The 57,671-nt window shown below is 64.6% G+C and carries 46 protein-coding genes, 3 tRNA genes and 1 pseudogene (2 of these 50 only partly in view); 24 read left to right on the forward strand and 26 right to left on the reverse strand.

Going from position 1 to position 57,671, the window contains the following annotated elements; translation table 11 throughout:
* Positions 1-1,903 carry the 3' portion of an AsmA family protein gene (locus AB3X86_RS20490; protein WP_368597402.1) on the forward strand. 596 nt of this gene lie to the left of the window's left edge, so 1,903 of the gene's 2,499 nt are visible here — the last part of the coding sequence; the start codon falls outside the window, past its left edge; the stop codon is at positions 1,901-1,903.
* Between the two features lie 287 nt (positions 1,904-2,190).
* Here AB3X86_RS20490 and AB3X86_RS20495 read toward each other — a convergent pair whose 3' ends face one another.
* Complete coding sequence (locus tag AB3X86_RS20495) at positions 2,191-2,682, reverse strand: hypothetical protein (RefSeq protein ID WP_013089382.1); 492 nt, start codon at positions 2,680-2,682, stop codon at positions 2,191-2,193.
* Positions 2,615-2,950: a hypothetical protein gene (locus AB3X86_RS20500; RefSeq protein ID WP_157646264.1), complete on the reverse strand. Its 336-nt coding sequence runs from the start codon at positions 2,948-2,950 to the stop codon at positions 2,615-2,617. Before AB3X86_RS20500 ends, AB3X86_RS20495 begins: the two co-directional genes overlap by 68 nt.
* A 114-nt stretch (positions 2,951-3,064) precedes the next feature.
* On the opposite strand from AB3X86_RS20500, the gene AB3X86_RS20505 reads away from it, so the two are divergent.
* From AB3X86_RS20505 to AB3X86_RS20515, 3 genes and pseudogenes are all read left to right on the forward strand, one after another.
* Positions 3,065-4,675 carry an ATP-binding protein gene (locus AB3X86_RS20505; RefSeq protein ID WP_368597403.1) on the forward strand — a complete coding sequence of 537 codons (1,611 nt, stop codon included), beginning with the start codon at positions 3,065-3,067 and terminating at the stop codon, positions 4,673-4,675.
* 54 nt (positions 4,676-4,729) lie between these two features.
* A pseudogene (locus AB3X86_RS20510) lies at positions 4,730-4,967 on the forward strand (hypothetical protein).
* A gap of 59 nt (positions 4,968-5,026) precedes the next feature.
* A complete protein-coding gene (locus tag AB3X86_RS20515; RefSeq protein ID WP_368597404.1) occupies positions 5,027-7,000 on the forward strand; it encodes a response regulator in 1,974 nt (657 codons plus the stop codon).
* A 124-nt stretch (positions 7,001-7,124) separates the two neighbouring features.
* Here AB3X86_RS20515 and mscL read toward each other — a convergent pair whose 3' ends face one another.
* The 4 genes from mscL to mfd form a co-directional block, all read right to left on the reverse strand.
* On the reverse strand, positions 7,125-7,571 hold the full coding sequence (gene mscL / locus AB3X86_RS20520; protein WP_018432034.1) for a large conductance mechanosensitive channel protein MscL: 447 nt from the start codon (positions 7,569-7,571) through the stop codon (positions 7,125-7,127).
* 99 nt (positions 7,572-7,670) lie between these two features.
* A complete protein-coding gene (locus AB3X86_RS20525) occupies positions 7,671-8,705 on the reverse strand; it encodes a threonine/serine dehydratase (RefSeq protein ID WP_176377838.1) in 1,035 nt (344 codons plus the stop codon).
* 89 nt (positions 8,706-8,794) lie between these two features.
* Entirely contained in the window at positions 8,795-10,027 is a 1,233-nt protein-coding gene (gene argE, locus AB3X86_RS20530) for an acetylornithine deacetylase (protein WP_368597405.1), read from the reverse strand.
* A 148-nt stretch (positions 10,028-10,175) separates the two neighbouring features.
* Entirely contained in the window at positions 10,176-13,655 is a 3,480-nt protein-coding gene (mfd, locus tag AB3X86_RS20535; protein ID WP_176119860.1) for a transcription-repair coupling factor, read from the reverse strand.
* 119 nt (positions 13,656-13,774) lie between these two features.
* Here mfd and ispD point away from each other — a divergent pair, with 119 nt between their 5' ends.
* Both ispD and ispF read left to right on the forward strand, forming a co-directional pair.
* A complete protein-coding gene (ispD, locus tag AB3X86_RS20540; protein WP_176119859.1) occupies positions 13,775-14,488 on the forward strand; it encodes a 2-C-methyl-D-erythritol 4-phosphate cytidylyltransferase in 714 nt (237 codons plus the stop codon).
* Between the two features lie 82 nt (positions 14,489-14,570).
* Positions 14,571-15,050: a 2-C-methyl-D-erythritol 2,4-cyclodiphosphate synthase gene (ispF, locus tag AB3X86_RS20545; RefSeq protein ID WP_018432029.1), complete on the forward strand. Its 480-nt coding sequence runs from the start codon at positions 14,571-14,573 to the stop codon at positions 15,048-15,050.
* A 32-nt stretch (positions 15,051-15,082) separates the two neighbouring features.
* On the opposite strand, the gene AB3X86_RS20550 is transcribed toward ispF, so the two are convergent.
* The 3 genes from AB3X86_RS20550 to ompR all read right to left on the reverse strand — a co-directional run bounded on the left by AB3X86_RS20550 (position 15,083) and on the right by ompR (position 17,928).
* The gene (locus AB3X86_RS20550) at positions 15,083-15,631 is read right to left on the reverse strand and encodes a peroxiredoxin (RefSeq protein ID WP_368597406.1); all 549 of its coding nucleotides are present in this window, start codon (positions 15,629-15,631) and stop codon (positions 15,083-15,085) included.
* A 76-nt stretch (positions 15,632-15,707) separates the two neighbouring features.
* Positions 15,708-17,057 (reverse strand): ATP-binding protein, encoded by a 1,350-nt coding sequence (locus AB3X86_RS20555; protein ID WP_013089393.1) that lies wholly within the window; start codon positions 17,055-17,057, stop codon positions 15,708-15,710.
* A 145-nt stretch (positions 17,058-17,202) separates the two neighbouring features.
* Positions 17,203-17,928 carry a two-component system response regulator OmpR gene (gene ompR / locus AB3X86_RS20560; RefSeq protein ID WP_033379433.1) on the reverse strand — a complete coding sequence of 242 codons (726 nt, stop codon included), beginning with the start codon at positions 17,926-17,928 and terminating at the stop codon, positions 17,203-17,205.
* A 236-nt stretch (positions 17,929-18,164) separates the two neighbouring features.
* On the opposite strand from ompR, the gene AB3X86_RS20565 reads away from it, so the two are divergent.
* A complete protein-coding gene (locus AB3X86_RS20565) occupies positions 18,165-18,491 on the forward strand; it encodes a hypothetical protein (protein WP_176108610.1) in 327 nt (108 codons plus the stop codon).
* 679 nt (positions 18,492-19,170) lie between these two features.
* A complete protein-coding gene (locus tag AB3X86_RS20570; RefSeq protein ID WP_368597407.1) occupies positions 19,171-20,346 on the forward strand; it encodes a DUF1501 domain-containing protein in 1,176 nt (391 codons plus the stop codon).
* Between the two features lie 36 nt (positions 20,347-20,382).
* Here the strand turns inward: AB3X86_RS20570 and AB3X86_RS20575 are convergent, their stop codons facing one another.
* Complete coding sequence (locus tag AB3X86_RS20575) at positions 20,383-21,219, reverse strand: squalene/phytoene synthase family protein (RefSeq protein WP_368597408.1); 837 nt, start codon at positions 21,217-21,219, stop codon at positions 20,383-20,385.
* A 229-nt stretch (positions 21,220-21,448) separates the two neighbouring features.
* Between AB3X86_RS20575 and AB3X86_RS20580 the strand changes: the two genes are divergently transcribed.
* Positions 21,449-21,535: transfer RNA gene (locus AB3X86_RS20580), tRNA-Leu, on the forward strand.
* Between the two features lie 119 nt (positions 21,536-21,654).
* Here AB3X86_RS20580 and AB3X86_RS20585 read toward each other — a convergent pair.
* From AB3X86_RS20585 to AB3X86_RS20600, 4 genes are all read right to left on the reverse strand, one after another.
* Entirely contained in the window at positions 21,655-21,942 is a 288-nt protein-coding gene (locus tag AB3X86_RS20585) for a hypothetical protein (protein WP_176108606.1), read from the reverse strand.
* 119 nt (positions 21,943-22,061) lie between these two features.
* The gene (locus AB3X86_RS20590; protein WP_368597409.1) at positions 22,062-22,511 is read right to left on the reverse strand and encodes a MarR family winged helix-turn-helix transcriptional regulator; all 450 of its coding nucleotides are present in this window, start codon (positions 22,509-22,511) and stop codon (positions 22,062-22,064) included.
* Positions 22,512-22,574: 63 nt separating this feature from the next.
* Positions 22,575-23,720 (reverse strand): glycerate kinase, encoded by a 1,146-nt coding sequence (locus AB3X86_RS20595; protein WP_368597410.1) that lies wholly within the window; start codon positions 23,718-23,720, stop codon positions 22,575-22,577.
* A 96-nt stretch (positions 23,721-23,816) separates the two neighbouring features.
* Entirely contained in the window at positions 23,817-24,116 is a 300-nt protein-coding gene (locus tag AB3X86_RS20600) for a hypothetical protein (RefSeq protein WP_368597411.1), read from the reverse strand.
* 60 nt (positions 24,117-24,176) lie between these two features.
* On the opposite strand from AB3X86_RS20600, the gene tig reads away from it, so the two are divergent.
* From tig to AB3X86_RS20640, 8 genes are all read left to right on the forward strand, one after another.
* On the forward strand, positions 24,177-25,523 hold the full coding sequence (gene tig, locus AB3X86_RS20605) for a trigger factor (protein ID WP_368597412.1): 1,347 nt from the start codon (positions 24,177-24,179) through the stop codon (positions 25,521-25,523).
* A gap of 194 nt (positions 25,524-25,717) precedes the next feature.
* Complete coding sequence (gene clpP, locus AB3X86_RS20610) at positions 25,718-26,371, forward strand: ATP-dependent Clp endopeptidase proteolytic subunit ClpP (RefSeq protein ID WP_013089401.1); 654 nt, start codon at positions 25,718-25,720, stop codon at positions 26,369-26,371.
* Between the two features lie 196 nt (positions 26,372-26,567).
* Positions 26,568-27,839 carry an ATP-dependent Clp protease ATP-binding subunit ClpX gene (gene clpX, locus AB3X86_RS20615; protein WP_013089402.1) on the forward strand — a complete coding sequence of 424 codons (1,272 nt, stop codon included), beginning with the start codon at positions 26,568-26,570 and terminating at the stop codon, positions 27,837-27,839.
* A 201-nt stretch (positions 27,840-28,040) separates the two neighbouring features.
* Entirely contained in the window at positions 28,041-30,461 is a 2,421-nt protein-coding gene (gene lon / locus AB3X86_RS20620) for an endopeptidase La (RefSeq protein WP_018432018.1), read from the forward strand.
* A gap of 320 nt (positions 30,462-30,781) precedes the next feature.
* Positions 30,782-31,054 (forward strand): HU family DNA-binding protein, encoded by a 273-nt coding sequence (locus AB3X86_RS20625; RefSeq protein ID WP_008923411.1) that lies wholly within the window; start codon positions 30,782-30,784, stop codon positions 31,052-31,054.
* Positions 31,055-31,155: 101 nt separating this feature from the next.
* A tRNA-Val gene (locus AB3X86_RS20630) sits at positions 31,156-31,231 on the forward strand.
* A gap of 47 nt (positions 31,232-31,278) precedes the next feature.
* Positions 31,279-31,355, forward strand: a tRNA-Asp gene (locus AB3X86_RS20635).
* 86 nt (positions 31,356-31,441) lie between these two features.
* Positions 31,442-33,376 carry a SurA N-terminal domain-containing protein gene (locus tag AB3X86_RS20640; RefSeq protein WP_368597413.1) on the forward strand — a complete coding sequence of 645 codons (1,935 nt, stop codon included), beginning with the start codon at positions 31,442-31,444 and terminating at the stop codon, positions 33,374-33,376.
* A gap of 108 nt (positions 33,377-33,484) precedes the next feature.
* Here the strand turns inward: AB3X86_RS20640 and AB3X86_RS20645 are convergent, their stop codons facing one another.
* The gene (locus AB3X86_RS20645; protein ID WP_368597414.1) at positions 33,485-33,826 is read right to left on the reverse strand and encodes a hypothetical protein; all 342 of its coding nucleotides are present in this window, start codon (positions 33,824-33,826) and stop codon (positions 33,485-33,487) included.
* A 119-nt stretch (positions 33,827-33,945) separates the two neighbouring features.
* The gene (locus tag AB3X86_RS20650) at positions 33,946-34,650 is read right to left on the reverse strand and encodes an arylesterase (RefSeq protein ID WP_368597415.1); all 705 of its coding nucleotides are present in this window, start codon (positions 34,648-34,650) and stop codon (positions 33,946-33,948) included.
* On the opposite strand from AB3X86_RS20650, the gene AB3X86_RS20655 reads away from it, so the two are divergent.
* Complete coding sequence (locus tag AB3X86_RS20655; RefSeq protein WP_176108599.1) at positions 34,649-35,335, forward strand: ABC transporter ATP-binding protein; 687 nt, start codon at positions 34,649-34,651, stop codon at positions 35,333-35,335. The genes AB3X86_RS20650 and AB3X86_RS20655 overlap by 2 nt on opposite strands.
* Positions 35,336-35,464: 129 nt before the next feature.
* Here the strand turns inward: AB3X86_RS20655 and pgi are convergent, their stop codons facing one another.
* The 3 genes from pgi to AB3X86_RS20670 all read right to left on the reverse strand — a co-directional run bounded on the left by pgi (position 35,465) and on the right by AB3X86_RS20670 (position 40,556).
* A complete protein-coding gene (gene pgi / locus AB3X86_RS20660; RefSeq protein ID WP_368597416.1) occupies positions 35,465-37,087 on the reverse strand; it encodes a glucose-6-phosphate isomerase in 1,623 nt (540 codons plus the stop codon).
* Between the two features lie 340 nt (positions 37,088-37,427).
* Positions 37,428-39,083 carry an NAD(P)H-hydrate dehydratase gene (locus AB3X86_RS20665; RefSeq protein ID WP_368597417.1) on the reverse strand — a complete coding sequence of 552 codons (1,656 nt, stop codon included), beginning with the start codon at positions 39,081-39,083 and terminating at the stop codon, positions 37,428-37,430.
* 177 nt (positions 39,084-39,260) lie between these two features.
* A complete protein-coding gene (locus AB3X86_RS20670) occupies positions 39,261-40,556 on the reverse strand; it encodes an FAD-dependent oxidoreductase (RefSeq protein ID WP_368597418.1) in 1,296 nt (431 codons plus the stop codon).
* A gap of 313 nt (positions 40,557-40,869) precedes the next feature.
* On the opposite strand from AB3X86_RS20670, the gene purL reads away from it, so the two are divergent.
* A complete protein-coding gene (gene purL, locus AB3X86_RS20675) occupies positions 40,870-44,952 on the forward strand; it encodes a phosphoribosylformylglycinamidine synthase (RefSeq protein ID WP_368597419.1) in 4,083 nt (1,360 codons plus the stop codon).
* A 177-nt stretch (positions 44,953-45,129) separates the two neighbouring features.
* Here the strand turns inward: purL and AB3X86_RS20680 are convergent, their stop codons facing one another.
* The 5 genes from AB3X86_RS20680 to AB3X86_RS20700 all read right to left on the reverse strand — a co-directional run bounded on the left by AB3X86_RS20680 (position 45,130) and on the right by AB3X86_RS20700 (position 48,993).
* On the reverse strand, positions 45,130-45,909 hold the full coding sequence (locus AB3X86_RS20680; RefSeq protein ID WP_368597420.1) for a peptidylprolyl isomerase: 780 nt from the start codon (positions 45,907-45,909) through the stop codon (positions 45,130-45,132).
* A 10-nt stretch (positions 45,910-45,919) separates the two neighbouring features.
* Positions 45,920-46,231: a BolA family transcriptional regulator gene (locus tag AB3X86_RS20685; protein ID WP_013089413.1), complete on the reverse strand. Its 312-nt coding sequence runs from the start codon at positions 46,229-46,231 to the stop codon at positions 45,920-45,922.
* Position 46,232: 1 nt separating this feature from the next.
* Positions 46,233-46,763, reverse strand: a complete 531-nt coding sequence (locus tag AB3X86_RS20690; protein ID WP_368597421.1) for a septation protein A — start codon at positions 46,761-46,763, stop codon at positions 46,233-46,235.
* Positions 46,764-46,938: 175 nt separating this feature from the next.
* Positions 46,939-47,361 carry a peptide-methionine (R)-S-oxide reductase MsrB gene (gene msrB, locus AB3X86_RS20695; protein WP_013089415.1) on the reverse strand — a complete coding sequence of 141 codons (423 nt, stop codon included), beginning with the start codon at positions 47,359-47,361 and terminating at the stop codon, positions 46,939-46,941.
* Positions 47,362-47,436: 75 nt separating this feature from the next.
* Positions 47,437-48,993 (reverse strand): YdiU family protein, encoded by a 1,557-nt coding sequence (locus tag AB3X86_RS20700; protein WP_368597422.1) that lies wholly within the window; start codon positions 48,991-48,993, stop codon positions 47,437-47,439.
* A 176-nt stretch (positions 48,994-49,169) separates the two neighbouring features.
* Between AB3X86_RS20700 and AB3X86_RS20705 the strand changes: the two genes are divergently transcribed.
* The 3 genes from AB3X86_RS20705 (at position 49,170) to AB3X86_RS20715 (ending at position 54,429) form a co-directional block, all read left to right on the forward strand.
* On the forward strand, positions 49,170-50,867 hold the full coding sequence (locus AB3X86_RS20705) for a 3-(methylthio)propionyl-CoA ligase (RefSeq protein WP_368597423.1): 1,698 nt from the start codon (positions 49,170-49,172) through the stop codon (positions 50,865-50,867).
* A gap of 146 nt (positions 50,868-51,013) precedes the next feature.
* On the forward strand, positions 51,014-53,104 hold the full coding sequence (locus AB3X86_RS20710; protein WP_368597424.1) for a 3-hydroxyacyl-CoA dehydrogenase NAD-binding domain-containing protein: 2,091 nt from the start codon (positions 51,014-51,016) through the stop codon (positions 53,102-53,104).
* Between the two features lie 146 nt (positions 53,105-53,250).
* Positions 53,251-54,429: an acetyl-CoA C-acyltransferase gene (locus AB3X86_RS20715; protein ID WP_368597425.1), complete on the forward strand. Its 1,179-nt coding sequence runs from the start codon at positions 53,251-53,253 to the stop codon at positions 54,427-54,429.
* Between the two features lie 70 nt (positions 54,430-54,499).
* Here AB3X86_RS20715 and AB3X86_RS20720 read toward each other — a convergent pair whose 3' ends face one another.
* Positions 54,500-55,006, reverse strand: coding sequence for an LEA type 2 family protein (locus AB3X86_RS20720; RefSeq protein ID WP_368597426.1), 507 nt, complete (start codon positions 55,004-55,006; stop codon positions 54,500-54,502).
* Between the two features lie 81 nt (positions 55,007-55,087).
* A complete protein-coding gene (locus tag AB3X86_RS20725) occupies positions 55,088-55,465 on the reverse strand; it encodes a hypothetical protein (RefSeq protein WP_368597427.1) in 378 nt (125 codons plus the stop codon).
* Positions 55,466-55,643: 178 nt separating this feature from the next.
* Here AB3X86_RS20725 and AB3X86_RS20730 point away from each other — a divergent pair, with 178 nt between their 5' ends.
* Together AB3X86_RS20730 and AB3X86_RS20735 are read left to right on the forward strand one after the other, a co-directional pair.
* Positions 55,644-57,155 carry a PLP-dependent aminotransferase family protein gene (locus AB3X86_RS20730; protein WP_368597428.1) on the forward strand — a complete coding sequence of 504 codons (1,512 nt, stop codon included), beginning with the start codon at positions 55,644-55,646 and terminating at the stop codon, positions 57,153-57,155.
* Positions 57,156-57,258: 103 nt separating this feature from the next.
* On the forward strand, positions 57,259-57,671 hold the 5' portion of the coding sequence (locus tag AB3X86_RS20735; protein WP_368597429.1) for a PaaI family thioesterase. Its footprint extends 73 nt past the window's final position; the window shows 413 of its 486 coding nt (coding positions 1-413); its start codon is at positions 57,259-57,261; its stop codon lies beyond the right edge, outside the window.

A 57,671-nucleotide genomic window follows, 5' to 3' on the forward strand; every position in this document is an offset into this window, starting at 1 on the left:
CGACGCGTTGAAGCAGCAGGAGGCGGCCTCGCGCAGCGCGTCGGCGCAGGCGGTCGGCCGCGCGGGTGCGAGCAAGCTTGCCGCGCAGGCCGAAGCGCAGGCGGCGTCGGCGGCGAAGGCGGCTTCCGAAGCGGCGGCTTCTGAAGCACAGACGCCGGCACAGGCGTCGGCAGCCTCGGGCCCGGCTGCAACATCAGGCGCGCCCGCGACTTCCGGCGCGCTCGCGACGAGCGGCGCCGCCGCGCCACGTGGCGAAACCGCCAGCGAGAGCGCCAGCACGCCTGCGGCCGTCTCGGCCGCGAGCGGCACCGCACCCGGCGCGCCACGCGCGACGCCGCTCTATGCGATCGCCTGGACCGTCAAGGGCACCTACAACCGCACGCCGCTGTCGGGCAGCGGCAAGCTCGGCGGCGTGCTCGCGCTGCAGGACGCGAACCGGCCGTTCCCGGTGCAGGCCGACGTCAAAGCCGGCGACCTGCATATCGCCTTCGTCGGCACGGTCACGGATCCGGCGCATCTCGCGGCGCTCGATCTGCGTCTCTGGCTGCAAGGCAACAGCATGGCCCGGCTATATTCGCTGACGGGGGTGACCCTGCCCGAGACCCCGCCATACGCGACCGAGGGCCATCTGATCGGCCGGTTCAAATCGAGCGGCAACGTGTTCACGTATGAAAACTTTACAGGCCGGGTCGGCGGCAGCGATCTGAACGGTTCGTTGACCTATACCGGCCGCCAGCCGCGTCCGCTGCTGAGAGGCGAACTCGAGTCGCATCTGCTGCAGTTCTCGGATCTCGCGCCGGTGATCGGCGCCGATTCGAACGCGAGCAAGGCGAAGCGCGGCGGCGCTGCCGCGCAGCCGAGCAACCGCGCGCTGCCGGTCGAGGAGTTCCGCACCGACCGCTGGAAGGCGATCGACGCCGACGTCAAGTTCACCGGCCGGCGCATCATCAAGAATGCGAATCTGCCCATCACGGATCTGTACACGCATGTCGTGATGACCGACGGCGTGCTGTCGCTCGTGCCGCTCAAGTTCGGCGTCGCGGGCGGCTCGCTCGCGTCGGACATTTATCTCGATGGCAGCGGGGCGCCGTTGAAGGGGCGCTTCGCGATGTCGGCGCGGCATCTGAAGCTCAAGCAACTGTTCCCGAACTTCAAGACGATGCAGAGCGCGCTCGGCGAGATCAATGGCGACGCGTCGCTGTCCGCGACCGGCAACTCTCCGGCGGCGCTCGCCGCGACCTCGAACGGCGAGCTGAAGGCGCTCGTGACCGAGGGCACCGTGAGCCGTCTGCTGATGGAGGCGGCCGGCCTGAACGTCGCGAACGTCGTCTACGAAAAGCTGTTCGGCAATCGCGACGTGAAGATCAACTGCGCCGCCGCCGATTTCGTCGCGACCGACGGCGTGCTCGAAGCGCGCGTGTTCGCGCTCGATACCGACGACGCGGTGATCAACATCGACGGTCACATCAATCTGCGCGACGAAACGATGGACCTCGGCGTGCACCCGCATACGAAGGGCTTCCGGGTCTTTTCGCTGCGCTCGCCGCTGTACGTGAAGGGCACCTTCAAGGACCCGCACGTCGGTGTCAATGCGGCCGCGCTTGCGCTGCGTGGCGGCGCGGCGGTCGGGCTCGGGCTGATCAATCCATTCGCGGCGCTGATCCCGCTGCTCGCGCCGAGCAACAACAAGCCGCTGCCGTGCACGCAATTGCTCGCGCAGGTGCGGCAGATGCCGAAGGCGCCGCCGCCGGGTGTGAAGCAACAGCCGAAGGCGCCGATGTCGCTGGAGGGCGCGCCGGTCAACAAGCCGTCGAGCGGTGCGTCGTCGCCGGCCGCGACGGATCGCAATCAAAAGCCCGCGACGCAGTCGCCAGCGAGCGCGGCCGAATACAAGGGTAGCTGATGTTGGTGGCGGCCTGTGCGTGATCTTTCTGTGGCTGATCAGCGTGCCGCCCGCGCGCGAGCGCGTCGATTTTGCGATGGCCGAATCAATGGCAGGATGCCGCGCGCGCAACTGCGCGCGGTCGCCGTCGAAGCCCGTGTTTCAATGCAATGAAGCGAACCGGAAAGCAACGCAGCGCGCCACCGAAGACGCCAGCGGTGGGTGACGACACCGGCTGTCGAAACCGCGGATGAATGACGACGAAACGAGCTGTCAGTAACCCTGAACTTCAAGGTCTCTGATCGGCGCTATCGGAGCGAGCGCGGTGTTGCATCGCCCGACGCATCCTGGCGACGCACGCCGCGGCGAGTACCGATCCGCGTCGCGCCGAACTCCGTCAGAATCTTGCCGCGCGCACGACTCGCGAACACGAGGAAGCCGAAGCCGTCGGCCTCGTACCAGTAGCCGCCGTTCTCGAGACCATCGAGCGGTTGCTCCAGTGCATTGGTAATGGATTCGATGCAGCGCCGCCGCAATTCGGCTGGTGCGGGGTAGGGCGGCTGCGCGCCGCGCACACTGCATAGAAGCACGTCGAGTCCGGGCAGTACGTGTGCATAGAGCACCGGTTCGTCCTGCGCGCGAGCCCGCGCAATCTTGGTGTCGAGTTGACCGAACGGCTTGAAATGCCGCAGAACCGCGAGGAACGACTCGTCGCCGTCCACCTTCGCGCGTCTACGCTTTTTCGGGAAGGACATAAAAATTCGCCTGAAAAAGAATTGCAAGAAACGCTGCGTCCTCATGCGACCACTCCCGGCTTTCGCGCGCCGCACGTCGATCTTTTATAGCATACGACAAGGCCGGATTCACGATGATTCGACGTTGCTGCATCGCTCCACCGCTCCCGCACGAATCATGCCGAACCGCCTCGCCGCGCGCATTCGCATCCCAGCACACCTTGTCTCCATCATAGACGCAGGCGGCGCGGAAAAAACATCCCATCCCAATAAAAAAGTCATTTTTGTGTGGTCGAGCGCTTGCAGGCGCGCCGTTGAAATATCTCTGGTTCACGTCGATAATGGCCCGTCCGGCCGCGCGGCGCCCGCCTTACAGGGCGCCACGGGTGCGCGAGCCCCGCCGTTCGAGTGACAGCCTGAACCACAGCCTGAACGCCCTGACGGAACCATGAAACTATTCACCAAAGGCCTGCTGCTGATCGCAATACCGAGCGTGGTCGAACTCGCGCTGCTCGGGGTCGTCTTCGACACCCAGGAGCGCACCGCGCAGGCCGCGCGATGGGTCGACAACAGCAAGCAGATCCTCTACGAGTCGTCGGCCATCGTCGACCCGCTGCTGCGCCAGGCCGCGCGCGTGCGCACCGCGATGGTAACGGGCGATGCGTCGCTGATCGAGCGCCACGCGGTGTGGGTCGAACTGAACGACCGGCTCGCGAAGCTCGATGCGCTCGTCGCCGAAACACCGGCCCAGGCCGAGCGCGTACACAGCATGCGGCGCGCGATCGGCGCGTATCGCCAACAGAGTGTCGCGATCTCGCAGGCTGTGCACGAGGGGCGCAGTCTACGCCCCTATATTGCGCTCGAAACCGGCGAGTTGCCGGAGCAGATCGCCGTGTTCCGCGAGGAGTTGGCCCAGTTCGACGCGGCGGCGTCGGTACTCGACGTCGAGCGCGCGAGCGCGCTCGGCGAGCGTCGTGACCTTCAGCAGCGCGCGCTGATCGCCGCGGCATTCGGCTCGATGCTGATCTGGGCGGTCACCGCCTTCGTGTTCGCGCGCGGCATCGGCCAGCGCCTCGAAGTGCTGACCGATAACGCCGAGCGGCTCGGCAGCGGCCGGCCGCTCGCGGCGCCGTTGTCGGGCAGCGACGAAATCGCCGCGCTCGACTCGGTGCTGCATCAGACCGATACGCGTCTGCGCGAGGCGGAAGCCGGGCAGCAGGCCCTGAAGACCGAGCTCGAAGCACGCGCGCGCGAACTGACGGCCGTCAATGAGGAATTGCGCCAGGAACCGCAGGACAACGAGATGTTCATCTACAGCGTGTCGCATGATCTGCGCTCGCCGCTCGTGAATCTGCAAGGGTTTTCGAAGGAGCTGCACGTATCGTGCGACGAACTCGACGGCCTCGTCGGGCGGGCTCGCCTGCCTGAGATCGAAGCGCGGCGCATGACGCAGATTCTGAATGGCGACGTGCGCGAGTCGTTGCACTATTTGCGCACGGCTGTTGCGCGCGCGGCGGCGATCATCGACGCGCTGTTGCGCATCTCGCGCGCGGGACGGCTCGAATACCAGTGGCAGCGGGTCAGCGTCGGGCGCGCGGTGGCGCGGGTCGTCGATGGGCTGCAAGGCACGATCGACCAGCGCGCCGCGAGTGTCACGGTGCGAGAGCTGCCGCCCGCATGGGGCGATCCGGCGGCGGTCGAACAGATCTTCAGCAACCTGATCGGCAATGCGCTGACTTTTCTCGATCCGGCGCGCCGCGGGCGCATCGAGGTCGGCGCGCTTGCGCCCGAACCCGTCGATGAAAGCGAGCCGCGCGCGGTCCGTATGCGCACCTATTACGTCCGCGATAATGGGCTAGGCATTCCGGCCGCGTATCTATCGAAGGTGTTTCGCGCGTTCCAGCGTCTGCATGCAGACGTCGCTAGCGGCGAGGGGATTGGCCTCGCGGTGGTGCGGCGCACGGTCGAGCGGCACGGCGGACGCGTCTGGGTCGAATCGGCTGAAGGCGCCGGTTCGACCTTTTTCGTGGTGCTGCCCGAGCAGCCCGTGCGCTTCTGAGCGTTGCGCATGCCGGCGCGGACATGGATGACGAATCGTTGGCACGGAGAGCCTATGAATCACGCGCAAACGGCCAGCTTCGTTCTGATCGAAGACGACGACGGCCACGCAACGCTCGTCGAGCGGAATCTGCGCCGCGCCGGCGCGAATCCGCTCGCTGCTACGAACTCGGTTGCAACGTCTACGTCTGCAAGCCGGTCGAACACGATACGTTCATCGAGGCCGTGCGCCGGCAGCCTTTTTTCTGCAAGTGGTCAAGCTGCCGCCGGCGCATCGGCTCGAGCCGGCCTGAAGGTGACCGAAAGCCGTTCATGACAACATAAGCACTGACCTTAGCCACAGAGCATCCGCATGACCGAAGAAGTGTCCAAGCCGCAAGCCGCTTATGTGCTCGTTGTCGATGACGACGAGGGCATCCTGCGGCTCGCGCGCAAGTCGCTCGAACGCGCCGGCTGCCGGGTGGCGATCTGCGCCGGTGTCGAGGCGGCCTGCGAGCGGCTCGCGAGCGGCGGCTTCGATCTGCTGGTGCTCGACTATCAGTTGAACGGGCCGGAGACCGGGCTCGATTTCTTTCGGCGCCTGCGCGCGGAGGGTGTGCGCATTCCGGCGATCCTCGTGACCGGCTTCACCGACGAGTCGCGCGTGATCGAAGCACTGCGCGCGGGCGTGTCCGACGTGGTGCCGAAGTCCGGCGACTATCTCGACTATCTGCCGGAGGCCGTGGAGCGCGTGCTGTCGCAGGTGCGGCTGCAACGCGCGTCCGACGAAGCGCTGCTGCTGCGCGATCGCGAACTGCATTACCGCACGCTGTCAGAGACGTTGCCGCACCTGGTGCTGACCTGCGACGCAGCCGGCGATTGCGACTTCCTGTCGAAGCAATGGTACGACTACACCGGCTTGCCCGAACACAGCTCGCATGGTCTTGCGTGGCTCGACGCCGTGCATCCCGACGATCGCGAGCAGATCCGGCAAAGCTGGCTCAAGGCCGTGGCGAGCCGCAACGGCGACTATCGGCACGAGATGCGGATTCGCCGCCACGACGGCGAGTACCGCTGGTTCGACGTGCGCGTGGTCGCGATGCGCGATGCCGAAGGCAACGTCAGCAAATGGTTCGGCAGTTGCACCGACATTCACTCGCAGCGCGAGGCGATCGAGGAGCGCGAGCGGCTGCTCGAGTCGGAGCAGGCCGCGCGCCAGGCCGCCGAAGAGGCGAACCGCGCGAAGGACCGTTTTCTCGCGATGCTGTCGCACGAATTGCGCACGCCGCTCACGCCGGTGCTGGCGGGCGCGAGCGTGCTCGAGATGATTGCCGATCTGCCCGAGCAGGCGCGCGCGAGCGTGCGGATGATCCGCCGCAACGTCGAGCTGGAGGCACGGCTGATCGACGATCTGCTCGATCTGACGCGCGTCGCGAACGGCAAGCTGCGGCTGTCGCTGGAAACCGTCGACGTGCACGACGTGATCGACAGCGTGCTCGAACTCTTTCGCAGCGAAATCCAGGTCAAGCAGCAGGACGTGCATGTCGACAAGCGCGCGACGCATCACTACGTGCTCGCCGATCGCGCGCGTCTGCAACAGATGCTGTGGAACCTGATTCGCAATGCCGCTAAGTTCACGCCGGACGGCGGCCATATCTATGTACGCACGCGCGACGAACGCATGCAGGTGCAGATCTCGATCGAAGACACCGGCATCGGCATCGAGCCGGAGCAGATCGGCAAGCTGTTCAACGCGTTCGAGCAGGGCGACCAGAGTATGACGCGGCAATTCGGCGGGCTGGGTCTCGGTCTCGCGATCACGAAGGCGCTGACCGACGTGCACGGCGGCACCGTGACCGCGCAGAGTCCCGGTCCGCATTGCGGCGCGACCTTCACGATCACGCTGCCGACCGCGGCCGCGCCGGCCACCGCGCCGCCGGTCATCGTGCCGAGCACCGTGCAGCCGGCGAGTTCGCTGACCGTGCTGCTGATCGAGGATCATGCCGATACCGCCGACGTGATGGCCCAATTGATGCGCGGCTTGGGTCATCAGGTGACCGTGGTCGGGCGCATCGACGATGCGCTTGCGGCGACGCAGTTGCAGAACTTCGATCTGGTTGTCAGCGATGTCGGGTTGCCCGATGGCACCGGCCTCGATTTCATCAAGGCGTTTCGCGAACATTCCGATGTGCCAGCCGTCGCGTTGACCGGCTTCGGCACCGACGAGGACGTGCGCCGTTGCTTGGGTGCGGGCTTTACATCGCATCTGACGAAGCCTGTCAATTTCGGCCAGCTCGAAGCGATGATCGAAAGCGCCGCGCAATTGAAGGCGCAAAAGAATGCGTAAGGCTCGATAAAGGGCAGTGCGCTGAAAGCAAAGTGAAAAGACAAAGGCCTGTTGCGAAGTCAGTCGCAACAGGCCTTTTTCATTTCACGGGCTCAGGTATTTGAAACCGAGCTTTATCTAACAATTAACGCTGCTGGTTTTTCAGCGAATCGCGGATCTCGCGAAGCAGAAGCACGTCTTCCGGCGTCGGGGGCGGTTCCGCCGGAGCAGCTTGCGGCTCCTTGCGCAGTTTGTTGATGAACTTGACCATCAGAAAGATGATGAACGCGAGAATGATGAAGTTGATCGTCGCGGTAATGAACGAGCCGTAACCGAACACCGCCACGCCGGCCGTCTGCAGGTCTTTATACGATTCGGGGTTGCCTTTGTAAGTCGCTGGAATATGGCCGAGGCGAACGAACAGATTGGAGAAATCGAAGCCGCCGGTAGCGAGCCCGACGACCGGCATGATCAGGTCTTTAACCACGGAATTGACAATGGTGGAAAATGCGCCGCCGATAATCACACCGACCGCCAAGTCCATCACATTGCCTTTGAGGGCAAATTCTTTAAATTCCTGGATCATGCTCATACACACACCTCCCTGATATGAATAGCCGAATCATACCAACCTGAAGCGGATAGGCTAGTGCCTTGGCCCCGACGCAACAAGTGCATTCGCCGCGCGTCGTTAATGAGGAAACTGTGACTCGCCATGACGCGCACGCTCCAGGTGCGCGGCAAAACTGACCGGGTCGATGTTCGCGCCGCACAGCAGCACGCCCACGCGTTTGCCCTGCAACTGTTCGCGCAACGGTCCGAGCAAGGCGGCGGTGGCGGCCGCGCAAGCCGGCTCGACCGCGAGCTTCAGCTGATTGAACAGGATCAGCATCGCTTCGCGCAACTGATCGTCGGACACCGTCACGAGCCGATCGATATGGCGGCGGCACAACTCGTAGCTGTATTGCTCGGTATGCGGCGACATCAGCGAATCGGCGATGCTGTACATATGGCCCATTCTGACCGTATGGTTGGCGGCAAAACTCTTGCTCATCACATCGGAGCCTTCGGGTTCGACGCCGTACACGTGGATGTTCGGATTCGCGAGGCGCAGAGCGGTGGAGACTCCGGCCGCGAGGCCACCGCCGCCGATCGGCACGATCACCGCTTCGAGGTCGGGTGTTTGCGTCGCCCATTCGTAGCCGAGCGTCGCCGAGCCGAGCACCGTGCGATAACCGTTGAACGGATGCACGAAATAACGGCCTTCCTCGGCCTCGATGCGTCGCACCAGTTCGAACGCTTCGGCGAGATCTTCCGCATAGACGATGTCGGCGCCGTATGCACGGCACAACGCGACGCGCGCCGGATTCGCCGCGCTGAACAGCACGACCTTCGCGCTGACGCCGAGCCGCATCGCCGCATAGGCGACCGCCACCGCGTGATTGCCGCCTGACACGCAGGTCACGCCCGCGCTCTTCTGCGCGTCGTCGAGCGCGAGCAGGTTCGTAAAGGCGCCGCGCGCCTTGAAGCTGCCACCCGCCTGCAAGAGTTCGAACTTGAAATTGACGACGGTGCCGCGCAGCGACGAGAAGTCGAGCCGGTCGAACACCGGCGTGCGCGCGACCCACGGCGTCAATGCGAAATGCTGCGCGGCGATGTCGTCGAGCGTGGGGATCGGCTCGCCGTCGATCGTGTGATCCGTGTGCTGCTGCATGGCGCTGGACATGGCGGTCGCTCCGGAGTCGTCGATGTCGCTCAGACCCGTGGCGCGGCGCGCAGGTTCACCGCGGCTGCGCGCCGCTGCAACGAGACGGGCTAAGCGGCCTCGACCGACATGCTGTGAATGAACTTGCGCAGGAAGCGCTCGCACGCGACGAGCTGCTCGAGCTCGACGAATTCGTTCGCCTTGTGCGCCTGCTGGATATCGCCGGGGCCGCAGACGATGCTCGGAATCCCCGCGTTCGAGAAGAGGCCTGCCTCGGTGCCGTACGCGACCTTACGCTTGTCCTGGTCGGCCGTCAGCGCGCGCACGAGTTGCGTGATCGCGGCCTGCTCAGACGAATCCAGTCCGGGCGCCGCGGCGATCTTCGTGATCTCGATCGCGGCCGACGGATGCTCGCGCAGCATTTTCGGCAGCAGCGTTTCGCGCGCGTAGCTGTCGATGCGCGCGAAGATCTGCTCGGGATCGAGCGTCGGCAGATTGCGGAATTCGAACTGGAACTGGCATTCGGCCGGCACCGTGTTGATCGCGTTGCCGCCCGTGATCGTGCTGGTCTGCGCGGTGCTGAACGGCACGTCGTACAGTTCGTCGAACGGGCCTTGCGCGCGGAACTGGTCGGCCATGTCGCGGATGTGGCAGATCAGGCGCGCCGCGTATTCGATCGCGTTCAAGCCCTTCGGCGTCAGCGACGAATGCGCGGCCTGGCCTCGCACGCAGCAGTGGTACGCGTTGATGCCTTTGTGCGCGATGATCGGGCGCATGCTGGTCGGCTCGCCGACGATACAGCCGTCCGGCTTCACGCCGCGCTTCATCAGATCGGCGATCATCAGCGGCGCGCCGACGCAGCCAACCTCCTCGTCGAACGACAGTGCGAAGTGGATGGGTTTCGCGAGCCTGGTACGCTGCATCTCGGGCACGAGCGCGAGCGCCGCGCCGATGAAACCCTTCATGTCGCAGGTGCCGCGGCCGTAGAGCTTGTCACCGCGGATCTCGGGCTTGAACGGATCGCTGTCCCATTGCTGGCCATCCACTGGCACGACGTCCGTATGGCCCGACAGCACGACGCCGCCGTTCGTTTCGCCATCGTGCGCGGGAATCGTCGCGAACAGGTTCGCCCATTTGCCGCCCTTGCCGTGCGTCAGCGTCGCGTCGATACCGACCGCGCGCAGTTCGTCGCGCACGGTTTCGATCAGGCCGAGATTCGGATTGCGGCTCACCGTGTCCATCGACACGAGACGGGTGACCCAGGGCAGAGATACCGGAGAAGCGGAGGAGGCGGAGGAAGCGGACGACTGCGACGATTGCGCTGTTTCAGCGACGTGAGACATGACATGACTCCATCATTTTGTGTCTATCGATCATATCCCATATTGCATTTTGGTAAGGTGGCCAAAACGCCCGGCGCGCGTTGGCGCAGCGCAGCATCGATGCAAAAAACGGGGGACGTCCCCCCGTTTTTTTGCTGTTTCAGGACCATCAGCGCGCGGGCGCCGGCGCGGTGCCGCGGCTCGGCGAACCGAGCGCGCGCAAGGTCTCCTTGACGGTCGCGACGCGCACCGCGAGATCCGGGCTGCGCGTTTCGATACGCAGCTTGTCCTGGCCCGCGAGCTTGATGTGCTTGTGCTTCTGCACCATCTCGATGATCCGCATCGCGTCGACGGGCGGATTCGGGATGAACTGCAGGCCAATCACCGCTTCGCCGGCATCGATCTTCGAAATGCCGAGCGGTTTCGCGGCGAGCCGCAGACGATGCGTCTCCACCAGCGCATGCGCCTGCGGCGGCAGCTTGCCGAAGCGGTCGATCAGCTCCTCCTGGATACCGTCGATCGAATCGCTGTGTTCGCAGTTCGCGAGGCGCTTGTACAGCGACAGACGTTCCTGCACGTCGCCGCAGTAGTCCGACGGCAGGATCGCCGGCGAATGCAGGTTGATCTCGGTGGTCGCCGCGAGCGGCGCGGTGAGGTCCGGCTCCTTGCCGTTCTTGAGCGCCTTCACCGCGTCATTGAGCATGTCGGTATAAAGCTGGAAGCCGATCTCGTGAATCTCGCCCGACTGCTTGTCGCCGAGCACCTCGCCGGTGCCGCGAATCTCGAGGTCGTGCATCGCGAGATAGAAGCCCGAGCCGAGTTCCTCCATCTGCTGGATTGCTTCGAGCCGTCGTTGCGCCTGCTTGGTGAGCCCCTGCGGATCATGCACGAGCAGATACGAATACGCCTGGTGATGCGAGCGGCCGACGCGTCCACGCAGCTGATGCAATTGCGCGAGACCGAACTTGTCGGCGCGATGGATCAGGATCGTGTTCGCGCTCGGCACGTCGATGCCGGTTTCGATGATCGTCGTGCACAGCAGCACGTTCGCGCGTTGCGCGACGAAGTCGCGCATCACGCGTTCCAGTTCGCGCTCGTGCATCTGGCCATGCGCGACCGCGATGCGCGCTTCGGGCACGAGTGCTTCGAGCATCTGCCGACGGTTCTCGATCGTCTCGACTTCGTTGTGCAGGAAGTAGACCTGGCCGCCGCGCTTCAGCTCGCGCAGCATCGCTTCGCGAATCACGCTGTCTTCCTCGCGCCGCACGAAGGTCTTGATCGCAAGGCGCTTTTGCGGCGCCGTGGCGATCACCGAGAAATCGCGCAGGCCTTCGAGCGCCATGCCGAGCGTGCGCGGAATCGGCGTCGCGGTCAGCGTCAGCACGTCGACTTCAGCGCGCAGCGCCTTCAGCGCTTCCTTCTGACGCACGCCGAAGCGATGCTCCTCGTCGATGATCACGAGCCCGAGCCGCTTGAACTGCACATCCGACGACAGCAGCTTGTGCGTGCCGATCACGATGTCGACCGAACCTTCGTTGATCTGCTGGATCGCCGCGTTCACTTCCTTGGTCGACTTGAAGCGCGACAGCTCGGCGATGCGCACCGGCCAGTCGGAGAAGCGGTCACTGAAGGTTTGCGTGTGCTGTTCGGCGAGCAGCGTGGTGGGTGACAGCAGCGCGACCTGCTTGCCGCCCATCACCGCGATGAACGCCGCCCGCAACGCGACCTCGGTCTTGCCGAAGCCGACGTCGCCGCACACCAGCCGGTCCATCGGCTTGCCGCCCGTCATGTCGCCGATCACGGCCGCAATCGCAGCGGCCTGGTCCGGCGTCTCCTCGAAACCGAAGCTCTCGGCGAACTTCACATAGTCCTTTGGTTCGAGCGCGAACGCGTGGCCTTCGCGGGCGGCACGGCGCGCGTACAGGTTGAGCAGTTCGGCGGCGGTATCGCGGATCTGCTGCGCGGCCTTGCGTTTGGCCTTTTCCCACTGGCCCGAACCCAGCGAATGCAGCGGCGCGCTTTCCGGATCGGCGCCGCTGTAGCGCGAGATCACGTGCAATTGCGCGACCGGCACGTAGAGCTTGCTGTCGCCCGCGTATTCGAGGTGCAGGAACTCGGTTTCGCCTTCGCCGAGGTCCATCGTGACCAGACCCATGTAGCGGCCGATGCCGTGCTGCGAATGGACCACCGGATCGCCGACCTTCAGCTCGGACAGATCGCGCACCATCGAATCGACGTTGCTCGCCTGCTCCTGGCGGCGGCGTCCCGCGCGGCGCGCGAGCGGCCCGTACAGCTCGGTTTCGGTGATGATCGCGATGCCTTCGTCCGGCACCGCGAAGCCGTTCGCGAGCGGCGCGACGCCGAGCGAGAACGGCGCATCGCCCTTGAGCCAGTCGGCGAAGCTGTCAGCCGAGGCGGGCTTCAGCTGATTGTCGGCGAGCAGTTGCAGCAGCGTCTCGCGACGGCCCGCCGATTCGGCGGCGAACAGCACGCGGTTCGGCGTCGTGCTCAGATACGCGCGCAGTGCCGAGACGGGGTCGTCGGCGTGACGGTCGATCGCGAGGTTCGGCAGAGCGATCGACCAGGCGCCGCCGCCGTTGGTGGGCAGCACGAGCCGTGCGAACGGTTTCGCGAACGTGAAGAAATCTTCGTCCGACAGGAACAGCTTCTGCGGTTCGAGTATCGGCCGGTCGCGGTCGTGCGACAGGAAGTTGAAGCGCTGTTTCGTGTCGTTCGTGAAGCGCCGGATCGCCGCGTCCAGATCGCCGACGAACGCGAGCTGGGAACCGTCGGGCAGGTAATGGAAGAGGGTGGCCGTTTCCTCGAAGAACAGCGGTAGATAGTATTCGATGCCCGCCGACGGCACGCCGTTGCCGATGTCTTTATAGATCGATGCGCGGCTCGGATCGCCCTCGAAGGTCTCGCGCCAGCGGCTGCGGAATGCGGTGCGCGCGGCTTCGTCGAACGGGAATTCGCGGCCCGGCAGCAGGCGCACGTCCTTGACCGGATAGAGGCTGCGCTGCGTGTCGGGGTCGAATGCGCGGATCGAGTCGACTTGGTCATCGAACAGGTCGATCCGGTAGGGCAGCGGGGAGCCCATCGGGAACAGATCGAGCAGCGAGCCGCGCACGCAGTATTCGCCGGGACGCACGACCTGGCTCACGTGCTCGTAGCCGGCGAGCGTCAGCTGCGCCTTCAGCTTCGCTTCGTCGAGCCGTTCGCCCTGCGAGAACGAGAACGTGTAGGCGGCGAGGAACGACGCGGGCGGCATCCGGTACAAGGCCGTCGTGGCCGGCACGAGCAGGATGTCGCAGCGGCCTTCGCCGAGATCGTGCAGCGTCGCGAGACGCTCGGACACGAGGTCCTGGTGCGGCGAAAACGTGTCGTAAGGCAGCGTCTCCCAGTCGGGCAAGAGGCGCACGCGCGCGTCGGGCGCGAAGAAGCCGATTTCCTGCGACAGCCGCTGCGCGTCGACCGCGCTTTCGCAGACCACCGCCAGCAGCGGCATCTTCTCGCGATAGCTGAGGTGGTAGCGGGCGATCAGCAGCGCGTCGGACGAACCGCGCGTGCCGTCGAAGGCGAAACGCTGGCCGGCCTTGACGAGCGCGACGGGCGAGGAGGACTGCGAGATTGCGGCGATGTCTGGCATAAAGGAGAGAAAGCGGCTCGGGGCTCACACGACGGCCAAGTTTACGCGTCCACGGGCGTGAATGCGAAGGACGTATTATAAAATCCGTCCTTTACTTTGACCTGGCGGCATCCGCACTCGTGACTTCCCGTCTCTTCGCCCTGATCCCGTGCGCAGGCACCGGCAGCCGTTCCGGCGCCGCGATGCCCAAGCAATACCGCACTGTCGCCGGCCGCGACATGCTGCATTACTCGCTCGCCGCGTTCGACGCGTGCAGCGAATTCACGCAGACGCTAGTCGTCATCGCGCCCGACGACCAGCACTTCGACGCGCGCCGCTTCGGCAATCTGCGTTTCGCGGTGCGGCGCGTGGGCGGCGCGTCGCGCCAGGCGTCGGTGCTCAACGGTCTGCACGCGCTCGCCGAGTTCGGCGCCCACGACGACGATTGGGTGCTCGTGCACGACGCAGCCCGGCCCGGCATCACGCCGGCGCTGATCCGCACGCTGATCGGAACGCTAAAGGACGATGCTGTCGGCGGCATCATGGCGCTGCCGGTCGCCGATACGTTAAAGCGAATCGATCGCACGTCGACCGATGGCCGCATCGCCCGTACCGAGGCACGCGACGGCTTGTGGCAGGCGCAGACGCCGCAGATGTTCCGCATCGGCATGCTGCGCGAGGCGATCCTGCGTGCGCAGGCCGACGGCCACGATCTGACCGACGAGGCGAGCGCGATCGAATGGTCGGGGCATGCGCCGAAGCTCGTGCAAGGCAGTCTGCGCAATTTCAAGGTCACGTATCCGGAAGATTTCGATCTGGCCGAGGCGATTCTGAGCCGCGCCGCCGGTTCGTGATACCTCGCATACGCACGATAGAAAGATTTGGAAAGGCTTTAAAGAAGCTATAAAAGCTTCAGCACTTGAGGATGTGACGCATATGGATTTCAGAATTGGGCAAGGCTACGACGTGCATGCGCTGGTGCCGGGACGCGCGTTGATCATCGGCGGCGTGACGATTCCGTACGAGCGCGGACTGCTCGGTCACTCGGACGCGGACGTGCTGCTGCACGCGATCACCGACGCGCTGTTCGGCGCGGCCGCGCTGGGCGACATCGGCCGCCACTTCTCCGATACCGACGCGAAGTTCGCCGGCGCAGACAGCCGCGTGCTGCTGCGCGAATGCGTGGCGCGCGTGAAGGCGGCGGGTTTTGCGATCGGCAACGTCGATAGCAGCGTGATCGCACAGGCGCCGAAGCTCGCACCGCATATCGAAGGGATGCGCGCGAATATCGCGGCGGACCTCGGCCTGCCGATCGAGCGTGTGAACGTCAAGGCGAAGACGAACGAGAAGCTCGGTTATCTCGGCCGCGGCGAGGGCATCGAGGCGCAGGCCGCGGTGTTGCTGGTCAGGAGCTGAACGAGCTTTGGTTTGCGTGACCGGCGGTCCGCTTACAGCGTCGCGCCGCCGATCGTCCGATTGCTCGGGCACAGTTCGTCCGTTTGCAGGCCGTCGAGGATGCGCAGCACTTCCTGGGGGTTACGGCCCACGTATAGATTGTTGACCGACACGTGCTGGATCGTGTTGTCCGGATCGACGATATAGGTCGCGCGCAGCGCGACGCCCGCTTCCTTGTCGCGCACGCCGAGCTGGTCGATCAGCTCGCCTTTCACGTCGCCGAACGAGTAGTGGTTGAGCCTGTCGAGCGCCTTGTACTCGCGGCGCCACGCGAGCTTCACGTATTCATTGTCGACGCTGCCGCCGAGCAGCACCGCCTCGCGGTCCTCGAACTCCTTGGCGAGCTTGCTGAAATCGACGATTTCCGTCGGGCAGACCAGTGAAAAATCCTTCGGATAGAAGTAGATGATTTTCCACTTGCCTGGAAACGATTGATCGGTGATGTATTCGAACGCCGAGACGCCGTGTTCTTCGTGATGGTTGAAGCCCGGTTTCGCGGCAATGACGGTGAACGCTTCGAGTTTGTCGCCTACGGTTTTCATGCAAAGGCTCCTTCGGAAGTCGCACAAAGCGGCGTGCTTCGAATAACGACGGCGCGCCGTGTCGCGCGCCGTCGGCTCACGCGCTCTTCGCGAGCGGAAACTCGATCGTCACTTCAAGCCCAGGTCCGGGCGAGCGGTTGCGCAAACGCAGCGCGCCGCGATAACGCGCGACGAGCCGCTGCACGATCGCCATGCCGAGGCCCGTGCCGTTGGCCTGGGTGCGCGCCGAATTCACGCGATAGAACGGCCGCGTGACGAGCGCGAGCTGGTCTTCGGGAATGCCGGGGCCTTCGTCCACCACCGACAGTTCGACGCGCGAATGCGACACGCGCGTTTCGAGAATCACATGTGGCACACCGTCACCGTCGCTGAGACCATATTTGCGCGCGTTCTCGAGCAGATTGCCGACCACACGACGCATGTCGGTTTCATCGGCCTCGATCACCGCCGACGGAGCGAGCCGTGTGATCAGCCGCATGCTGTCCTCGCTTTGCATCCGCGCGGCGAGCTCGCTCGCGATCACCGACAGGTCGACCGGTTCCGGCACGCGCTGCACCGGACGCGCGTAATCGAGGAAGCGGCCGATGATCATGTCCATCTGCTCGATGTCGTCGACCATCGCGTCCTTGGTGGCCTGATCGGACGGGCTCATTTCGGTTTCGAGCCGCAGCCGCGCGAGCGGCGTGCGCAGATCGTGCGAGATGCCTGCGAGCATCAGCGCGCGATCGGCCTCGAGCTGTTCGAGGTCGCGCACCATCTGGTTGAAGCTTCGATTGGTTTCGGCGGCGACGCCCATGCCGCGCTCGGGCAGCGGCTCGGGCGATTGCCCGGAGCCGACCCTACGCGCGGCCATCGCGAGGCGCGCAAAAGGCCGGTTCACCAGACTAGTGATGAACGCCGCGCCGAACAGCGACAGCGCAAGCGCGAACACGCCCCAGCCGGCCCACTGCAGGCCGGTCGCGTTATCGAGCTGATCGCGATCGAGGGCGACCCAGTAATCGTCGTCGTCGATCTTGAAGCTGATCCATACGCCGTTGATATCGTTGACGCTCTGCGCGATCACCGTGTCGTCGCCGAGACGGCCGCGGATGTCGTGCTCGATCAGTCGATTCAGTGATTCGTCGGGCTGGAGTTTGTATTTGTCGGTGGCTTCGCGCGGATACACGCGCACCCCTTCATTGCTCTCCAGATCCTGCAGCAGCGCGCGCCGCAGGTCGGGATCGGAATAGAGGAGTGCGGTGCGCGTGAGTTTGACGATCGCGACGAGTTGCAGAGCCACGCGCTGCGCACGCGGCTCCCGCTCGATCACGCGAAAGCTCTGGAACCACGCGGCGAGACTGACTGCGATCAACAGCGCGATCAGCAGAAAGGTCCGCCAGAAAAGGCCGCCGAACGCGAGCGTCAGGAGGCGCCGGTCGATCCGCATGGGCCCTTCTTATCTGGAGTCAAAGACAGAAACTATATGGGACCGAAGCAGGTGCTTTGCATGGGACCAGATGACGCACTGAAGCGCGAACTCTGATCGACAGCTAAAACGCCTACTCTGGTCGACATGAAAACGGAGCACAAACTCAGGCTGCGCCGTCGGGAATGAACACGTAGCCGAGACCCCACACGGTCTGAATGAAACGCGGGCTGCCCGGATCCGGCTCGATCAATTTGCGCAGACGCGAGATCTGCACGTCGAGGCTGCGGTCGAAGACTTCGTATTCGCGGCCGCGTGCGAGTTCCATCAGCTTTTCGCGCGACAGCGGCTGACGCGGATGACGGGCGAACACCTTCAGCACCGAGAATTCACCGGTGGTAAGCGGAATTTCCTGGCCGGCCTTGGTCAGCGTGCGGGTGGCGAGATTCAGTGCGAACTCACCGAACTCGAACACCTCGGTGGTCTCGGACGGCGCGCCCGGCAACTCGGACGGCGACTGACGGCGCAGCACCGCGTGAATGCGCGCGACCAGTTCACGCGGATTGAACGGCTTGGGCAGGTAGTCGTCGGCACCCATCTCGAGTCCGACGATGCGATCGACATCCTCACCCTTGGCCGTCAGCATGATGATCGGCGTGCGGTCGTTGCTGCCGCGCAGACGCCGGCAGATCGACAGGCCGTCCTCACCGGGCAGCATCAGATCGAGCACTAGCAGATCGAAGCGCTCGCGCACCCAGAGCTTGTTCATTGACGGCGCATTTTCGGCGACGTAGACGTTGAAGCCCTGCTCACCGAGATAGCGGCGCAGAAGATCGCGCAGGCGTGGATCGTCGTCGACGACGAGGATTTTCGAAGGGTTTTTGGTTTCCATGGTCGGCATCTTAGCGCGATTAGAAAGTGGTGCGCGGTTACACCATTTCTGGGGTTACAGTCAGTTACAAAATTTACCCGCGGTATGGCGCGACGTAAAGTATGCGCGTTTAGACTCCTTTACTGAATGCGGCTGTTCGGTGGATACTTCACTCGACAAAACTCTCGCACCCCGCTGTTACCGGGGTTTGTATACGCATCTGAGGTAGCCGGTTGCCGCGCCACGAAGGGAACAACATGAAGGGAGGGGTTTGGCCAAATGTGCGCCTGAGCGTGATTGCACTGGCGGTTGCCGGTACGCTCGCAGGCACACTGGGCCCGACGCTCGCCCATGCGCAGCCGTCCGCGGATAGAGCGGCGAGCGAGCATGCGCCCCGCTCTGGCAATGGCAAACCCAGCCACCGCAATCCGAGCATCGATCACCCTGCTTCTGACGTGATGTTGCGTACCGCGGTTCCCCCTGATCTCGATCAACGTCGGCGCGACGGGCATATGACGCCCGAAGAGCGTCGGCTGCTGCGGCAGCACATCGAAGACGCCGTGCGCGAGTTGTACAAGCGTTAGTCTCAGCGCGCGCATCGTCGCGTGAACAATCCTGTTGCCCCTTCAGCTTCCACTTCCTGGTCCGCTGCTCTGTTGAGTCGCTAGCATCCGTTCGAGATTTCACGCGCAACGGATCAGCGTTGGCGAACCTTTGCAACGTGTGTGGTGAGCGTCGCGCGTTAGCGCGCGCAGCGAAGCGATATCGGCGTCTTCTGACTGGGTGTTCGAGCCCATTCCAATGCGTGCCGAGCGCATCACACGGAGACCGGACCAGCGTCGCGAGCAACAAATGCGGCTCGGACAGCGTTACGAACTATTACGTGCAAGCTGAGTGCGCGCGGGGCGAACACGCGTTCGCCGCCAGTCGAGTTCGTGATCGGCGCGTTGCGCGCATTCGATGCCGGCTACGACGATACCTCGCGGTTCGTCGCGCCGATCGCGCGTTCGGTCGCGGATCAACAGCTCGACGCTGCTCGCCAACAAGCAGTTCGTCGAGCAGCTGTTTCGCGCAACCAGCAGTGCAGGGGCGCCGCGCATGAATGGCGCGGCCAGCGCTTGGCGCGAATCAGGTGCGCCCGCCGCTGCAGCGCGTCATGGCGCGCAATGGCCGGGGTGGCGTACGCTTTGACATCGCGATCCGGCTCGCGCAGAGGCAACGGGCGGCCCGGCACGCGCCATCATGATCACGACGAGGTGCAGCATGAAACGACGCAGCTTTCTGTCGATGAGCGCGGCCGCCGGCGCATTGCTGTGTTTGCCTCGCGCGCTCGCCGCGCAGGACGCGAACGCTGCGCATTGGCGGGATGCATCGAAAGCGTCGGTTGTGCCGGGGCGCGGTTACGACAACCTGCTGATCCTGATCGAACTCAAAGGCGGCAACGACGGTTTGAACACCGTGATCCCGTTCGCCGATCCCGCGTACTACGCGCTGCGCGAAAACATCGGCATCAAACGCGAACAGATGATCCACCTCGACGAGCGCACCGCGCTGCATCCAGCGTTGCAGCCGTTGATGCTGCTGTGGCGCAGCCGGCAACTCGCGATCGTGCAGGGTGTCGGCTACGCGCAGCCGAACCTGTCGCATTTCCGGTCGATCGAGATCTGGGATACCGCGTCACGCTCCGATCAGTATCTGCACGACGGCTGGCTCACGCGCGCGTTCGCGATGAAGCCGGTGCCCTTCGATTTCGCGGCCGACGGCGTCGTGATCGGCAGCGCCGAAATGGGGCCGCTCGCAAATGGCGCGCGCGCGATCGCGCTGGTCAATCGCACGCAGTTCGGCGGGACCTTGCGACTCGCGACGCCGGTGCCTCAGTTGACGACCGCGTTTCCTGATGGCGCGTTCGGCAGTTCGATCAAAACGGCGATGCAGGTGCTGGCCGCTTCGGACACCCTGAAGATAGCTGCCGCCGGACGCGCGCCAATGGAGCAGTCATCGAGCGGCCGAGGTTTGGTCGTGATCCGGCTAACGATGAACGGTTTCGATACGCACCAGAACCAGTGCGGACAGCATGCCGCGTTGCTTCAACACTTCGCGCAAGGGATGGTGGCGATGCAGGCCGCGCTTGTCGAGTTGGGCCGGTGGAACGATACGCTCGTGATGACGTATGCGGAGTTCGGGCGGCGTCCGCGCGAGAATGAGAGCAACGGCAGCGATCACGGCACGGTGGCGCCGCACTTCGTGACGGGTGGTCGCGTGCGGGGCGGTTTGTATGGCGTACCGCCGATGCTTGCGCGGCTCGACGGAAATGGCAACCTGCCGGTTGGCGTGGATTTTCGCCAGATTTATGCGACGGTGCTCGGGCCCTGGTGGGGCTTGGAGGCGTCGACGATTCTGCGCCAGCGGTTCGAGCCGCTGCCATTGCTGCGGGCGTGAGCGGATGGGCGCGAATCGACGCTGCTCGCTGTCACGCTACTTCGCGCGCCATGCGATCCATAGCTTGCGGATCGGCGTCAACGCGATGCGTTGATGCAGCACGTGATAACCGTCGCGCTCGATTTCATCGAGCAACGCCAACGCGAGCGCCGCGAGCGCGAGCAGCGTGCGCTGGGCACGCCGCGCGCTCGCGGGCACCGCGGCGAGCGCGCTTTGCACGGCATCGCGCGCGCGATGCGTCTCGAAGCGCATCAGCTCGGTGAACGCGTCGGTGTATTTGCGGTTGATCAGATCGGCGGCGGTGACGTTGTAGCGCTGCATCTCGTCGATCGGAACGTAGATGCGGCCGTGCCGCGCATCGTTGCCGGTTTCGGCGACGAACTGCGCGAGCATCAGCGCCTCGCCGAGCGGAGCCGCCCACGTCGACGCTTGCTCGGCATCGTCGGCCGATCCGGCTGCCGCGGCGCGCGACACCAGCGACGCGAAATTGCCGCCGACCCCGCGCACATAGCGCCGCAGGTTCGGATAGTCGAGATAGCGTGCCTGGTCGAGATCCATCTCGAAGCCCGCGAGCAATTCCTGCAGAGCCGGATACTCGGCCTGCGCGTCGGGCAGATAGGCCGCGAGGGCCCTGGACACCGGATGCGACGGCGAGCCCGCGGCGAGCGCGGCGATTTCTTTCTGCCACCATGCGAGCTTGGTGCGGCCGACCGCGGGATCGCTCGTCTCCTTGACCGTTTCCTCGAACTCGCGACGCAATGCGAAGAGCGCCGTCAACAGCGGCTGACTGGCTGCGCGGGCCTGGCGAAGCGCATAGTAGGTGCTCGATCCTGGGGGCGCCGCTTTCTGCTGGCAATAGTCGTCGAAATTCACGTGATGAGAGTGTGTAGAAGGGCTGGCGAGAAGGGCGCTGGCGTCCGTACGGCGCCCGTCTCGACGAGCCGAAAATTGTAGCATCGGCGCCGCGCGCGCAGATACCGACGGGTGCAGACAAGCGCGAATCAATCGGTTAGAATCTCGCGCTTACGCTTTCGGGCACGTGTTTGGCGCGCATGGAAGTGCACAGGACAATCGGGCACGACGCATCGCGGCGTACCCGGCTGCGAGGGTGGCGAAATTGGTAGACGCACCAGGTTTAGGTCCTGACGCCCGCAAGGGTGTAGGGGTTCGAGTCCCCTCCCTCGCACCATTTATTGGTAGTCAAGAAAAACCCCGTCAAGTCTTTGGACCGACGGGGTTTTTTCTTTGCTGCACGGTCTCTGCAAGGCCGCAGGGTTGCCCCGCGGCCTGTCATTGCGGCCGCGCGACTTAGGCGCCCGGCGTTCCCGGCGCTTGCTGCGAACCCGGCAACTCCGCTTGCGCGGCACCTTCGAGGAAGCGGCGCGTCGACTCGAACGCTTGCAGCATCTGGTCCGGCCACGGCGTTTGCAGCATCACGGCTTGATGATTTTCAAATGCCGACGACAGAAGTTTCGCCAGTTCCGGCGAACGAAGATGACGCAGCACGACGCTGACCGCGATTGCGGTTGCCTGGCTCGCGCCGGCGGTCTGAAGTTCCGACGCGGTGAGTGCCGCGACCTGTTTGTTGATGTCCACTGAAACGTCCCTGGATGAAAAAGAGGGTGAAGGCACGTTGGCCAATGCTGAATTTTGACACGCGCCGCCCAATGCCGTGAAACGGCGCTCCCCAAATATGGCCGGTGCGCCGCGCGTGATCACTCCCGCGCGTTCATCGCGCGAATTACCTTGTCGAGCGCCGCGCCGAACGCGGCCCTTTCTTCTTCGGCGAGACAGTCGAACATATCGCCGTTCCACTTGCGCGCGATCGGCATCACCTTGCGATACAGCGCGCGACCTTCCTGCGTCAGCGAGACCAGCACGACGCGGCCGTCCGCGGCGCTCGTCTCGCGTTGCACGAGTCCCTGCCGGATCAGCGCTTCGGCTGCGCGACTCGCCTGGCTTTTGTCCAAATTGGCATGACGTGCCAGTTCCATGATCGAGAATGGTCCGAACGATCCCACCGACGCAATCACACGCGCTTCAGGCAGCGTTACGTCGAGCTTCGCCGCGTAGCGCGCGCTGATGCCGCGCTCGGCCAGTTTGTTTAGAACATGCAGACGATACGTGAGGAGTTGCTCGAGCCCGGCTTTGGCGGAGTCCTTCATGGTCACCCCGTGATGTGTGGAACGGTCGTGGCGCTGTGATTGTTGCGGCAACCGTTTCGCGGGTCAACGCTCGCTGTATTTCAGCCGCGTCAACTGCTCGGCCTCGTTGGCGAGCAGGCGCGCTGCGTCGCGAATCGCCACGTCGAGCGTGATCGGCCCGGGCGCCGGCGAAAAGCAGCCGCTGAAGTGTTCGGCGAGGCGTGGCAGCGCGGCGGGGTCGACTGCGCCCGACAGCAGCGTGGCGGGCACGCCCGCGGCTCGCGCATGCGCGCACGCGATGAACGGCGCCTTGCCATGCAGCGTCTGTACGTCGGAGCGGCCTTCGCCGGTGATCAGCCAGTCGGCGCCGGCGAGCGCCGCGTCGAGGCCGATTTGCCGCGCGACGGTCTCCGCGCCCGGCTCGAACTGCGCGCCGAGCATATGCAACGCGAAGCCGAGGCCGCCTGCCGCGCCCGCGCCCGGCAGGTCGCGCGCGCTGTGGCCGAGCGCGGCTTCGAGCAGATCGGCGAAGCGCGCGAGCGCCGCGTCGATCGGTGCGACCTGTTCGGGCTTCACGCCTTTTTGCGGTCCGAAGATCGCGGTCGCGCCGTGCTCGCCGGTCAGCGGATTGTCGACGTCCGACATACCCACGAACTGCGTGTCGGCAAGCCGCGCGTCGAGTAGCGACGCATCGACCCGCGCCACGCGTGCAAGCTGCTCGGGCGTGCCTTCGAGCGCGTTGCCTTGCGCGTCGAACAGTTGCAGGCCGAGGCCGGTCAGTAAGCCGGCGCCGCCGTCGTTCGTGCTGCTGCCGCCGAGCGCGACGAAAAAGCGCCGCACGCCGGCGTCGAGCAACGCGCGAATCGCTTCGCCCATGCCACGCGTGCTGCGCGCCTCGACCGGCACGCCCATGCCGACTGGGTCCGTAATGCCGACGATTTCCGCCGTTTCGATGATTGCGCTGCCATCCGCGAGCAGGCCTGTGAGAGCCGCGCGCGTCGGGCCGGCCGCGCTGCGCACACTAAGCGTGCGGCGCTCGCCGCCGCTCGTGAGCATGGCGTCGAGCGTGCCTTCGCCGCCGTCGGCCATCGGACAAATGCGCACGCTTGCGTCGGGGCGTGCACGCTGGATGCCAGCTGCGATCGCCTGCGCGACCTCTTCCGCGCTGAGCGAGCCTTTGAATGAATCGGGAGCGATGACGACGACAGGCGAGGGCGACGAATTCGGCATGGTGTCTCTGAGAGGTTTGAGTCGTTGTGAGCGGTTGCTGGCGCCGATGAAGCGACCGGCTGCTGGTGACCGGCGGTGGTGGCCCGACCGAGTGCGTTAGCTTATCAGCATGGGGGCGTCGGCTGAATATGTCGAAAGGCATAGGCGGGATCGCTGGAAACCGGATACCGACGCAGAGACAAACCACGCTTGCTGTGCCAAAACAACCCGAAAATGCCCCACAAAACGCGCAGAATGAAGGGAAAACTCGATGCATTCATCGAATCCCGGCTTGGCGCGCAAATAGTTTGCTAAAATATTCGGCTCTTTGGACTCAACCGTGCTGCCGGCGGCCTGCAAGCCCGCGGCGCAGGTGCGCGATCGATGCAATCGGCGCAAATCGATGCGAAGCGACATCGACGGGCAGCACGGAGAAGATAACTGATTCGCTCGAATAATTTTAGGACGATTGAAGCCATGGCTAACGTTGTTGAAAACCTCGGCAAGCTCGAACGCCGCGTGACGATTTCCCTGCCGAAGGATGCCGTGCAGAAGGAAGTGGATTCGCGTATCCGTCAACTCGCGAAGAACGTGCGCATGCCCGGTTTCCGCCCGGGCAAGGTGCCGCTCAAGATGGTCACGCAACAGTATTCGGGCCAGGTGGAAGCCGAAGTGCTGAGCGACAAGGTCGGCAAGGAATTCTTCGACATCAGCCGCGCCGAGAACCTGCGTGTCGCGGGTCAGCCGAGCTTCGCGCCGAAGACCGACGCCGCTGAAGGCAGCTACGCGTTCGACGCGACCTTCGAGGTGTACCCGGAAGTGAAGCTGGGCGACGTCGCCACGGCTGAAATCGAGCGCACGACGACCACCATCAGCGAAGCGGAAATCGACCGCACGCTGGACATCCTGCGCAAGCAGCGCGTGCACTTCCACGCTCGCGGCGAAGCCGGCGAGCACGGCGACGGCGGCGCGGACATGGCCGCCAAAGAAGGCGACCGCGTGACGGTCGACTTCGTCGGCAAGATCAACGGTGAAGCATTCCAGGGCGGTAGCGCCGAAGACTTCGGCTTCATCCTCGGCGAAGGCCGCATGCTGCCGGAATTCGAAAAAGCGGCGCTCGGCCTGAAGGTCGGCGAAGCGAAGGAATTCGACCTGAAGTTCCCGGACGACTACCACGGCAAGGAAGTGGCGGGCAAGACGGCGCAATTCACGATCACGATGAAGAAGATCGAATGGCCGCATCTGCCGGAAGTCGATGGCGAATTCGCGAAATCGCTCGGCATCCAGGACGGCGATCTGACCAAGATGCGCGCCGAAATCAAGGACAACCTCGAGCGCGAAGCGAAGCGCCGCACGCAAGCCATCGTCAAGAATCAGGTGATGGACGCGCTGCTGAAGATCTCGGAACTCGACGTGCCGAACGCGCTGATCGAACAGGATCAGGAGCGCCTCGTCGCTATGGCTCGCCAGGATCTGGAGCAGCGTGGCGTGCCGAACGCGAAGGACGCGCCGATCCCGGCTGCGATGTTCAAGGAACAGGCCGAGCGCCGCGTCAAGCTGGGTCTCGTGTTGGCTGAGCTCGTCAAGGCGAATGGACTCCAGGCGAAGCCGGAGCAGATCCGTGCCGAAGTCGACGAATTCGCGAAAAGCTACGAAGACCCGAAGGAAGTCGTCCGCTGGTATTATTCGAACCAGCAACGTCTTGCTGAAATGGAAGCGTACGTCGTTGAAGCCAACGTCGTCGACTTCGTCCTCAGCAAGGCCAAGGTGACGGACAAGGAAGTGAGCTTCGAGGAACTGGCAAGCGCAACGGCGCAAGCGTAAGCGTCGCTGCAACGGCGTGCCGGCTGTCGGAGCGACCGACGGCCCGCACGCCGTTTTTTTGCGCCGCGAGAGTGTGTGACGGACCGGATCCCGGTCGTGGGTGCACACAAAGACGGCACTTGAATATGGGCTCGTCGCACCAACCTGTGTCTAGCAGCTAATATTCAGAATATTTCCAGACAAGGATCCATTGCATGACCTTTCGCGCCCAAATGCTGGACACGTTGACCTCCCAGTCGTCCCGGGATCTCGAAGCGCAGGCACTCGGTCTGGTGCCGATCGTCGTGGAAACGAGCGGCCGGGGCGAGCGTTCGTATGATATTTATTCGCGGCTGCTGAAGGAACGCATTGTGTTCCTCGTAGGCGAAGTGAACGACCAGACAGCCAACCTGGTGGTTGCGCAGATGCTGTTTCTCGAAAGCGAGAATCCGGACAAGGACATCTACTTCTACATCAACAGCCCGGGCGGCTCCGTGTCTGCCGGTATGGCGATCTACGATACGATGCAGTTCATCAAGCCGGACGTTTCGACCCTTTGCATGGGGCTCGCGGCAAGCATGGGTGCGTTTCTGCTCGCGGCCGGCGCGAAGGGCAAGCGTTTCGCGCTGCCGAATTCGCGCGTGATGATTCACCAGCCGCTCGGCGGCGCGCGCGGTCAGGCATCGGACATCGAAATCCAGGCGCGCGAAATCCTGTACCTGAAGGATCGACTGAATCATCTGCTCGCGCACCACACCGGTCAGCCCGTCGAGCGCATCGCGCGTGACACCGACCGCGACAACTTCATGTCCGGCGATGACGCGCAGGCGTACGGCCTTGTTGACCAAGTGGCGCACAAGCGTCCTTGATCTGGTACGGTTTTGCCACGCTGTTTTGCCCACTGTTGCGGCAAAACCGTCATCGGGCCGGTGGTGAATGTTCTACTTCCGTCCGGGCGTCTGCGGCAAGCGCCGTTATCCTGCTCACTAGCTCTGCCGCGCCCAAACTGCGTGGCGGGGGCAAACGGCGTATTATGTAATCCGGTGTCCGGAGGCTCACACATCTATGGCGGACAAGAAAGGTTCTAACAGCGAAAAGCTGTTGTATTGCTCGTTTTGCGGCAAGAGCCAGCATGAGGTCAAGAAACTGATTGCTGGCCCGTCGGTATTCATCTGCGATGAATGTATCGATCTATGCAACGAAATCATTCGTGACGAGGCTGCAGGCGCGGGCATCGAGGCGGGCTTGTCCAAGTCCGACCTGCCGACTCCGCAGGAAATCCGCGAAATTCTCGACCAGTACGTGATCGGTCAGGAACGCGCGAAGAAAATCCTCGCGGTCGCGGTCTACAACCACTACAAGCGTCTCAAGCATCTCGACAAGAAGGACGAAATCGAGTTGTCGAAGAGCAACATCCTGCTGATCGGCCCGACCGGCTCCGGCAAGACGCTGCTCGCGCAGACGCTCGCGCGCCTTCTGAACGTGCCGTTCGTGATCGCCGACGCGACCACGCTGACGGAAGCCGGCTATGTCGGTGAAGACGTCGAGAACATCATCCAGAAGCTGCTTCAGAATTGTAATTACGAGGTGGACAAGGCCCAGCGCGGGATTGTCTACATCGACGAGATCGACAAGATCAGCCGCAAGTCCGACAACCCGTCCATCACGCGCGACGTGTCGGGCGAGGGCGTGCAGCAGGCTCTCCTGAAGCTGGTCGAAGGCACGATGGCGTCGGTGCCGCCGCAAGGTGGCCGTAAGCATCCGAACCAGGACTTCATCCAGGTCGATACGACCAACATCCTGTTCATCTGCGGCGGCGCGTTCGACGGCCTGGAAAAGGTCATCGTCGACCGTACCGAGAAGACTGGCATCGGTTTTGGCGCCAGCGTGAAGAGCAAGCAGGACCGCGATGCCGGTGAAGTGCTGCGCGAAGTGGAGCCGGAAGATCTGATCAAGTTCGGCCTGATTCCAGAACTGATCGGCCGTCTGCCGGTGGTTGCCACGCTCGGCAAGCTCGACGAAGCGGCGCTGATGAAGATTCTCGTCGAACCGAAGAATGCGCTTGTCAAGCAGTATCACAAGCTCTTCAGCATGGAGCGCGTCGAACTGGAAATTCGTCCGGCCGCGCTGCAGGCCGTGGCGCGCAAGGCGATCCGCCGCAAGACCGGGGCGCGGGGCCTGCGTTCGATTCTGGAACAGGCGTTGCTCGACGTGATGTACGACCTTCCGCAAATGAAAGGTGTCAGCAAGGTCATCATCGACGACAACGTTATCGACGGCGACGGCAAACCGCTGCTGATCTACGAAGACGCGCCGAAGGTCGCGGGTTCGAACTGATCGGCTTTCGAGTTCTGCAAAAAAGCCGTTCATGGCGACGTGAACGGCTTTTTCGTTTATCGTGTGGTCAGGCTGGTTGTTCTCAACTATGGAGTCACTGAACCTTCGGAGTCACTGAACTTTTCCCACACGCGGAGGCTTGCAAAATTTTCTGCTGGCCTCACCTATCGAACGAACTGATTCCACTCATGGGGAAATGAAATGTCAGGAACCCAACTCCTCCCGCCGGAACGCATTACGCTGCCGCTGCTCCCGCTGCGCGACGTAGTCGTTTTCCCGCACATGGTGATTCCGCTCTTCGTAGGCCGCCCGAAGTCGATCAAGGCTCTCGAAGCAGCGATGGAAGGCGGCAAGCACATCATGCTCGTCGCCCAGAAAACGGCTGCGAAAGATGAGCCGACCGAAAAGGACATGTACGAAGTAGGGTGTATCGCCAACATCCTGCAGATGCTGAAACTGCCCGACGGTACCGTGAAGGTGCTCGTCGAAGGCTTGCAGCGCGCGAAGACGCTTTCCATCGAAGAACAGGAAACGCAGTTCTCGTGCGAAGTCATGCCGCTCGAACCCGACCATGCCGACAGCGCCGAAACCGAAGCGCTGCGTCGCGCGATCGTGTCGCAGTTCGACCAGTATGTGAAGCTGAACAAGAAGATCCCGCCGGAGATCCTGACCTCCTTGTCGGGTATCGACGAAGCCGGGCGTCTCGCGGACACGATTGCCGCGCATCTGCCGCTCAAGCTCGACCAGAAGCAGCACATCCTCGAGATGTTCCCGGTGATCGAGCGGCTCGAGCATCTGCTCGCGCAACTCGAAGCTGAGATCGACATCCTGCAGGTCGAAAAGCGTATCCGTGGGCGCGTCAAGCGTCAGATGGAGAAGAGCCAGCGCGAGTACTACCTGAACGAACAGGTCAAGGCGATCCAGAAGGAACTCGGCGAAGGCGAAGAAGGTGCGGATCTCGAGGAGCTCGAGAAGCGCATCACGGCTGCCCGCATGCCGAAGGAAGCGAAGAAGAAGGCCGACGCCGAGCTGAAGAAGCTCAAGCTGATGTCACCGATGTCGGCGGAAGCGACGGTCGTGCGCAACTACATCGACACGCTGATCGGCTTGCCGTGGCGCAAGAAGAGCAAGGTCAACAACGACCTGTCGAATGCGGAACGCGTGCTCGACGAAGACCACTTCGGTCTTGAGAAGGTGAAGGAACGCATCCTCGAGTACCTCGCGGTCCAGCAACGTGTCGACAAAGTCAAGGCGCCGATCCTGTGCCTCGTTGGGCCTCCGGGTGTCGGTAAGACTTCGCTCGGCCAGTCGATCGCGCGCGCGACGAACCGCAAGTTCGTGCGCATGGCATTGGGCGGCGTGCGTGACGAAGCCGAGATTCGCGGCCACCGTCGTACATACATCGGATCGATGCCGGGCAAGATCCTGCAGAGCCTGACCAAGGTCGGCGTGCGCAATCCGCTCTTCCTGCTCGACGAAGTCGACAAGATGGGCCAGGATTTCCGCGGCGATCCGTCGTCGGCGCTGCTCGAAGTGCTCGATCCGGAACAGAACCATACGTTTGCCGATCACTACGTCGAGGTCGATTTCGATCTGTCGGACGTGATGTTCGTCGCGACGTCGAACTCCCTGAACATTCCGCCGCCGCTGCTCGACCGGATGGAAGTGATTCGTCTGTCCGGCTATACGGAAGACGAGAAGGTCAGCATCGCGCAGCGTTATCTGTTGCCGAAGCAGAAGAAGAACAACGGCCTCAAGGATGGCGAGGTCGATGTGACCGAATCCGCGATCCGCGACATCATTCGCTACTACACGCGTGAAGCGGGCGTGCGTTCGCTCGAGCGTGAAGTGTCGAAGATTTGCCGCAAGGTCGTGAAGATGCTTCTGCTGAAGAAGGCGGAAGGCGCGGTGAAGGTCGACGGTAGCAATCTCGACACGTTCCTCGGCGTGCGCAAGTATGACTTCGGTCTGGCCGCAAAGGAAAATCAGGTGGGCCAGGTCACGGGTCTCGCGTGGACGGAAGTGGGCGGCGATCTGCTGACTATCGAAGCCGCAGTGATGCCGGGCAAGGGCAATGTGATCCGCACGGGTTCGCTCGGCGACGTGATGAAGGAATCCGTCGAAGCGGCGCGCTCGGTCGTGCGTTCGCGTTCGCGTCGCCTTGGCATCAAGGACGAAGCGTTCGACAAGCAGGATATTCACATCCACGTGCCGGAAGGCGCGACGCCGAAAGATGGTCCTTCGGCTGGTATCGCGATGACGACCGCGCTGGTGTCGGTGTTGACCGGTATTCCGGTGCGCGCCGATGTCGCGATGACGGGCGAAATCACGTTGCGTGGCGAAGTCCTGCCGATCGGCGGCCTGAAGGAGAAACTGCTCGCGGCGCATCGCGGTGGTATCAAGCTGGTGCTGATTCCGGAAGAAAACGTCAAGGACTTGACGGAGATTCCGGACAACGTGAAGAACGCGATCGAAATCGTGCCGGTCCGCTGGATCGACAAGGTGCTCGAACTTGCGCTCGAACGCGTGCCGCAGGCGTTGCCGGAAGAAGAACCGAAGCCTTCGGCGCCGGTTGGTGCCGAGCCGGGCAAGGATGCCGCGACGGACGTCGTCAAGCACTAAGGTCCGAAGCGCATCCGAATGCGCTGACGTCAAAGCATCCAGCAGCGCTGTTGCTCGCTGATGCAGAAAACCCGCGGTCAAGGCCGCGGGTTTTTTATTGCCCGCACGACCTTGGCGCGGTGTCGCATCACCAGACTGTCCGCTGCAACATACTGTGATGAAAGCGCCCCTCTAAAATCACCTCGATCAGGCTCAACCCCGGTTGACACAAGGGTTTCGGCCGCTTCTAATGGGGCGGCTTGGCGTTAGCGCCGGCCGCGTGGCGGGAGGTGCTGGAAAGCACTGTCACGATTGCCAATAAACATTCACGGGGGTTTTGAATGAACAAGACGGAATTGATCGATCACATCGCACAGCAAGCCGACATTTCGAAGGCTGCGGCCGGCCGTGCGCTCGATGCAGTCATCGCGGGCGTCAAAAGCACGTTGAAGAAGGGCGGATCGGTCACGCTGGTCGGCTTTGGCACGTTCGCGGTCGGCAAGCGCACCGCGCGCACCGGGCGCAATCCGCGCACGGGCGCCGCGATCAAAATCAAGGCAGCAAAAGTTCCTAAATTTAGGCCTGGCAAAGCGCTGAAGGATGCGCTAAACTAATGGGCTTGCTGCTTGAGGAATTGCTTGACCCGGTTGCATCGTCGATTCATCGGGTGAGCGGCTGCAAGGCAGAAAACACATCAAGCACTGAATCACGAAACGGGTGCTTAGCTCAGTTGGTAGAGCGGCGCCCTTACAAGGCGTAGGTCGGGAGTTCGAGCCTCTCAGCACCCACCAGTTTCAGATTCGGCGGCAGTGTTTTCAGTAGCAAGAGCGCAGTAAAAGGAGTGGTAGTTCAGTCGGTTAGAATACCGGCCTGTCACGCCGGGGGTCGCGGGTTCGAGTCCCGTCCACTCCGCCAGTATCCACGAAAGGCGAACTCCGGTTCGCCTTTTTTGTTGCCCGCTGAGGTAAGATCGGGCGTTCTGTTTTTGGCATCCCTCACGCATGCTCGATTTTTTCCGCAATCACCAACGCCTGATGATGTTCATGCTCATCCTCGTCATTTTGCCGGGGTTGGGTTTTGTCGGTATTCAGGGCTTCCGCGGCTTCTTTGACGAAAGCGCAAACGTCGCGAGTGTCAACGGTCACAAGATCACCCGCGTCGAATACGACGACGCGATGCGCCAGCAGATCGACCGGGGGCGTCAGATGCTCGGTGCACAGTTCGACATGAAGTCGTTCGACACACCGGAGCGCCGCCGCCAGATGCTCGACGGCATGATCGAGCAGCGTGTGCTCGCCGACGAAACGCAGCGTCTGCATCTGACCGCATCGGACGACGCGGTGCGCCGTGCGCTGCTGTCCGATCCGGTGATTTCGTCGCTGAAAAATCCCGACGGTTCGATCGACCTCGAGCGCTACAAGCAGTTGCTCGCGATGCAGGGCATGACGCCCGATCAGTACGACGAGCGCATGCGCTACAACCTCGCGATGCAACAGCTGCCCGCGAGCATCACGGCGAGCGCGTTCACGGCGAAGACGCTTGCGCAGCACCTGACCGAGCTGGCCCAGCAGCAGCGTGAAGTGCAGGGCATCGCGTTCCATCCGCACGATTACGAAGCGAAGATCCAGCCGACCGATGCGCAACTGCAAACGTATTACGACGCGCATCGCAACGACTTCGCGACGCCCGCTACCGCGACGATCCAGTATCTGGTGATGTCGCCGGCCACGCTGGGCGCATCGGTGCAGCCGAGCGACGCGGACCTGAAGAAATACTACGACGACAACATCGCCCACTTCCGCACCGAAGGCGAAGTGCGCGCGAGCCACATCCTGATCGCGGCACCGAAGGACGCGAGCGCGGCCGACAAGGCCAAGGCGAAGCAGAAAGCCGAGGAGTTGCTCGCGCAGCTCAAGGCGCATCCAGACCAGTTCGCGCAGATCGCGCAGCAGAGCTCGCAGGACCCGGGTTCGGCATCGAAGGGCGGCGATCTCGGTTACTTCGGCCGCGGCATGATCGCGGGCGGCCAGGCGTTCGACGACGCGGTGTTCGCGCTGAAGAAGGACGAAATCAGTGGCATCGTGCAGACGGACTTCGGCTTCCACATCATCAAGGTCACTGATGTGAAGCCGGCGGTCACGAAGTCGTTCGACGAAGTGAAAGACCAGATCACCAGGGAGCTGAAGACGCAACTGGCGAGCAAGGCGTTCACCGACGGCTCGGAAGGCTTCACGTCGCTGGTCTATGAAAAGGCCAAGAGCCTGCAGCCGGCCGCGGACAAGTTCAAGCTGCAGATCCAGACCGCGACGGTCACGCCACAGCCGGATGCGAAGCTGCCGCCCGACAGCCCGCTGAACAATCCGAAGTTCCTCGCAGCCGTATTCGCGAACGACTCGGTATCGGCGCACAACAACACGCAGGCCATCGACGTCGGCAACAACACGCTGATCGCCGCGCGCGTGACGGATTACAAGCCCGCCGCCGTGCCCGCCTTCGACGCGGTGAAGGACGCGGTACGTCAGAAGGTCATCGCCGAGCAGGCGAACGAAGCGGCGCACAAGGACGGCGCTGCGAAGCTGGCCGAGTTCGAAAAATCGAAGGCGACCGCCGGTTTCTCGTCGCCGCTGAAGGTATCGCGCAATGACGCGCAGGGCGTGCCGCCTGCCGCACTGAGCGCGATCTACAAGGTCGATGCGCAAAAGTTGCCGGCCTACGTCGGTGTCGATCTCGGCGATGACGGCTATGCGATCTATCGCGTGAACCAGATCGTGCCGCCCGCGGCCACCGACGCGCAGCATCTCGCCGTCGCGCAGCAGCAGATTGCGCAGGTGGACGCGCAGTCGCAGGCCGAGGCCTATCTGAAGGCGCTGCGCGAGCGCTCGAAGGTGCAGTTCTACGGCACGCTCGACAACGCCGCGCAGACGGCCGACCAGTAAGCCGCCGCAGTAAGCCGCCGCAGTAAGCCGCAGTAGGCATTACCTGCCGGTCAAAGGAAAAGCCCCGCAAATGCGGGGCTTTTTCTATCTACGCCCAGGACGACCGTTTCACAGACAGCCGCTGATCGCGCCAGTAGCATCGCTTGCGCCGGCGCCGCCTGCGCGGAAGCCGACCCACGTACCCTTGCCGCTATACGACGGACGGACCACCGCTGCCGCGCCGTTGGGCGGTTGCTGGCCCGGGACGTAGACGTCCATGGCCTGATCGTTGGCCAGGATACTTTGCGAAACGACCTGCTGTTGTGAGCTATCCGCCCATTTCTGCGCGATGCAGGTTGCGACGGCGCGAGGCGGCTGCTGGCTTTGACCCACCGACTGAACCCCGGCCGGCGGTTGAGCCGCGCAGGCCGAGATGGCAACAGTCAAAGCGATTAACGGTAAGTATTTCAACGTTATCTCCTCAGGAGTCGCTCAAGATTGAGCCGGGTGGTACGGAACGCCCGATGCGTCAAACGGCTCGGAGATCCGTGCTCCCCCCAGGTTCCGGAAACAAGTCGTTAGCAGGTGTTTCAGTGCGGCGAACTTGTGCGAAGGAGTGGCTTGACAGCGGGCCACACGTTGTCGAGTAGCAGTGGCTGTGCCTGCTGCGTCGGGTGGATCTGATCGGCCTGGAACATATCCGGTTTATCCGCGATGCCGGCGAGCAAAAAAGGCACGAGCGGCAGATGGAATTCCTTCGACAGCTGGCCGTAGAGACCGTGGAACTTTTGCGTATAGTCGGGGCCGTAATTGGGCGGCACGTACATGCCGACGAGCACGACCTTCGCGTGGCCTTGCTGCGCCTGTTCGATGATCGTGCGCAGGTTGGCCTCGGTCGTCGAGAGGGGCACGCCGCGCAACGCGTCGTTGGCGCCCAGCTCGACGATGACAATGCTCGGCTTGAGCCGTTCCATCAGCGCGGGCAGACGCGCGCGCCCGCCGCTCGTCGTGTCGCCGCTGATGCTCGCATTGGCGACGCTATAATCGATGCGCTCTTCGGCCAGACGCTGACGCATCAACGCGACCCAGCCCGTATCGCGGGGCAGCCCGTACTCGGCAGAGATGCTGTCGCCGAGCACGACGATCACCGGTTTCGCGGGTTCGGGCGCATTCGCCGCATGAGCCTGCAACGGTAACCAAACCAGCGCGGCGGCCATCATGGTCGCGCCGAATGCCGCAGTCAGCGCCGCGGCGCGAGCGGCGATGGCGCGCACTTTCAACCTACGCTTCACCATGCCAAACAGAACTGATCCAGTCATTGAAGTGCGGGGTTTGTGCAAGAGGGTTAAGGATGCGACGGGCGAACTCACGATTCTCGATGACATCGATCTTGCCATCGATGCCGGCAGCAGCGTCGCGATCGTCGGTGCATCCGGATCGGGCAAGTCTACGCTGCTCGGGCTGCTCGCGGGATTGGACAGCGCGAGCGCGGGCTCGGTTCGGCTGCTCGGCCGCGAACTCGGCGAACTCGACGAAGACGGGCGCGCCGCATTGCGCAGCGGCGCGGTCGGCTTCGTGTTCCAGTCGTTTCAATTGATGCCGCATCTGACCGCGCTCGAAAACGTCACGTTGCCGCTCGAACTGCAAGGCGGCATCGGCACACGCGAGGCCTCCGCGCGCGCGCGTGAACTGCTCGAACAGGTAGGGCTCGGGCAGCGCACCGGTCATTATCCGAAGCTGCTGTCGGGCGGCGAGCAGCAGCGCGTTGCGCTCGCTCGCGCGTTCGTCACCCGCCCGAAGATTCTGTTTGCCGACGAACCCACCGGCAGTCTCGACGCGGCCACCGGCCACGCGGTCATCGATCTGATGTTCGAGATGAATCGCGCGCACGGCGCGACGCTCGTGCTCGTGACGCATGACATCGAACTCGCGCGGCGTTGCGACACCACGGTGACGATCGAAGCGGGGCGGCTCGCGTAATGGTCTGCCGGATCGCGGGCATGGGCTCGCGTACCGCCGCGACCATGTGGCCGTCGAAGCAAAAACAAAGCGGGCCGTAGCCCGCTTTGGTTTGTCCAGGGCGCACTATCGCGCACTTCAAACTTCCACTCAGCGCTTCAACGCAGCCCGCGCCCGCGCGATCAACGCCGACGTCGACGAGTCATGCTTCTTCACGTCGGCACTCGCCGCGCCCAGATCGGCTTCGACCACCTTGCCGAGGATCTTGCCGAGCTCGACGCCCCACTGATCGAACGGGTTGATGTTCCACACCGACGCCTGCACCAGCACCTTGTGTTCATAAAGCGCGATCAGCGCGCCGAGCGTGCGCGCGCTCAACGCGTCGAGCAACAGCGTCGCTGTCGGGCGATTACCGGGGAACGTCAGGTGTGGCGCGAGTTCCGGCTTGTCGGGGCCGGCCACTGTCTTTGCTTCCTCGAGCGTGCGACCCAGCATCAGCGCCTCGCTTTGCGCGAAGCAGTTCGCGAGCAGCTTCGGATGATGGCTCGCGAGCGGATGCTCGGGCGTCAGCACCGCGATGAAATCGATCGGCACGATCGTCGGGCCCTGGTGCAGCATCTGGAAAAACGCATGCTGACCGTTCGTGCCCGGCTCGCCCCAGGTGACCGCGGAAGTCGCATAGTCGACGAATGCGCCGTCGAGACGCGCGGACTTGCCGTTGCTCTCCATTTCGAGCTGCTGCAGATACGACGGCAGGAAATGCAGCGCCTGCGAATACGGCGCGACCAGATAGCTCTGCGAGCCGAAGAAGTTGCGATACCAGATGCCGATCATGCCGAGCAGCACCGGCAGGTTCTTTTCGAGCGGCGCGGTGCGGAAGTGCTGGTCCATCTCGGCGGCGCCGGCGAGCAGTTCGTCGAACTGTTGCGGGCCGACCGCGATCATGATCGACAGACCGACGGCCGACCACAGCGAGTACCGTCCGCCGACCCAGTCCCACATCGAGAACACGTTCTCTTTCGCGATGCCGAACTTGACGACTTCGGCCGTATTCGCCGACACGCCGACGAAGTGCTTCGCGAGCGCGCTTTCCGGGCAGCCTTTCCGGATGAAAAAGTCGCGCAGCGAGCGCGCATTCGTCATGGTCTCCAGCGTCGTGAAGGTCTTCGACACGATGATCGCGAGCGTCTCCTCGGGATCGATCTGCTGCATCACGTTGTACAGATCGGCGCCGTCGACGTTCGACACGAAGTGCGTCGAGATCTCGGGCGTCGCCAGATGATGCAGCGCGTGCACGACCATCTTCGGCCCGAGATCCGAGCCGCCGATGCCGATGTTCACGACATGACGAATGCGCTTGCCGGTGTAGCCGGTCCACGCGCCGCTGCGAACCTGTTCGGCGAACGCGGCCATTTTCTTGCGCTCGGCCTGCACGTCGGCGAAGAACGGCGCCTTCGGGTCGGTTGCGCGCAATGCCGTGTGAAGCGCGGCGCGGCCTTCGGTCGGGTTGACGACTTCGCCCGCGAACATCGCGTCGCGGCGCTTTTCGACGCCGGCTTCGCGCGCGAGTTGCACGAGCAGTTGCAGGGTTTCGTCGGTGATGCGGTGCTTCGAGAAATCGGCTGCGAGACCGCCGCCCGCGAACGTGAAGCGTTCGGCGCGGGTGGGAGCGGGATCGTTCTCGGGGGCGAACCAGTCGCGCAGATGCGCATCGCGAATCGTCTCGTAATGCGTCTGCAGCGAGGACCAGGAGGGGAGCGAGTTCTGGGTCATAGCGTCCGTCTAACCAAGGGGCACGAAGGAAGGCGCGCGCATGAAGCGCGGCCGAGAATGATGCGGCGATTCAGTCAGAGCGATGCCACGCGGGCCGGTCCGCGAGCGGGTGCCGACGATACTTCGCGAAGCGGGTGAACTTCGCGAAAACGCGAGGCGGCGCACGCGCCCGCTGGAGTATCGCCACGACCCGCAGTCGATCCGACGCGCGGCGCAGGCAATCAGTATAGCGGGGATGCGCGAGGGGCAGCAGTGCGTTGCGCGCGCTCGCAATGATTGGGATGGCGATGTTTCACCGGTGTGACCGCGCGCCGCGAACAACCTGCGCACGACACGTCCGTCACGCAGGCGTCGCCGAATAGAACAGCCGGTTCAGCAAGGTACGCACCATCGGTGCCAGCTCGCCGGCCGTCAATCCCGCGGGACCTTGGCCCTGCGCGGTCAGCGTATCGGCGGCGAGACCGTGCAGATAGACGCCTGCGAGCGCCGCCTCGAAGCGCGGCAGGTGCTGCGCGAGCAGCGCGCCGATGATGCCGCCGAGCACGTCGCCGGTGCCGCCCGTCGCGAGCGCGGCGTTGCCGGTTGGGTTCAGCGCGAGGCGACCGTCGGGCGCGGCAATGATCGTGCCGACGCCCTTCAGCACGACGACGCTCGCGAAACGCGCTGCGAGCGCACGGGCGGCCGCCAGACGGTCGCGCTGCACGCTCGCCGCATCGCTGTCGAGCAGGCGCGCCGCTTCGAGCGGATGCGGCGTCAGGATGCACGGATCGCCTTGCACGCCGCGCGCGGTGACTTCGGCGGCGAGCGCAGGGTCTTTGGCGATCAGATTCAGCGCGTCGGCATCGAACAGCTTCGGCACGTCGAGTTTCAGCACGTCGTGCAGGACGCGCGTCGCGCGTTCGCCATGCCCCATGCCGCAGCCGACCGCGAGTGCGTCCATCGAATCGAGCGGCAGCGTGTCGATCGGATGCAGCATCAGTTCGGGGTGCGGCGGATCGTAGGGCGGGGCGCCTTCGCCGAGCAGCGCGACGTGGACCTTGCCCGCGCCGCTGTAGAGCGCCGCGCGCGCCGCGAGGATCGGCGCGCCGCACATGCCGGTGTCGCCGCCGACCACCGCGAGGCTGCCGAAGGTGCCCTTGTTGGTCGCGAAGTTGCGCGGGGGCATGAACGGGCCGAAGAGGTCGGGGGCGCTGAGCTGGATCGCGGCGCGGGGGGCGCCTGTGGCGGCGTCCTGGCCACCGCCGCCGCCGTTGATCCCTGCGGCGAGCCCGATCGGGGCGACCGTCAGCCGCCCGGTGAGGTCGCGGCCCTGCGCGGTGAAAAGCCCAGGTTTCGCGCCGATGAACGTGATCGTGTGGGTCGCATGGACCGCCGCCGCGCCATTGCCGCCGATCACCGCGCCGGTGTCGCTGTCGAGCCCGCTGGGCACATCGAGCGCGAGCACGGCGCCTTGGGTCGGGCGCGTCTTCGTGCGCTGCGACAGCTGCCGCGCGAGCGTTGCGAATACGCCGTCGAGCGGCCGCGCGAGACCGATGCCGAACATGCCGTCGACGAGCCAGCCATAGCCGTCGAGCGAGGCGGGCGGCGCCGCGTCGATCGGCACGCCGGCGGCGCGTGCGGCGTCGAGTGCCCAGCGCGCGTCGGCGGGCTTTACTTCGACCGGCATGCAGACTTCGACGGCGATGCCGGCCTTGTGCAGTTCCGTCGCGACGACCAGCGCGTCGCCGCCGTTGTTGCCGGGACCGGCGACCAGCCATGCGCGCTGCTGCGATTTCGTCACCGAGGTGTCCGCGGCGATCCGTTCGAGCAGCCAGCGCGCGGCCGCGTGACCCGCGCGCGCCATCAGCGTGTGCTCGGGCAGGGCCGCGGCGGCCTGGGATTCGGCGATCCGCAAGTCGGTCAGCGTCAGCAGCGGCAGCGCACGCGGCTGCGGGTCGCTGAGTGGGGCGGTTAGCGGATCGAAAAGGGTGAGCAGCGAGTTTTCGGCGTCTGTCATGGCGAACCTGGCGGTGCGCCCGCGGCGCGGCGGGCAGACTGGGGAATCGCTATGGTAGTGCCGATAGGCGCGCGGCGTGCGGCTGATTCGGTGCTGGCGGTGGGAGTGGCGCGATGAACGCGGGGTGTCGACAGCGGGCTGTCAGCCCGCCATACCCGCCGGCAAGAGCGCGAAACCTTACTGGAACCGCTCCGGCCGCAACGCCGCGAGCGTGTCTTGCGGCAACGTCGGCGTCTGTCCCGACATCAGTTCAGCAACGAGCTTGCCCGCGCCGCAGGCGAGGCCCCAGCCCGCGGGCCCATGCCCGACGTTGACGAAAAGCCGCGGATGCAGCGCGTTGCCGATCACCGGCAAGCCGTCCGGCGACAGCAGTTTCACGCCTTCCCACGGCAGCGCCGCCGAAATGCGCGCGGCGCCCGGAATCCAGTCGTGCGTCGCCTGGCCGAGCATCGCGAGCGCCTCCTTGGTCAGCGCTTCGCCGAGCGGCTTGTCGATCTGGCTGGCGCTTTGGAGCACCGCGCCGCCCGCGATCCGCAACCGATGGTTCATGCGGCTGATGCCGATGCGCTTGACCGCATCGACGATCGCGATATGCGGCGCGCATTCCTCGTGCGCGATCGGCGCGACCAGCGAATGCAGCCGCAGCGGATGCAGCGGCAGCTTGAGTCCCGCGCGGTCGAGCAGCGCGAGGCTGCCATAACCGGCCGCGACCACGACCGCGTCGGCTTGGACCACGTCGATTTCGCGCGAGCGGGGCGCGCCGTCGCGCGGCGCCAGTTCGACCGCCGCGCGCTGATTTTCGAGCCGGATGCCGGTCACCTCGCAGTTCGGCATGAACTGCACGCCGCCCTGGGCATCGAGCACCTGTTTGACGAGCTTGGTGAAAAGCGGACAGTTCGCGGTGCGCTCGTGCTCGAACAACACGCCACCGGCGAATTCAGGATCTGTGGGCACTGCATGCTCGAACGCCGCGCATTCGGCCGGGCTCATCACATGATGCGGCACCTCGAACTGGCCCAGCAGATCGAGCGCAGCGGCGCTCAGCTCCCATTCGTGCGCGCTGCGCACGAGGTACAGGAGACCGCTCGCCTGTTCGAATTCGAGGCCGAAGCGGGCTTCGACGTCGGCCATCGCCTCGCGCGACGATTCGATCAGCGGCCGCAACAGCGCGTACTGGCGCGCGAACGCCGCGGGTTCCTGCCATGCTCCGAGCTGTTTGCCGAACTGCCGCGCGGCGCCGTTGAAGCCGGTCTTACTGATCACGCCATTTTTCGCGTTGTAGCGGCTCGCCATGAAGGTCGGGCCGAACCAGACGTCGAGCGGCGTCGGCAGCACGGTGCCGCCTTGTCCGTAAGTGGCGCCTTGCGCGACGGTCGCGTGACGCTCGACGACGCATACCCGGTGGCCGGCCGCGCGCAGCTGATAAGCGGTGGCGACGCCCGCTACCCCGCCGCCAATGACGATGACATCCATGCTCTGATTCGATGTGCCGACGGGCGGCTCACGCGCGTTCCCGTTGGCTGTGACATGCGGCGCGCAGCCGGGTGAAGCCCGGGCCGCGTGCGCCGATCTGGTGAAACGCGAATGATAGCAGTCAAAGCACCCGCGCGGCGACGCGACGGGCACTCCGGCGACGCCTCGCGCGGGCAAACGCGGCCCGCCGGCGCCACACCCCGGAGCCCGCTGGAAGCCCGTTCCCGGGGTATAATCTCGGACTTCCTTTCCGCCTCACGTCGCCTGCATGCGCGGCTCTCCGGCATCAATGAGCGACGCAACGTCAAGTCCCATGGCCCACTTCTCGTGTTTCCCCGGCGCTTCGGCCCTTTCCGATTTCCGTCAAACCCGCCTGCTCGAAACGCTTACGCGCATCGACCCGAATATCACCGGCGTGCGCGGGCAGTATCTGCACTTCGTCAATGCCCAGACCGAACTGTCCGCTGAAGACAGCGCGAAGATCGAGGCGCTGATGCACTACGGCGATCCATTCGAAGAAGGCAAGGAACGTGGCACGGTGGAGACCTTCCTCGTGGTGCCGCGCTTCGGCACCGTGTCGCCGTGGGCCAGCAAGGCAACCGACATCGCGCATCATTGCGGGCTCACGCAGGTGCGCCGCATCGAGCGCGGCGTCGAATACTCGGTGACGCTGAAAAGCGGCCTGCTCGGCGGCAAGAAGACGCTGTCCGACGAAGCGCGCGCGGCCGTCGCCGCCGCGCTGCACGACCGCATGACCGAGAGCGTCGCACCGTCGCGCAACCACGCGCTGCATCTGTTCGACGAACTGCCGGCCAAGCCGCTGCAAACGGTCGACGTGCTCGCGAGCGGCCGCGCCGCGCTGGAAACCGCCAATGTGGAACTGGGCCTCGCGCTCGCCGACGACGAAATCGACTACCTGGTCGACGCATTCACGAAACTCGAGCGCAATCCGACCGACGTCGAACTGATGATGTTCGCGCAGGCCAACAGCGAGCACTGCCGCCACAAGATCTTCAACGCGGACTGGACGATCGACGGCGAGAAGCAGGACATGTCACTGTTCAACATGATCCGCAACACCGAGAAGCTGAACCCGCAGGGCACCATCGTCGCGTATTCGGATAACTCGGCGATCATGGTCGGCGGCATGGCCGAGCGCTGGTTCCCGCGCACGCCAGCCGAACTCGGCGCGAGCGAATTGCCGGAGCACTACGGTCGCAGCGTCGAACTCACGCATACGCTGATGAAGGTCGAAACGCACAACCATCCGACCGCGATCTCGCCGTTCCCGGGCGCCGCGACCGGCGCGGGCGGCGAAATCCGCGACGAAGGCGCGACCGGCCGCGGCGCGCGTCCGAAGGCGGGTCTCACGGGCTTTACGGTATCGAACCTCGAACTGCCGGACGGCGTCGAGGCGTGGGAAAACGCGCGCGACTCCGCACAGCCGCTCGCGCAGCGCAATCCCGCCGACCAGCACGAAGCGTACGGCCGCCCGGACCGCATCGCGTCGCCGTTGCAGATCATGATCGACGGCCCGCTCGGCGGCGCCGCGTTCAACAACGAATTCGGCCGGCCGAACCTCGGCGGCTACTTCCGCACCTACGAGCAGAATGTCGCGGGGCTCGTGCGCGGCTATCACAAGCCGATCATGATCGCGGGCGGCATCGGCAATATCTCCGACCAGCACACGCACAAGCACGATCTGCCGGAAGGCTCGCTGCTGATCCAGATCGGCGGCCCGGGTATGCGCATCGGCATGGGCGGCGGCGCCGCGAGCTCGATGGCGACCGGCACCAATACCGCTGAACTCGACTTCGACTCAGTGCAGCGCGGCAACCCGGAAATCGAGCGGCGCGCGCAGGAAGTGATCAACGCGTGCTGGCAGCTCGGCGAGAAGAACCCGATCCTCAGCATTCACGACGTCGGCGCGGGCGGTCTGTCGAACGCGTTCCCCGAAGTGGTGGACGGTGCGGGCAAGGGCGCACGGTTCGAACTGCGCAAGATCCAGCTCGAAGAAAGCGGCCTGTCGCCGCGCGAAATCTGGTCGAACGAAGCGCAGGAGCGCTACGTGCTCGCGATCGCGCCGGCCGATCTGCCGGTGTTCGAGGCGATGTGCAAGCGCGAGCGCTGCCCATTCGCGGTGATCGGCACGGCCACCGCCGAGCGTCAGCTGAAACTGATCGACTCAGAGCAGAACGAAGCCGCGCACCAGCCGGTTGATATGCCGATGGAAGTGCTGCTCGGCAAGCCGCCGCGTATGCACCGCGACGTGAAACGCGTCGAGCGCGCGCTCGAACCGGTCGACGTGACCGGCCTCGCGCTGCAAGAGGTCGCGCAGAGCGTGCTGCGTCATCCGACGGTCGCGAGCAAGTCGTTCCTGATCACGATCGGCGACCGCTCGGTCGGCGGCACGACCGCGCGCGACCAGATGGTCGGCCCGTGGCAGGTGCCGGTGGCCGATGTCGCGATCACGACGATGGATTACGCGGGCTTCAGCGGCGAAGCGATGACGATGTCCGAGCGCACGCCGCTCGCCGTCATCAACGCGCCGGCCTCGGGCCGCATGGCGGTCGGCGAGGCGATTACCAACATCGCGGCCGCGCCGATCGCGTCGCTCGACAAGCTGAAGCTGTCGGCCAACTGGATGGCCGCGTGCGGTGCGCCGGGCGAAGACGCGGCGCTCTACGACACGGTCAAGGCGATCGGCATGGAACTGTGCCCGGCGCTCGGTATCGGCATTCCGGTCGGCAAGGATTCGCTGTCGATGCGCACGCGCTGGGAAGACCGCGGCGTCGCGAAGGAAGTGGTCGCGCCGGTGTCGCTGATCATCTCCGCATTCGCGCCGGTCGAAGACGTGCGCAAGCACCTGACGCCGCAACTGCGGCGCGTGAGCGAAGTCGGCGAGACGGTGCTGATCGCGATCGACCTCGGTCGCGGCAAGCAGCGTCTGGGCGGCAGCATCCTCGCGCAGGTCACGCAGCAGGTCGGCGATACGGTGCCGGACGTCGACGATCCGGAAGATCTGAAGCGCTTCTTCAACGCGATCCAGGCGCTCAATAGCGACGGCAAGCTGCTCGCCTACCACGACCGCTCGGACGGCGGCCTGTGGGCGACGGTCTGCGAAATGGCGTTCGCGGGTCACGCGGGTGTGTCGCTGAACGTCGACATGCTGGTACTCGATGCAAACCACGAATCGGATTACGGCGACGCGAAGGACTGGGCGAAGCAGACCAGCGGCCGCCGCGAAGACCGCACGCTGCGGGCGCTGTTCAACGAAGAGCTCGGCGCCGTCGTGCAGGTGCGCGCGGCCGATCGCGACGCGGTGCTCGCCGCGCTACGCGACCATGGCCTGTCGGCATGCTCGCACGTGATCGGCAAGACCAACGAGCGTGATGTCATCGAGATCTATCGCGACGCGAAGAAGGTCTACGAAGCACCGCGTGCCGAACTGCATCGCACGTGGAGCGAAGTGAGCTGGCGCATCGCGCGTTTGCGCGACAACCCCGCCTGTGCGGACGCCGAATACGATTCGCTGCTCGACGCAGCCGACCCGGGCATCACGCCGGTGCTGAGCTTCGATCCGGCGGAAGACGTCGCCGCGCCGTTCGTTGGCAAGGGCGCGCGTCCGCGCGTCGCGATCCTGCGCGAGCAAGGCGTGAACTCGCATCTGGAGACGGCCTATGCATTCGATCGCGCCGGCTTCGACGCGCACGACGTGCACATGAGCGACCTGCTCGCGGGCCGCGCGAACCTCGCCGATTTCGCGGGCGCGGTCGCCTGCGGCGGGTTCTCGTACGGCGACACGCTGGGTGCCGGCGAAGGCTGGGCGAAGACGATCCGCTTCAACGCGCAACTGGCCGACATGTTCGCTGCGTTCTTCGGTCGTGAAGACACGTTCGCGCTCGGCATCTGCAACGGCTGCCAGATGATGAGCAGCCTCGCGTCGATGATCCCCGGCGCCGAAGCATGGCCGAAGTTCACGCGCAACAAGTCGGAGAAGTTCGAGGCGCGTTTCTCGCTAGTCGAGGTGCAGGCATCGCCGTCGCTGTTCTTTGCGGGCATGGAAGGCTCGCGCATTCCGGTCGCCGTCGCGCACGGCGAAGGCTTCGCGGACTTCTCGCAGCAGGGTGACAAGTCGAAGGTCGCAGTCGCGATGCGCTACGTCGATCACCGTGGTCAGGCGACCGAGCAGTATCCGTTCAACCCGAACGGTTCGCCCGAGGGCATCACGTCCGTCACGACGGCCGACGGCCGCTTCACGGTGCTGATGCCGCACACGGAGCGCGTGCATCGCGCGGTGCAGATGAGCTGGCATCCGCAGGGCTGGGGCGAGATCGGCACGGACGCGAGCCCGTGGCTGCGTGTGTTCCAGAACGCGCGTCGCTGGTTGGGTTGATGGGTCAGGGGGCTGCCGTCGCGCGCGGCGGCCTCTGTTTGCGGCGGCAGTGCGCCGCCGCTCCGCGAAGCTCGCAGCAACAAAAAAAGCCGCCCGTATGGGCGGCTTTTTTTGCTTTCAGGCTTCTTCAGAGCCAAGCGGCGGATTGTCCAAAGACGATCCGCCCGCCGCTGACACTTACTGAATCCTCGCGTTCTTGCGCAGATTCTCTTCGAACGCCTGCAGCTTTTCCTGCTGGATCTGCTGCACGATCTGCGCACGCACCTGCTCGAGCGGCGGCGGCGTTACGGCGCGGATGTCGTCGACACGGATGATGTGCCAGCCGAATTGCGTACGCACCGGCGTGTCGGTCATCTGGCCTTTCTGCAGATGGGCGGCCGCGTCCGCGAACTCAGGCACGTAGGCCTTCGGGTCCGACCAGTCGAGGTCGCCGCCGTTCTTGCCCGATCCCGGGTCTTTCGAGTACTGCCTGGCGAGATCTTCGAAGCTTGCGCCGGCCTTGATCTTCGCGATCAGGTCCTTCGCCTGCTGCTCGTTGTCGACGAGGATATGGTGCAGGTGATATTCCTTGCCGCCTGCTTCCTTGACGAGCGCGTTGTAGCGCGCGGTGACTTCGGCGTCGGTCGGCTGGTTGTTCTTCACGAAATCTTCGATCAGCGCGCGCAACACGACGGTTTGCTGTGCAACCGCGATTTGGGCCTTGATGTCCGGACGGTTCGGCACCCCGCGACGCAGGGCTTCCTGCATCAGGATTTCGCGATTCACGAGCTCTTCGCGCACCGCCTGCTGCAGCTGCGGCGTGTCCTGCTGGCCCTGGTGAACCAGTTGCTGGATCAACGCATCGGCGCGCGACTTCGGAATCGGCGTACCGTTCACGACGGCGATGTTCTGTGCGAATGCAGGTGCGGCCGCGAACGCAGCCAGCAATACCCAGAGGCGGGTTTTCTTCAAGGTCATCGAAAGGTTCCTAGCGGGGCAACAAAGCAAATTCTTCGGGCGTGTACGCCGTGATGGCAAGGGCATGAATGCCGCGCTGCATGGCATCGGCCAGCGCATCATACACCATGCGATGCCTTGCCACGCGGGGCTTGCCGGCAAACGCGACGGCCACGATCGTGACACTGAAATGCCCGCCGGCGGCGGCACCCGCGTGGCCCGCGTGCTGCGCGCTGTCGTCGGTGATGCGGATCGACTCGACGGGTGCGAGCGCGGCCGCGAGGCGCGCCTCGATCAGCGCGGCGCGCTCGGCGGTGGTGGCGTGCATGAACAGGTCGCTCATGTCATTCCTCCTTCATGTACTTCGACAGCCACAGGCTCTGTCCGACGATGAACACGAGCAGGCACCCGGTCGCGCCGAACAGTTTGAAATTGACCCACTGATCGGTCGTGTAGTGATACGCGACGAACAGGTTCAGAAGACCGAGCAGCACGAAAAACACCGCCCAGATCAGGTTCAGCTTGCTCCAGATCGCGTGCGGCAGCGTGATCTGCTTGCCCATCATCGCTTCGATCAGGTTCTTGTTGAAGCCGAGTTGCGACACGATCAGCGCGACCGAAAACGCCCAGTACAGCACAGTCGGCTTCCATTTGATGAAGGTGTCGTTGTGCAGTACGAGCGTCGCACCGCCGAATACCACGACGACGCCGAGGCTCACCCACAGCATCGGGTCCACCTTGCGGTGGCGGAACGCCACCCACGCGATCTGCACCAGCGTGGCGACGATCGCCACTGCCGTCGCCGTGAAAATGCCCCAGATCTTGAAGGCGACGAAGAACAGGATGATCGGGAACAGATCGAACAGGAATTTCATTATCTGGTCGGGAAGTCGGAGAGTGAGTCGAACGGTGAGTCGAACATTGATGCGCGCCAGCCTGGCGTGCAAGGTGCGCGGTGCCCGCCAACGAGCGGGGGTACCGCATTGAAAGGCGCCGCGCGCGGTTTCGCGCCCCGGCGCCCGAAGCGGGCAAGGCTGCTGCCGCGCCGCGTTACTTGGGCTCGAATTGTAACGCAGCCGAATTGATGCAGTAGCGCAGACCGGTCGGCGCCGGACCGTCCTCGAACACGTGGCCCAGATGCGCGCCGCAGTTCTTGCACTGCACCTCGATGCGCAGCATGCCGTGCGAGCGGTCGGTCTTCTCGGCGATCACCTCGCCGTTGATCGGCCGGAAATAGCTCGGCCAGCCGCAGCCGGCGTCGAACTTGGTGTCCGATTCGAACAGCGGCGTGCCGCAGCACACGCAGTCGTAGACGCCGCGTTCCCAGTGATCGTTGTAGCGGCCCGTGAACGGCCGCTCGGTGGCCGCGTGTCGGGTCACCTGGTATTCGATGTCGGACAGCTCCTTGCGCCACTCGGCGTCGCTTTTCTGGACGGCTGGGGCGTCATGCTTGAGATCGTCGGGGTTGCTCATGGTCGGGTTCCTGTCTCGGGTTTGTACCGGTGTTTTCTGGCGGGATGGCCGCGGCGATTCAACTGCGCCGGTGCGTCATGACGAACAGCTCACTTCGAGCGAGCTCGCCCAGTCGGGCGGCAGACCCGCATACGTCGCATATTCGGGCTGCTCGTCGAACGGGCGACGCAGCACGGCCGCGAGCCGTTCCACCTCGGAGAAATCCTTCTCCCTCGCACGCTGGATCGCCGTTTCCGCCAGATGGTTGCGAAGTATGAATTTGGGGTTCACACGATTCATTGCAATGGCGCGCGCAGCGTCGTCGCGTGACTCAACGGCCAGCCGCGCGCGATAGTCGTTCGCCCATGCGTCGAAGGCGGCGCGATCGAGGAACAGGTCGCGTACCGGCGCATCGCCGCTCGCATCGTGTTTCGACAGGCGCGCGAGGTTGCGGAACGTCAGCGTGAAATCGGCGCGGTTCGTGTGCATCGCTTCGAACAGCCGGTTCACGAGCGCGTCGTCGCCGTCGCGCGGCTGTTCGAGGCCGAGCTTCGCGCGCATGCGGTTTTCGAGCGCCGGCGCGAAGCGCTCCTTAAAGCCCGCGAGCACGTGCTGCGCTTCTTCGACCGCCTTGTCGGCGCGCACGCTTTCGTCGTGCTTCTCGCCGAACAACGGCAGCAGTCCCTGCGCGAGGCAAAAGAGGTTCCAGTACGCGATTTGCGGCTGCAGCCGGTAGGCATAACGCCCCTGCGTATCGGAGTGGTTGCAGATGTGGCCCGCATCGAAGCCATCCATGAAACCGAACGGGCCGTAGTCGATCGTCAGGCCCAGAATCGACATGTTGTCGGTATTCATCACGCCGTGACAGAAACCGACCGCCTGCCAGTCGACCATCAGATCGGCGGTAGACCGTACCGCTTCGGCGAGCAGCGCCAGATACGGATCGTCGGCCTCCTTGCAATGCGGATAGAAGCGCTCGATCACATGATCGGCCAGCGCGCGCAACGCGTCGACGCGATCGTTCGCATAGAAATGCTCGAAGTGGCCGAAGCGCACGAAGCTAGGCGCGACGCGCGTGACCACCGCGGCGGTTTCGATCGTCTCGCGCCGCACCGGCTGGTCGGAGCCGATCACGCACAACGCGCGCGTGGTCGGAATGCCGAGATGATGCATCGCCTCGGAGCACAGATATTCGCGGATCGACGAGCGCAGCACCGCGCGGCCGTCGCCCATGCGCGAATAAGGCGTGCGGCCCGCGCCTTTGAGCTGCAGCTCATTGCGCTCGCCGTCGTGTTCGAGCTCGCCCAGCGTGAGCGCGCGGCCGTCGCCGAGCTGGCCGGCCCACACGCCGAACTGATGCCCCGAGTACACCGACGCATAAGGCAGTGCGTCGGCCGGCCACTCGCGCGTCGCATTGCCGCAGAACAGCTCGAGGAACCCCTGCTCGCGCTCGATGCCCTCGGGCATTCCGAGCCGCGCGGCGGTGTCGGCCGAGAAGCCGACGAGGTAGGGTGCGTCGAGCGGCGCGGCGGGCAGCCGCGTGAAGAAGGTGCCGCCGAGCCGCGCGAACGCGTTGGCTGGGGGTGTGGCGAGTGTGTTGGAAAGATCCGTCAATGCTGCGGATAAGCCTGCAAAGCTTGGGGAAAACGACATGTTGAGCGCCTCTGGATTAGCCGATATTGTAAGTCCGCGCCCGCGGCGCTGCTGGCCGGCCGCCTTCATCGTTCGGACCATGCTGCGTACGACGCCGCCACGATCCTGCACCACGTATTCAACAAACCCGGCCGCAACCCCATCGACACACTGACAAGCCGAGGAGACCCCGCCTTATGACGACGCCGCTGCTGGGCCAGATGATGGACGTGCCGCTCACCGTATCATCGTTGCTCGCGCATGCCGCACGCCATTTCGGCCGCACCGAAATCGTGTCGCGGCGCATCGAAGGCGACCTGCATCGCTACACGTACCGCGATTGCGAGAAGCGCGCGAAGCAACTCGCGCAGGCGCTCATCGCGCTCGGCGTCGAATCGGGCGACCGGGTCGCGACGCTCGCGTGGAACGGCTACCGGCATCTCGAAGCGTATTACGGCACCACCGGCTTCGGCGCCGTGTGTCACACGATCAACCCGCGCCTTTTCCCCGACCAGATCGCCTACATCATCAATCACGCCGACGATGCGTACGTGCTGTTCGACACGACGTTCGCGGCGCTGGTCGACACGCTCGCGCCGCAGTGCCCGCGCGTGCGCGGCTGGATCGCACTGTGCGATGAAGCGCATCGGCCGCCGATGCAAACGTCGGTGCTGTGCTACGAAACGCTGATGGACGGGCAGGACGGCGGCTTCGACTGGCCCGCGCTCGACGAGCAGCAGGCGTCGTACCTCTGCTATACGTCGGGCACGACCGGCAATCCGAAAGGCGCGCTGTACACGCATCGCTCGACGGTGCTGCACGCGTTCGGCGCGGCGTTGCCCGACTCGATGAGCCTGTCGGCGCGCGACTCGGTGCTGCCGATCGTGCCGATGTTCCACGTCAACGCGTGGGGCCTCGCGCATGCCGGGCCGCTGACCGGCGCGAAGCTCGTGTTCCCCGGCAAGGATCTCGACGGCAAGTCGCTGTACGAACTGATGGAGAGCGAACGCGTCACGTGTTCGGCCGGCGTGCCGACCGTGTGGCTTGGTCTGCTGAACCACCTGCGCGAAACCGGCGCGAAGTTTTCGTCGCTCGAGCGCACGGTGATCGGCGGCTCCGCCTGTCCGCCCGCGATGCTGCGGGTGCTCGAGGACGACTACGGCGTGCAGGTGATCCATGCATGGGGCATGACGGAGATGTCGCCGCTCGGTACGTTGTCGAAGCTGAACTGGGAGCAGAGCCAGCGGCCGCTCGCCGAGCAGCGCAAGCTGCTCGAAAAGCAGGGCCATGTGATCTATGGCGTCGACATGAAGATCGTCGGCGAGGACGGCCGCGAGCTGCCCTGGGACGGCGTCGCGTTCGGCGATCTGCACGTGCGCGGGCCGTGGGTCATCGACCGGTATTTCCGCAAGGAGGACTCGCCCCTCGTCGACGGCTGGTTTCCGACCGGCGACGTCGCGACGATCGACCCCGACGGCTTCCTGCACATCACCGACCGCTCGAAGGACGTGATCAAGTCGGGCGGCGAATGGATCAGTTCGATCGAACTCGAGAATGTCGCGATCGCGCATCCAGCGGTCGCGGAAGCCGCGTGCATCGCGTGCGCGCATCCGAAGTGGACCGAGCGGCCGCTGCTCCTCGTCGTCAAACGCGCGGGGCACGACGTCACGCGCGACGAACTGCTGGCGTTCTACGACGGCAAAGTGGCGAAGTGGTGGATTCCCGACGATGTCGTGTTCGTCGACGAACTGCCGCACACGGCGACCGGCAAGCTGCAGAAGCTGAAGTTGCGCGACCTGTTCCGCGACCACGTGCTGCCGTCCGCGCTGGAAGACAGCCGCGACTGTCCGCTGACGCCCGGGGCCCAGGGGAAACCCCGTTCGATAATAAATTGAACGTTCGTGCTTTTTCGGTGTATTCTGCGCGCTGACACCGGGACCGTCGCTCGGGAAAGTCTGACAATAATCAGGCTCGATGAACCGGACAGGCGGCGCATCATGCGCCGCCTCAATGAATGCATGGATCGCACGGAGGCACGCAGATGGCAGTGGACTACACAACTCATGACGGCGTGGCCGTTCTCACGCTGAACAATCCGCCCGTCAATGGGCTCGGTCTGTCGACGCGGGCGGGGATCGTCGAAGGGCTCGATCGCGCGCAGAACGACTCGGCCATCAAGGCCATCGTGCTGACGGGCGCGGGCAAGGCCTTCTCGGGCGGCGCCGACATCACCGAATTCAATACGCCGAAGGCGACCCAGGAACCGACGCTCGCGACCGTCATCAAGGCCGTCGAAGGCAGCGCGAAGCCGGTCGTCGCGGCGATTCACAGCGTCGCGATGGGTGGCGGCCTCGAGCTCGCGCTCGGCGCGCATTACCGCGTCGCCGCGGCCGGCGCGCAAATCGCGCTGCCCGAAGTGAAGCTCGGCATCCTGCCGGGCGCGGGCGGCACGCAGCGTCTGCCGCGCGCGATCGGTCTGGAAGCATCGCTGAACATGATCGTGTCGGGCGCGCCGGTGCTGTCGGAAAAGCTGGCCGATTCGGGGCTGTTTGACCAGGTGGTCGCGAATCCCGCCGAACTGGCCGAAGCCGCGCTCGCGTTCGCGCGCAAGGTCGGCGCCCAAACGGGCCCGCATCCGAAGGTGCGAGACCGCAAGATCGAACATCCGAACGCGGCCGGTTTCATTGAGTTCGCGCGCAATAGCGTCGCGGCAATCGCAAAGAACTTCCCGGCGCCGCACAAATGCATCGACGCGGTGGAAGCCGGTGTCAAGAACGGCTTCGACAAGGGCCTCGCATTCGAGCGCGAATGCTTCATCGCGCTCGTGCAGACGCCGGAGAGCCATGCGCTGCGTCACGCGTTCTTCGGCGAGCGCGCCGCGAGCAAGATTCCCGACGTGCCGTCCGATACGCCCGTGCGCGAGATCAATCAGGTGGCCGTGATCGGCGCCGGCACGATGGGCGGCGGCATCGCGATGAACTTCCTCAATGCGGGCATCCCGGTCACGCTGCTGGAAACGAAGCAGGAAGCGCTCGACCGCGGTCTCGCAACGATCCGCAAGAACTACGAGGCGACCGTCAAGAAGGGCAAGCTGAAGGCCGAGGTGATGGAGCAGCGTCTCGCGCTGCTGAGCCCGACGCTGTCCTACGACGACCTGAAGCAGGCCGACATGATCGTCGAGGCCGTATTCGAAGAGCTCGGCGTGAAGGAGCAGGTGTTCCGCCGGCTCGATGAAGTCGCGAAGCCGGGCGCGATCCTCGCGTCGAACACGTCGACGCTCGACGTCGACAAAATCGCCGCGTTCACGAAGCGTCCGCAGGATGTGGTCGGCATGCACTTTTTCAGCCCGGCCAACGTGATGAAGCTGCTCGAAGTCGTGCGTGGCAAGGAGACCGCGAAAGACGTGCTCGCCACCGTGATGAAGCTCGCGAAAAAGATCAGGAAGACCGCGGTGGTGTCGGGCGTGTGCGACGGCTTTATCGGCAACCGGATGATCGAGCAATATCTGCGTCAGGCGCTCTTCATGCTCGAAGAGGGCGCATTGCCCGCGCAGGTCGACAAGGCCATCGAGAAATTCGGCTTCGCGATGGGCCCGTTTCGCATGAGCGACCTCGCCGGCAACGACATCGGCTGGGCGATCCGCAAGCGCCGCTATATCGAGCATCCCGACATGCACTACTCGAAGATCGCCGACCGTCTGTGCGAGATGGGCCGCTTCGGCCAGAAGACCGGCGGCGGCTGGTACGACTACAAGGCGGGCGATCGCAACGCGTATCCGTCCGGCGTGGTCAACGAAATGATCGTCGAGTACTCGAAGGAAACCCACTCCGAGCGCCGCAAGATCAGCGACGAGGAAATCGTCGAGCGTCTGGTGTTCGCGCTCGTCAACGAAGGCGCGAAGATTCTCGAGGAAGGCATCGCGTCGAAGGCGTCGGATATCGACATGGTCTATCTGACCGGCTACGGCTTCCCGCTCCATCGCGGCGGCCCGATGCTGTACGCGGATACGGTCGGGCTCTACAACGTCGAGCGCGCGATTCGCCGCTATGCGGCGCGGCCGAACGGCGACGCGTGGAAGCTCGCGCCGAGCATCGCGAAGCTGGCGGCCGAAGGTCGCGGCTTCAACGGCTGAGCACGGCCCACTTCAGCAGACGAATTGAGCGCTGCGGGTGACGCCCGCAGCGCTCGCATCAAACGACAGAGGCGGCGCGGTGATGCGCTTTTGAACGCACGGCGGTGAGCCGGCGCGCCACTTCGACATTGCAATTGGAGAGACCCATGACTGACGCCGTAATCGTATCCACCGCCCGCACGGGCCTCGCCAAATCGTGGCGCGGCGGTTTCAACATGACACACGGCGCGACGCTCGGCGGCCACGTGACGCAGGCCGCGGTCGAGCGCGCGAAGCTCGATCCGGCGCGCGTCGAGGACGTGATCATGGGTTGCGCGAATCCGGAAGGCGCGACGGGCGGCAACATCGCGCGGCAGATCGCATTGCGCGCCGGCCTGCCGGTCAGCGTGCCGGGCATGACCGTGAACCGTTTCTGCTCGTCGGGATTGCAGACGATCGCGCTCGCGTCGCAACGCGTGATCGCCGGTGAGGGCGACGTGTACGTCGCGGGTGGCGTCGAGTCGATCTCGTGCGTGCAGAACGAGATGAACACCCACATGATGACCGACGGCTGGCTCACCGAGCACAAGCCGGAAATCTACTGGTCGATGCTGCAGACCGCCGAGAACGTCGCGAAGCGCTACTCGATCTCGAAGGAGCGCCAGGACGAATACGGCGTGCGCTCGCAGCAGCGCGCGGCGGCCGCGCTCGAAGCCGGCAGGTTCAACGACGAGATCGTGCCGCTGACGGTGCTCGCCGGTGTCGCCGACAAGGCGAGCGGCCGTCTCTACACGAAGGAAGTGACCGTCAGCGGCGACGAAGGCATCCGCGCCGACACGACGCTCGAAGGCGTGTCGAAGATTCGCACCGCGCTGCCGGGCGGCGTGATCACCGCGGGCAACGCGAGCCAGTTTTCGGACGGCGCATCGGCTTGCGTCGTGATGAACGCGACGCTGGCCGAACGCCAAGGGCTGCAGCCGCTCGGCATTTTCCGCGGCTTCGCGGTGGCTGGCTGCGAGCCCGACGAAATGGGCATCGGCCCGGTGTTCGCGGTGCCGAAGCTGTTGCAGAAGGCCGGCCTCAAGGTCGAGGACATCGGCCTGTGGGAGCTGAACGAAGCGTTCGCGGTGCAGGTGCTCTATTGCGCGGACAAGCTCGGTATTGCCCATGACCGCCTGAACGTGAACGGCGGCGCGATCGCGGTGGGCCATCCGTATGGCGTATCGGGTGCGCGGCTCGTCGGCCATGCGCTGATCGAAGGCAAGCGGCGCGGCGTGAAGTTCGTCGTCGTGACGATGTGCATCGGCGGCGGGCAGGGCGCGGCGGGTCTGTTCGAGATCGCGTAAGTCGGGCTCGAACGCGCCTCAAGAAGACGGGCGCCGGGGGTTCGACGTTTTTTATCCGCCGTCCTCGTGCCTACTGCGACGCCATGCCCGGCAGGGTCAACATGCCCTGATCGGTGAAGCGTGTCGTGCCGGTCAGGCCGCCCGCGAGCTTGCCTTGCAGCCGGTACGGAACCTGGCCGGACTGCGCGATGTCCGCAAGCCCGAGCGCCTGGCGAACCGCAGCGAACGCGGGCACGGTCAGCGGCACGCTGACGACGGTTTCGCCGAAGCGCGGCACGGTGCCGCTCTGGTCGCTGACACCGCTCGCGAACGGCTTGCCGTTCAGTTCGAGATCGACCGCGATGCCGTTGAAGGTCACTGCGGAATCGTTCGGGTTCTGCACGCGCAGCTTCAGGTTGAAGCGCATCTCGAGGCCTTCGCCGGCCAGCGGCTCGATGCCGGCGACGTTGACGCGCAACGCATCGCCGCCGAGCAGGCCGGCGCATGCGCCAAGCGTCAGCGTGATCGCGCAGGCGAGGTGGAAATAGCGTACGAAGGTGGCGAAACGGCTGAAACGCCGCGTGCGTGGGAAGGACATGACCGGCACCTCGAAGCAGGGAGCGGTTGATCACGCATTCTAACTGGCGGCGAGGCGTCGATTTTCGCGATGAGTCGGAGTTCAGGCAGTACGCCGCCACGATCTCGCGACGACACCAGCGAGTCGCCGGACGGTTCGACGCACGAGTTCGCGAAGTTCCGCTGCATTGCCGGGCGAAGCTCGCGCGGTCAGCACCGCAGCGCCCGCGTGCGACGCGCGGATCGACATGACGCCGCGTTGGCCGGTGATGAAATGCTCACCTTCGCGCACGATGATCGACGTGCACGGTACGGCGCTGCCGAGCCACGCGAGCGCGTGATCGCGAAATTCGAGTTCGAGATCGCCTTCGACGGCCACGATCGTGGCCCCGGCGTTCAGATCGAGCATCGCGGCCTGGCCGCGCGCGAGGCGTAATGCAGCAGGGCGAGCCGGAATCCCAGCGGAGGTCGGAACGGGCATCACGCTTTCCTTCGATTCGTTTTCATGCGGTACAGCTTATTGAGGCCACTGACGTGCGAACAGCGACATCCATCGACGATCGGAACCGATACAGCGAAAGCTTTCGCCGTGCTGTATCGGTCCCAATCGTGCCGTTGTGTATCTGTTGTTCCGCGCGGACTGTCCGCACGATCGGCGTATGAGCAAACTGACCTTCGAACCGCGCGACGCGTTCGCTGCCCCTTCAGCGGACCGCCAGCCTCTTTATCGGCAACTGGCCGATCAATATCGCCGCGCGATCGGCAACGGCGTGCTGCGCCCAGGCGACCGCATGCCGTCGATGCGTGCGTTCATGCAGCGGCATGGCGTGAGCCTCGCGACCGCGACCGAGAGCTACCGTGTGCTCGAGCGCGACGCGTTGATCGATGCGCGGCCGCGCTCAGGCTATTTCGTCCGCGTGCCCGCCACGGTGCTGCCCAATGCCTCCGAACCGGATCTGACGATGCCGCCGGGCGAGGCGCAGTTCGTCGGCATCCATGCGACGATTTCGGCGATCGTGTCGAAGTACCAGCGCTATCCGCAGGCGCTCAATCTCGGTGGCGCAACCGCGGCGCCCGATCTCTATCCGACCGATGCACTACAGCAGGCAACCATGCGCGCGTTGCGCCGCGAGCCCAGGCTGCTGACCTCGGCCGGCCCTGACTTCGGCGATCCGGCTTTGCGCGCGATCATCGCGCGGCGTGCGCTAGAAGGCGGCATCGAGATCGGCGCGGATGAGATCATCATGACGCACGGCGGCATCGAAGCCGTGAACCTCGCGTTGCGCGCGGTGACGCAGCCCGGGGACACCGTCGCGGTCGAATCGCCGTGTTTTTTTGGCCTGCTGCAGGTACTGGAGAGCCTCGGACTGCGCGCGCTCGAAATTCCGGCGAGCCCGAGCACGGGCCTTTCCGTCGAAGCGCTGAACTTCGCTTTGCAAAATCATCGCGACATCAAGGCCGTGGTCGTGGTGCCGAACCTGCAGAATCCGCTCGGCAGCGTGATGCCCGACTCCAGCAAGGCAAGTGTCGTCGAGCTGTGCGCGCGTGCCGGCGTCGCGCTGATCGAAGACGACCCGTATCGCGATCTCGTCGATGGAGAACCGTCTCCCCGCTCACTGAAGGCCTGGGACACCGACGGCACCGTGATCCATTGCACGTCGTTCAACAAGACACTCGCGCCGGGCATGCGGGTGGGCTGGATCAATGGCGGGCGCTGGCATCCACGCGTGGGCATGCTGAAGTTCGCGCAGTCGCGACATAACGATCAGCTTGCGCAGGTCGTGCTCGCCGGGTTTCTGGGGACGGGCGCCTACGCCCGGCATTTGCGGCGCTTACGCGAGAGCCTGCGGCTTCAGCGCGAGCGCATGGCGGCGGGGATCGCCGCGGCGTTTCCCGATGGCACGCGCTTCACCTCGCCGCGCGGCGGCATGTTCTTTTGGGTCGAGTTGCCGCACGGGTTGTCGTCGGCCGCGTTTTTCGAGGCGGCGTTGGCTGATGGCATCCGCGTCATGCCTGGGACCGTGTTTTCGAACACCGGGCGCTTCGATCGTTTCATCCGCCTCAGTTGCCCGAGCGCGGACCTCGATCTGGTCGATGAAGCGGTGCGCCGATTGGGGCGATTGGCGACGCGCATGGTGGAGCGGAATGAGGCGGATGGAGCCACGCGATAGCCGGTAGAATTTCCCATTTAGCGCCAATGCATACACCTCGCGGAGTACCGGGACGCGGCGAATCGATTTCAGAGGTTGCCGGCCACGAACTCCAGACACCGCCATGACCGATCCAACCACTTCCGCCACAACAGGCAACCCATCGTTGCCGGAAAGCCCCTTCATCGACCGTCTCGGCGCGCAGTTGCTGCGCGCCGCCGATGGCGTCAGCGAAGTCGTGCTGCCGTTGCAACCCGATCATATGAACACATGGGACGTCGCGCACGGCGGCGTCACGATGACGCTCGCCGACGCCGCGCTCGCGATGGCCGCGCGCAGTCTCGCGGGCGACGGCGTCGGCGTCGTCACCGTCGAGATGAAGGTCAACTTCATGCAGCCGGGGCGCGGCGAGTTGCGCGCGACCGGCCGCGTGCTGCATCGCTCGACCACGATGGCCTATTGCGAAGGCGAGATCCGCGACAGCGAAGGTCACTTCGTCGCCAAGGCGCTCGGCACCTTCAAGTACATGCGCCGCCT

The organism is Paraburkholderia sp. BR14374, assembly GCF_040948685.1.
GTDB lineage: Bacteria > Pseudomonadota > Gammaproteobacteria > Burkholderiales > Burkholderiaceae > Paraburkholderia > Paraburkholderia youngii.

Coding starts and splice junctions, on each gene's coding strand:
- AB3X86_RS20495 (WP_013089382.1), bottom strand. CDS start 2,682: ATGAGGACGCAGCGTTTCTTGCAATTCTTTTTCAGGCGAATTTTTATG.
- AB3X86_RS20505 (WP_368597403.1), top strand. CDS start 3,065: ATGAAACTATTCACCAAAGGCCTGCTGCTGATCGCAATACCGAGCGTG.
- AB3X86_RS20515 (WP_368597404.1), top strand. CDS start 5,027: ATGACCGAAGAAGTGTCCAAGCCGCAAGCCGCTTATGTGCTCGTTGTC.
- mscL (WP_018432034.1), bottom strand. CDS start 7,571: ATGAGCATGATCCAGGAATTTAAAGAATTTGCCCTCAAAGGCAATGTG.
- AB3X86_RS20525 (WP_176377838.1), bottom strand. CDS start 8,705: ATGTCCAGCGCCATGCAGCAGCACACGGATCACACGATCGACGGCGAG.
- argE (WP_368597405.1), bottom strand. CDS start 10,027: ATGTCTCACGTCGCTGAAACAGCGCAATCGTCGCAGTCGTCCGCTTCC.
- mfd (WP_176119860.1), bottom strand. CDS start 13,655: ATGCCAGACATCGCCGCAATCTCGCAGTCCTCCTCGCCCGTCGCGCTC.
- ispF (WP_018432029.1), top strand. CDS start 14,571: ATGGATTTCAGAATTGGGCAAGGCTACGACGTGCATGCGCTGGTGCCG.
- AB3X86_RS20550 (WP_368597406.1), bottom strand. CDS start 15,631: ATGAAAACCGTAGGCGACAAACTCGAAGCGTTCACCGTCATTGCCGCG.
- AB3X86_RS20555 (WP_013089393.1), bottom strand. CDS start 17,057: ATGCGGATCGACCGGCGCCTCCTGACGCTCGCGTTCGGCGGCCTTTTC.
- ompR (WP_033379433.1), bottom strand. CDS start 17,928: ATGGAAACCAAAAACCCTTCGAAAATCCTCGTCGTCGACGACGATCCA.
- AB3X86_RS20565 (WP_176108610.1), top strand. CDS start 18,165: ATGAAGGGAGGGGTTTGGCCAAATGTGCGCCTGAGCGTGATTGCACTG.
- AB3X86_RS20570 (WP_368597407.1), top strand. CDS start 19,171: ATGAAACGACGCAGCTTTCTGTCGATGAGCGCGGCCGCCGGCGCATTG.
- AB3X86_RS20590 (WP_368597409.1), bottom strand. CDS start 22,511: ATGAAGGACTCCGCCAAAGCCGGGCTCGAGCAACTCCTCACGTATCGT.
- AB3X86_RS20595 (WP_368597410.1), bottom strand. CDS start 23,720: ATGCCGAATTCGTCGCCCTCGCCTGTCGTCGTCATCGCTCCCGATTCA.
- AB3X86_RS20600 (WP_368597411.1), bottom strand. CDS start 24,116: ATGTCGCTTCGCATCGATTTGCGCCGATTGCATCGATCGCGCACCTGC.
- tig (WP_368597412.1), top strand. CDS start 24,177: ATGGCTAACGTTGTTGAAAACCTCGGCAAGCTCGAACGCCGCGTGACG.
- clpP (WP_013089401.1), top strand. CDS start 25,718: ATGACCTTTCGCGCCCAAATGCTGGACACGTTGACCTCCCAGTCGTCC.
- clpX (WP_013089402.1), top strand. CDS start 26,568: ATGGCGGACAAGAAAGGTTCTAACAGCGAAAAGCTGTTGTATTGCTCG.
- lon (WP_018432018.1), top strand. CDS start 28,041: ATGTCAGGAACCCAACTCCTCCCGCCGGAACGCATTACGCTGCCGCTG.
- AB3X86_RS20625 (WP_008923411.1), top strand. CDS start 30,782: ATGAACAAGACGGAATTGATCGATCACATCGCACAGCAAGCCGACATT.
- AB3X86_RS20640 (WP_368597413.1), top strand. CDS start 31,442: ATGCTCGATTTTTTCCGCAATCACCAACGCCTGATGATGTTCATGCTC.
- AB3X86_RS20655 (WP_176108599.1), top strand. CDS start 34,649: ATGCCAAACAGAACTGATCCAGTCATTGAAGTGCGGGGTTTGTGCAAG.
- AB3X86_RS20650 (WP_368597415.1), bottom strand. CDS start 34,650: ATGGTGAAGCGTAGGTTGAAAGTGCGCGCCATCGCCGCTCGCGCCGCG.
- pgi (WP_368597416.1), bottom strand. CDS start 37,087: ATGACCCAGAACTCGCTCCCCTCCTGGTCCTCGCTGCAGACGCATTAC.
- AB3X86_RS20665 (WP_368597417.1), bottom strand. CDS start 39,083: ATGACAGACGCCGAAAACTCGCTGCTCACCCTTTTCGATCCGCTAACC.
- AB3X86_RS20670 (WP_368597418.1), bottom strand. CDS start 40,556: ATGGATGTCATCGTCATTGGCGGCGGGGTAGCGGGCGTCGCCACCGCT.
- purL (WP_368597419.1), top strand. CDS start 40,870: ATGGCCCACTTCTCGTGTTTCCCCGGCGCTTCGGCCCTTTCCGATTTC.
- AB3X86_RS20680 (WP_368597420.1), bottom strand. CDS start 45,909: ATGACCTTGAAGAAAACCCGCCTCTGGGTATTGCTGGCTGCGTTCGCG.
- AB3X86_RS20685 (WP_013089413.1), bottom strand. CDS start 46,231: ATGAGCGACCTGTTCATGCACGCCACCACCGCCGAGCGCGCCGCGCTG.
- AB3X86_RS20690 (WP_368597421.1), bottom strand. CDS start 46,763: ATGAAATTCCTGTTCGATCTGTTCCCGATCATCCTGTTCTTCGTCGCC.
- msrB (WP_013089415.1), bottom strand. CDS start 47,361: ATGAGCAACCCCGACGATCTCAAGCATGACGCCCCAGCCGTCCAGAAA.
- AB3X86_RS20700 (WP_368597422.1), bottom strand. CDS start 48,993: ATGTCGTTTTCCCCAAGCTTTGCAGGCTTATCCGCAGCATTGACGGAT.
- AB3X86_RS20705 (WP_368597423.1), top strand. CDS start 49,170: ATGACGACGCCGCTGCTGGGCCAGATGATGGACGTGCCGCTCACCGTA.
- AB3X86_RS20710 (WP_368597424.1), top strand. CDS start 51,014: ATGGCAGTGGACTACACAACTCATGACGGCGTGGCCGTTCTCACGCTG.
- AB3X86_RS20715 (WP_368597425.1), top strand. CDS start 53,251: ATGACTGACGCCGTAATCGTATCCACCGCCCGCACGGGCCTCGCCAAA.
- AB3X86_RS20720 (WP_368597426.1), bottom strand. CDS start 55,006: ATGTCCTTCCCACGCACGCGGCGTTTCAGCCGTTTCGCCACCTTCGTA.
- AB3X86_RS20725 (WP_368597427.1), bottom strand. CDS start 55,465: ATGCCCGTTCCGACCTCCGCTGGGATTCCGGCTCGCCCTGCTGCATTA.
- AB3X86_RS20730 (WP_368597428.1), top strand. CDS start 55,644: ATGAGCAAACTGACCTTCGAACCGCGCGACGCGTTCGCTGCCCCTTCA.